Below are 54,743 nucleotides of genomic sequence, written 5' to 3' on the forward strand. Positions count from 1 at the left end.
CCGGGCGGCCGGGGGGCCCCCCGGCCCCCCCCGCCGGCCGGACCCCACCGGCGAACCAGAGGTGAGGACCGGACCATGCGACTTCACACCGGCGGCGAGGAGATCGCCCCCGAGCACACCCCCGCCGCTCTCGGCCCGCCCGAGTACGCCATCAGCACCCGCGGCCTGGTCAAGAGCTACCCCGGACCCAAGGGCACCACCACGCACGCCGTGAGCGGCCTGGACCTGGACGTCCACCGGGGCGAGACCTTCGCCTTCCTCGGACCCAACGGCGCCGGGAAGTCCACCACCATCGCCATGCTCTGCGCCCTGGCCCGCCCCACCGCCGGCCACGCCACGGTGGCCGGCGCCGACGTGCGCTCCCAGCCCCACCGGGTGAGGCAGCGCGTCGGCATGCTGTTCCAGCAGAGCGCCCTGGACCCGGATCTGACACCCGAACAGAACCTCCGCATCCACGCCCGCCTCTACGGGTTGCGCCGTGCCCACGTCCGACAGCGCACCGCCGAGGTACTGGAAGTGGCCGGACTCACCGACCGGCGGACCACCCCCGTACGCACCCTGTCGGGAGGCATGCGGCGCCGCCTGGAAATCGCCCGCCAGCTCCTGCACGCACCGGACGTGCTGTTCCTGGACGAGCCCACCACCGGCCTCGACCCCCACGCCCGCGCACAGATCTGGGACCACCTGTACGCCCTGCGGGAGCGGGACGGCAGCACGCTCTTCATCACGACCCACCAGCTCGAAGAGGCGGCCAACTGCGACCGCGTCGCCATCATCGACCGCGGCCGGCTGGTCGCCCAGGGCGCGCCCGGCGCGCTGAAGGCCGCCATCGGCGACGACCGGGTCGTGCTGCGCACCAGCCAGGACGAGCGGGCACACCGCGTCGTCCACCGCATGGTTCCGCGCGGGCACTCCGTGACCAGGGACGCCGACGGGATCTGTCTGCGGGTGCCCGACGGGAGTTCCTGGATTCCCCGCCTCTGCGCGACCCTGGAAAGCCACGGCATCGCCGTCCGCGCCGCCTCCGCCACCCCGCCCACCCTCGACGACGTCTTCTTCCACCACACCGGCCGCAGCATCCACGGCAGCCGGCCCGGAGGCGGCCGATGACCACCCTCCCGCTCGACGCGACCGGCGTCGGGGACCGCGCGCGGCCGGCCCGACTGCGGCACGAACTGCGCGCGATCCACGGCCTGATCCACCGCGACCTGCTCCGCCTGGCCGGCCAGCGCGCCCACACCGCGCTGATGCTGCTCCACCCCGTGCTGTACCTGCTGATCCTGGGCGGCGGACTCGCCACACTCATCTCCGACTCCGCCCTGGGGGTCGGCTACCAGACCTACCTGTTCCCCGGCATGCTGATGATGACGGTGCAGACCCCGGCCATCCTGGTCGGCATCCGCCTGATCACCGACCGCCAGAGCGGCTATCTGCGCGAACTCCTCATGGCCCCGGTCAGCCGTACGACCCTGCTCCTGGGCAGCTGCGCCGGCGGCACCCTGGTCGCCACGATCCAGGGCGCCGTGCTGCTGAGCCTGGCCGGAGTCGTCGGCCTGCCCTACGACCCGGTCCTCCTGGCACTGCTCCTCGCCGGCATGGCCCTGATCTCCTTCACGATCACCGCCCTCGCCCTGACCCTGGCGGTGAGCCTGAGCAGGCCCGAGACGTTCCACACGCTGCTCGGCGTGCTGATGATGCCCCTCCTGTTCCTCTCCGGCGGCTTCTTCCCCCTGGGCGCGCTCCCCGCCTGGGCCCACTCCGTGGCCGCCGCGAACCCGCTCGCGTACGGCGTCGACATGCTCCGGGGCAGCATCGCCCTGCGCGCCCCGGACGCCGCGGCCGCCGGCGGCATCACCTGGGCCGGCCACCCGGTCCCGCTCCCCGTGGAGGCGGCGCTGCTCCTGGTCAGTGGCGCGGGGGCCCTGCTCTGGGCCGCACGCCGCTTCGAACGGCACGAGTGACCCGCCCGCACGGCCGCCGGGCTGGGCCGAACGGGTGGGCACGGCACCGGCCATGCGTGTTCTCTCCGCGACGCCAGGGCCCGGCGTGAGGATGTCCGCGGAACGGGTGCACGGGTCAGGCACGGCTGAGAGCGGGTACGTCACGTGGCGGATGCAAGGGGCTCGACGGCGCAGGTCGGCGCGTGGGCGGAGATGCGGGACGCGATCACCACCAGGGCCGTACTCGTCATGGTGGGCGTGCTGCTGCTCCAACTCGGCTTCGCCCTCTCGTACATGGGGGCGTTCCACGCTCCGAAACCCCATCGCATCCCGATCACACTGGTCGCCCCTCGCCCGGTGGCGGCCGACCTCGTCGCCCGGCTCGACGCCCTGCCCGGCGACCCGGTGCACGTCACCGCCGTTTCGGACCGCGCCCAGGCACGGGCCCGGCTGCTGGAGCGGAAGACCGACGCCGCGCTGATCGTGGCGGCGACCGGGCGGACCGACACACTGCTCGTCGCCTCGGCGGGCGGCCCCTCGGCGGCCGACGCCGCCGCCAAGGTCGTGGCGGCCGTGGAGCGTACGCAGAACCGGGCGCTGACCGTTCGCGACATCCGACCGCCCGCGCCGGGGGACAGCCGGGGCCTGTCGTCGTTCTACCTGGTGCTGAGCTGGACGATCGGCGGCTACCTGGCCGCCTCGGCCCTCAACATGGCGGCCGGGTCCAAGCGCCCCACGCTCCGGCGGTCCATCGTGCGGCTCGCGGCGATGGTGCCCTATGCCTTCGTCTCCGGAATCGGCGGCGCCATCATCGTCGGCCCCGTGCTCCACTGTCTGCCGGGCGCCTTCTGGGAGCTCGTCGGCATCGGCACCCTGGTCGTCTTCGCCTCCGGCGCCGTGGGCGTGGCGCTCCAGTCGCTGCTCGGCACGATCGGGCTCGGCCTGACCATCCTCATCTTCACGATCCTGGGCAACCCCAGCTCCGGCGGCGTCTATCCGGCCTCCCTGCTGCCGCCCTTCTGGGCCGCGATCGGCCAGGCCCTGCCGCCCGGCGCCGGCACGACCGTCGTCCGGAACACGGTCTACTTCGACGGCAACAACACCACGGGCGCCCTGTGGATTCTCGGTGCCTGGGCGTTCGCCGGGATCGTCGTGGCTCTCGCGGCCGCCGCCCTGCGCGGCCGCCGGGCCCGTACGGAAACCCGTTAGGCGGCCGTCGCGGCGCCCTGCTACATTCTTCCCGGCCGTGCGAAGGAACGAGGAGGTGGTACCCGTGAACGCAGTATCGACATGGGTGCTCCCCTCCGGGGTCACGGTCGGGCGATAGGCAGGTCGTCCGGGAGCGCCGTTCTGTGCACTCCCGAAAGGCACGATCATGCATTTCACTTCCGAGCAGCGCCTGGACGACGGCGTACTCGAACGCTCCTTCTCCCTCGGTGACATCCCGGGCTTCCTCTGGACGCCCGCGTCCGCGTCGGCGTCCGCACCGGTGCCGCTGATCCTGCTCGGCCATCCCACGCTCGGTCTGCAGCGGATGTATCCGCGTCTGGCCGACCGGGCCCGGCACTCCGCGGCGGACGGTTTCGCCACGGCCGCCGTCGAACTCCCCGGCTGCGGCGACCGGCCCCGGCTGCCCGCCCTCGACCGGGCCCGGGCCGACATGCGCCGGGCCCTGCAGGCGGGCGAACCCGTCACCGACGAGATCATCGACGCCGTGGTCCTCCCGCTGGTCGACCAGGCGGTCCCGGAATTGCAGGCCGCCATGGACGCGATCCTCGCGCTCCCCGAGGTCGCCGGTCCGGTCGGCTACTCGGGCGGGGTGATCTCCATCGGCGTCCGGCTCGCGGCGGTCGACCCGCGCATCGTGGCCGCCGGGCTCTTCGCCGGCAGCTTCATCCCGCGCACCACGTACGACGAGGCCCGCCGGCTCGTCATCCCGCTGCACGTCCTGTTGCAGTGGGATGACGAGGGGAACGACCGGCAGGCGGCGCTCGACCTGTTCGACGCGTTCGGTTCGGAGGAGAAGGCGCTGCACGCCAACATGGGCGGCCACACCGGTGTCCCGGCGCACGCGGGGGCCGCGGCGGCCCACTTCTTCACCCGGCACCTGAAGTAGCACCGCGGGGGAGCGGCCGGCAGCACCTCGCCGAACCACACACAGTTCGGGCACCTAAGGTGTCTGCTGTACGCGCCTGCCCCCGCACGCGCGGACGGCAACGAAGGAAAGAGGTGACGTGATGCTCCGCAACGGCTTGGAACCGTGGCACCTGCTCATCGTGGCGTTGGTGGTCATCATGGTGTTCGGCTCGAAGAAGCTTCCCGACATGGCGCGCTCGCTGGGCAAGTCGGCCCGCATCCTGAAGAGCGAGGCCAAGGCGATGAAGACCGAGGCGGGCACCGACCCGGCCGCGCCGGGGCATCCGTAACACCTGGGCCGCCCGGGAAGGGGCCGGGGCAGTGGCGTACCGAAGCCGCTGCCCCGGCCCCTTCTGCGTGCCCCGGACAGGCCCTAGCCGGCGCGCACGACGGCCTCGATGTGGTCGAGGTGGGCGGCGATGAGGTCCTCGAAGGCCGCCTGGTGGTCCGTCTGGAGGGGGCGCAGCTCACGGGCGAAGTGCGCCAGGGCGGGGAAGTGCTCGGGATCGGCGCCCAGGACCGCCACTCGGAACAGCTCCCGGCCCTGCTCGCGCTCCTCCGGGGTCAGGGTGTCGGCGCCCGCCTCCGAGGCGATCAGTGAGGCGATGAGGACCACGACGCGGTGGTAGCGCAACGGGATCTCCTCGTCGGCCAGCCCCGAGGCGCGCAGTGCCTGAAGCACCTCTTCCACGACCAGCCGGGAGCCCGCGCCGCTCGACACGTAACGCGCCCAGACCGCGGCGAGCTGCGGCTGGCGGCGGAAGGCGTCCCGCACGCGCAGGGCCAGGGCCGTGAGGCGCTGCTTCCAGTCGCCCTCGGGGCGGTATCCCTCCATCGCGGCCAGCAGGACCCGGTCGGCCACCGCGCGCAGCAGTTCGGTCTTGCTGCGGAAGTGCCGGTACAGGCTCGACGAGTCGGTCCCGAGGACCGCCGCCAGTTTGCGCACGCTGAACGACTCCGTCGCGCTCGTGCGCAGCAGCTCAGCGGCCGCGTCCAGGATCTCTTCGCTCGTCCAACGCCTTCGGCCTGCCATTCCGCTCCTCTCGCCGGCCTTCAGCCTAACGCATGCACTTGGTGTTGCACGCGGTGCGTGCATAATGGGTGCACAACCCTGCCGGGAGGCCCGGCAGGAGGTGGGCCGACGTGCGCGACCGCCGGCGGCCCCGGGGGTTACGAAGGGACGCACGACGTGAAGAACCCACTGGACTCCACGGCACTGGACGCGGCCGTCGAGAACGTGCACCGCGCGGGAGTGCCGGGCCTGTTCGCCGAGGTCCGGCACGGCGACCAGGTCTGGCGCGGGGCCGCCGGGATCGCCGACACCGCCACCGGCCGCCCCGTCGACCCCGCAATGCGCCACCGCGTCGGCAGCGTCACCAAGACGTTCACCGCCGCCGCGGTCCTGCGGCAGGCCGAGCGCGGCCGGATCGAACTCGACGCACCGGTCGGCCGCTACCTGCCGGCGCTGGTGCCGGGGGAGCGGGGGAAGGCGATCACGGTACGGATGCTGCTCAACCACACCAGCGGTCTCGCCGAGTACCTTCCGTACGCCTACCCCTCGCTGAAAGCGCTCCCCGCCCTCTCCGGAACCGGTCCGGAAAGCCTCGACGAGCACCGGTTCACACGGTGGGACCCCAAGGAGCTGATCGCCATGGGCGTCGGCGCACCCGCCGCCTCATCTCCGGGCGGTGCGCCGGGGCTGTACTCGAACACCAACTACCTGCTGCTGGCCGAACTCCTGGCGCGGGTGAGCGGCACCACGGCCGAGGAGAGCATCACCCGCGACGTCATCGAGGCAGCCGGGCTCGAGGACACCGCGTTCCCGGCCGGACCGGAGATCGACGGACCGCACTCGCGGCTCTACGAGGCGTGGTTCGGCACGATCGACCCGCCGCGCGACTACAGCGTCTTCGACATGTCGTGGACGGGCCCTTCGGCCTCCCTGATATCGACCGTCGCCGACCTGAACCGCTTCTTCGCCCGGCTCCTGGCCGGAAAGATCGTCACCCCGTCCTCACTGGACCAGATGCGGCGGACCAACCCGGTCGTCTCCCAGGAGGGCAAGGTCATCGAGTACGGCCTCGGACTGCACCCGACGGAAGCACCGGGCCAGGACACCTTCTGGGGCCACGGCGGCACGGTCTGGGGCGGCGGCACCCTGGCCATGACCCGCGCCGACGGCGCACGGCAGATCGCGGTGGCGGTCAACCTCCAGCGGTGGAACGGCCTCGACGCCTCGGGCAGGCCGCAGCCCCATCCCATCGACGCGGCGCTGGAAGCCCTGTGCCGCGTCGCGATGTACGGCTGACCGGTCACTCGCACAGGTGGCGCGGACCGAGTGCGCGCAACTCGTCCAGCACCGAGGTCCTCCCGGGCGGAGGCGTGAAGATCCGCAGGCGCTGGTCCACCGCGGGGGTGGCCGGCACCTCGCAGTCCAGGTCGATCCCGCCCAGGTCCGGATGGACGAGCCGGTACGGACGCGACCGCCGTACGGCGACCTCGTGCCGGTCCCACAGCGCGCCGAACTCCGCGCTCGCGGCCCGGCACCGCGCCACCAGCGACCGGGACGCCGCGTCGCCCCCGCGCCGGGCCGTCGCGGCCCGCAGGTCGGCCACCAACTGCCGCGCCTGCTCCGCGTGTTCCTCGGCCGCGAAGTGACCGTGGACCACCGGATCGGTGAACCACCGCAGGACGATGTTGCGGTCCTCCTCCGCGACCGAGCACACACAGCCGAACAACGCGAGCGCCAGGTCGTTCTGCGCCAGCAGGTCGCCCAGATCGCTGACCACCTGGACGGGCACGTCGTCCAGGCGGTCGAGCAGATACCGCAGCCCCGGGCGCAGGTACCCACCGGCCCGTTCCCCGGCGGCCACAACGGCGACGTCTTCCGCCCGCGCGCCACCGCGGACCGGATTCACGCGGTGCTCGGGCCCTGAGGGCGCAGGAGTCGCCTCGGTGCCGGTGTCACTCGAAGAACTTGAGGCCGTACCCGGTGTCGGTGTTCGCCCCGGGGACGTTGGCACGGCTGTACGTGGTGTTGCCCCACCAGCAGAAGGAGCCGGTGTACCAGGAGCGGTTCTCCCAGCTGTACGGGGTTCCCTTGGGCACCGCGTGGAACATCAGGGGGAACGTGGGCCCGGCCGGCGGGCTGGTGGCGATGTCGCCGTCGAGCAGGACGAAGGTGTGGTGGCCGGGCCCGTTCACGTACAGCGTGGGATCCCAGCCGGCCATCATGGTCGCGCGGTTGGAGCCGAACAGGCAGCCGTTGGACTTGTACCAGTCCCACACGTACGTCGGGTCACCGCCCGCCCGGAGCCGCAGTTCGGCGATGCAGTACTGATCGCTCCAGCTGCCGTTGGCGGAGTAGGTGATGTGCAGTTGCCCGTTCGGGTCCTTGATCGCTTCGGGGGCCTCGTTGATGAAGGGGTTCCCGACGACGCGCTCCCAGCTCTCCCTGGGCTGGGAGATGATGTGGCGCGCACCCGTGGGGGTGGTCGGACTGCTCATCCGGGCGATGTAGAGGTTCTGCTCGACGTTGGTGGTGCCGGCCCAGCCCGACCAGACGAACCAGCGCTGCCCGTTGAAGGTGAAGAGGGTGCCGTCGATCGCCCACCTGTCGTCGGGCAGGGCGAGCTTCGTCGCGCTGGTGTAGCCGCTGTCGGGGCTGGCGGAGCTGATCACGTACATGCGGTGGGCGGCGCCTCGGCCGGCTGAGAAGTAGACGTAGTAGCGGCCGCCGTCCCGCACGATCTCCGGAGCCCAGACCTCCCCGAGGTCTGCGGTGTCCGACCACACCCGCCGCGCCGTGGCCGAGGCCAGACCGCCGGTCGAGGACGCCTGTCGGACGTTGATGCCCGCACCGGTCGACTGGACCGAGATGTACGTTCCGCCCACGCGCAGCACGCTGGGATCGGCGCCGCGGATGGTCGTCTGCCCCGCCTCGGCGGGCCGGGTGGACATGAGCGACATCGTGAGGGCCAGAAGCATGGACAGCGCGAAGGCTGCCCCGGCGGACATCCGGGAGAGTCTCATGGCTTCCCTTTCCCGTGCGGGGTTGGCGGACGGACTGGTTCCTGAACCCTGTCCACGCAAAGGCGTGTTCATGTCAAAGAGGCCCGTCCTGCCCTCCGCAGTCCTCGATGAGACGGCTGATCACGCCGAGCAGGACGTCCGCCCGGGCCCGGTCCTCGCGCTGCTCCCGCAGCGCGCGTTCGACCGCCCGCAGCCGCTGCCACGCCTCCGGCTCCGCGTCCATGACGCGGTCCACGAGCGGCGAGGAGACCAACTCCAGGCACTCGGCGAGCCGCAGCCTGGTGCGGGGGGCCGGCGGGCCGGACGGCGGCTCGGCGAAGCCGTCCGTCAGGTAGCGCGCGGGGTCGTCGAGACTCCATCCGGCCACCGCCCCCTCGTACACCAGGAGGTCCACATCGGGGGCGATCCCGAGCCGCGCGTCCGGCGCCTCGCCGAGCAGGCGGACGTCCGTGAGGCAGCTCAGCGCGCCGGCCTCCGGGTCGCAGTGGAAGACCGTGGCCTGCGGCATGCCGAACTCCCCGACGGCATCCGCGCGGAGGCCGGCCGCACGCGTCCGCGGTCCCCGGTCCGCGGCTCCGGCGACGTACCGCCCTGGGACGAAGAACGTGAGACTGCGCAGCTCGCGGCTGCCCCGGTCGAAGCGGACGTACTCGTCCTCCGACCACAGCCACCGCATGCTGCCGAACGTCTCCGGCAGCTCCCGCTCGCGCCCGGCCGGGTCCGCGTAGCCCGCGACGATCAGCTGGAGATCGCGGAAGTCGAAGCGGGGGGTGAACGCGAGGGGCCTGCCCGTCGTCGCGGCGGTCATGCCGTCGCCCACTGTGACCTTCACCGTGTCCGTCGCCTCACCGGATGCGCCTGGCGGCCGGCAGGTGGCCGCCCTTGGTGTCGCGGATCTTCCCGTTCACGATGTCCTCGTGGGTCACCGGGGGCTGCGGGTCGTCGGGCGACCCGCCCAACGCCTTGGCCCCGGTCTCGCCCTTCTTGCCGGAGGGGCCGTAGCCCGTGATGACGTCGCCCGCCCCGGCGCCGGGGCCCTTCGTCACCACGATGTCCTCGCCCTTCCGGAAGATGAGGTCCCCGCGCTGTTTCTGCGAGAGGTACACCGCGTCCGGGGCCTTGAGGATCTCCACCACGCGTTCGTCGCTGAAGTGCGGGTGGTAGTTGCTCGACCTGCGCACCTTGCCGGCCCCGGCCCGGTCGATGACGGTCTCCGCGGCCTGCACCGCCTTGGCGTCGGGGCACTTGGTGCCGGCGAAGAAGCCGGCCCAGGCAAAGACGCGGTGCCCGACGGGCGCCGCGGAGCGGATCGGCCCGGCCGGTACGGTGACGCCTCCGGAACGGGCCGCGGCGCCCGAGGCCGGGGTGCGGAGCACGCAGCCGCCGGCGTCGCGCTCCCGGCGTACCTTGTCGACCAGCTTCTTGACCTCGGTCCTGGCCAGGGCGTACGCGTTGATCAGGGTGTCGGCGCGGTACGGAATCCGGTACTGGACGAGTCGGCCACCGGCGGCGCGGGAGCGGGCCCGGGCCTCGCTCTTCTTCCGCGCCTCGACCGAGGCGAAGGTGGGCCCGGCGCCGGGGTTGGAGCAGGAGAGGCTGCCGGAGACGGACGCCCCGGTGACCGCGAAGGAGCTCTGCGAACTGGTGCACCGGCCGGCGGACTTGCCATCGATGCTGAAGGAGGCGGTCATCACCGCGGTGACCTTGCCGCTGACCAGACGGCTCTTGGCGCTGGTGGTGAGGTGGCCGGAAAAGCTGTTCCTCGCCGTGCAGCCGCCGGAACCGCATTTCACCGTTCCGCCGCTGCTGAGGGTCAGGCGGATGCCGCTGTCGGTGGCGTTCTTCAGCTCTCCCGTCCGCCTCTCCAGGGTGTCGAACATGGGATCGGCGGCCGCCTCGGTGACCGGCGCCAGGTCCAGCCCCGCGGAATCGCTGTCCGCCAGAGGGCCGTCCGTCACATCGAGCCTCTCGGGCGGGTCCTCGTCCTCGGACCCCGCCTCGGCTGTGACGGGCGTCAGCCGGAACGAGGCCGCTCCCACGGAACCGCCGGACGCGTCTGCGGGCCGGGCGGGGCCGTACGCCTCAAGGCGCAGCACCCGGTGGGGCTTCTGCTCGGTGACGAGCAGCCGGCCCGCGGAGGTGTCCACCGCGAGGGCCGGTGTCCCGTCGACGGCGGGTGGCCGCGCGGACTCGGTGGGGGCCGGTGTGCCCTCCAGCCGGTCGAGCGCCTTCGAGAGCGCGGTCGCCAGGTCGGGTGGGGCCGGCATGTGTCCGACCGTCTCCCGCGTGACGCTGTCGCTCTCGTCGGCGGCGGCCCAGGCACCGGAGCCGGCATCCTTCGCCCGGGTGAAGGTCCTGCCGCCTACGTGCAGAACCTCGCGGGCGAGCCCGGAACCGCCGACCTCCACGGCGCCGAAGCGGCTGCCGGACGCGGTGACGGTGATGTCCCGCTTCACCGGGTCGTCACCGGAATCCCGGTACCGCAGACCGGGGGCATCGGCCAGCGCGGCCACGGCCAGCCGGAACGGCTTCAGGTCCCGCACGGCGACGGGCTCCTCCGAACCGGGCCCCCCGGGCCGGACCAGCAGCCCGGCCACGAGCCCGGCGGCGGCCAGGACGCCGACCCCGCCGAACAGCAGCAGACGCTTGCGCCGCCGGGCGGGCGGCGGCGGTCCGGGTGCGAACGGCGGCGGCCCGTACGGGAATCCGGGCCCGGGGCCGTAGGGCGAACGCGGCGGTGGCACGGCCGGCACGCCGTGCGGGGGGAACGGCCCCTGCGGCGGCGGTCCGAAGACCCCGGAGGGGCCGGGATACGGGGAGTGCTGAGGCGGGACGTCGGCCGGGGGAGGCGGTCCGAAGACCCCGGCCGGCGGGCGGTACGGAGCGCCCTGCGGCGGGCGGTCCGCCGGGGACCGGTACGCGTCTTCGTTGTCCGTCATGAACTTCCCCCGTGGATGGTCCGTGGGCCGCTGATCGCTACAGGGACAGTGTGGGGGTGACGGCCCCTCATGCCACCGGAATTCGGACACCGGGCACGGGTTCAGAGCAGCCGGTCGACCAGTCCCTCGACGTACTCCGGGGTCAGAGGACCCATGCCGAACAGGACGCGGATGTACATCGGGGCCAGGACGTGGTCCAGCACGGTGAGCGCGTCGGGTGCGGACTCGCCGCGGTCGCGGGCGCGGTCGAGCATGGACTGCAACTGCCCGGTGCGCTCGGTGCGGAGGGCGTCGCGGGCCTGTGCGCCCTGCGGGCCGGTGCCCGCCAGGGCGACGGCCAGGTGCAGCACCGCCGGCCCGTCGGGTCCGGTGATCTCGCGGGCGACCTGGGCCGCGTACGTACGCAGGTCGCCCGCCAGGCTCCCGGTGTCGGGCATCGGGGAGCGCGCGTCGAGGCGGGTGAGCGCGACGTCGCTGAGCAGCGCCTCCAGACCGCCCCACCGGCGGTAGATGCTGCTGTCGGCCACGCCCGCGCGGGCCGCCACCTCGCCGACCGTGAAGTTCCCGTAGCCGCGCTCGCTGATGAGTTCGGTGACGGCCTGGTGCACCTGCGCGCCGACCCGGGCGCTACGCCCACCGGGTCGCCGGGCTCGCTGTTGTTCGTTCATGCGCCCCACATTAACGCAGTAGCCACTTGCGTTTGCGGGCAGACCTCACCTACAGTCTCCTAACGCAGTCACCGACTGCGTTAGCTATCGCGCGACGAGCTGTGCCACCACGGCCGGGCGCATCTCACGTTTGAGAGGAATTCCCATCACTGCATCGCATGCGGCCGCAGGCCGCCGGACGAACCGGACCGTACTGCTCACGGTGACCTGCCTCGGTCAGTTCATGGTCCTGCTCGACAACACGATCGTGGGAGCGGCGCTCCCCGACATGCAGCACCGCCTGCACCTTCAGCTCACCGGTCTGCAATGGATCGTCGACGCGTACGTCCTGCTGGTCGCCATGCTGCTGCTGTCCGGCGGCATCTTCGCCGACCGGTTCGGCCGCAAACGCGTATACCTCGCCGGTGTCGCGGTGTTCACCGCCGCGTCGGTGGTGTGCAGCATCGCGCCCTCGCTCGGCTGGCTCATCGCCGGCCGGGTGCTCCAGGGCATCGGGGCCGCGGCGCTCAGTCCCGCCTCGCTCGCCCTGCTCGCGGATGCCTACCCCGCGCCGCAGGAACGCGTCAAGGCGATCGGGCTCTGGGCGGGACTCAGCGGAGTCGGCCTGGCCGCGGGCCCCGTGGCCGGCGGCGTACTGACCGAAGCCTTCGGCTGGCCCGCCATCTTCCTGGTCAACCTGCCCATCGGCGCGGCCCTCCTCCTGGCCGGCCTGCGCCACCTCGAAGAGGCGCGCAATCCGCACGCCCCCGCGATCGACGTTCCCGGGACGGTGCTGTCCGTCCTGGCGGTGGGGTCGCTGACCTACGGGCTGATCGAGGGCGGAGCGCGTGGCTGGACGTCGCCGGTGATCCTCGGCAGCCTCGCCGCCGCGGTCGTCCTCCTCGCCGCCTTCCTGGCCGTCGAAGCGCGCCGCCGCGCACCGATGCTGCCGCTGCGGCTCTTCCGGGAGCGCCTGTTCACCGTCTCCAACACCGCGATGGTCGTGGTCGGGTTCGCGCTCATGGGTTCGTCGTTCTTCTTCTCCCAGTTCTTCGTGTACGTCCAGGGCAGCTCGATCCTGCGCGCGGGCCTGCAGACCCTGCCCACCACCCTCGCCATGGTGCTCGTCAGCCCGTACGCGGGCCGGCTCGCCGCCCGGCACGGCTTCCGCGTCGTGGTCACCGCCGGCCTGGCCCTGGCCGGTCTCGGGCTGCTCGCCCTCGGCACGGTCCACGCCGACACGGGATACGGGAACGTGTGGTGGCGGCTGGCCGTCGTGGGCGTCGGCTTCGCCCTGACGATGTCCCCGCTGACCGGCGCCGCCATCCAGGCCGTCAGCGCCCAGGAGGGCGGCCTCGCCTCGGGCGTCAGCAGCACCACCCGGCAGATCGGCGCGGTGCTCGGCGTGGCGGTGCTCGGAGCCGTGGTCCGCGCCCGGCAGTCGGGCGGCGCCTCCTTCGGAGCCGGCCTCGACAGCGCCTTCCTGACGGCGGGTGCCGTCACACTGGCGACGGCCCTGTGCACGGGCCTGTGGCTGACGAGGAGCGGGTCCGAGGAGGGCGCTACCGCGCCGGTACGGTCGACCGAGGCGCCGAAGACCACCACCGCGGACAGCCGTTGACCGGCCGCGAGCACGTCCCGGCCCCACCGACGACCACGAACGGAGGAACCCCTGTGCACGACGCGACCAGGGCAACGATCGAAGAGCACATGGTGTCCGGCCCCGAGGCCGGACCGTACGCCCTGACCACGGGACCGGACGGCGCGCTGTGGTTCACCCTCGTCCACAGCGGCGGGATCGGCCGGCTCGTCCCCGGCGAGGCGCCGACGGACCACCGCCTCGACCCCGGCAGCGGACCGACCGTCATCACACCGGGCCCGGACGGTGCGCTGTGGTTCACCGAGTACCGGGCCGACCGGATCGGGCGGATCACCACCGGCGGCGCGGTCACCGAGTTCGACGTGCCCGGCTCCGGCTCGGGGCCGTTCGGGATCGCGGTGGGCCCGGACGGAGCGCTCTGGTTCACCGAGACCACCGCCGACCGCATCGGTCGCATCACCGTCGACGGCGACGTCAGCCAGTACCCGCTCCCCGCCACCGGCGCGTTCCCGTCCGCGATCACCTCCGGGCCCGACGGAGGGATGTGGTTCACCCTCAACCAGGGCAACGCCGTCGGGCGGATCGGCATGGACGGCACGGTCGCCCTGCACACCCTGCCGACGGATGCGGCGGGCCCGGTCGGGATCGCGGCGGGCCACGACGGAGCGCTGTGGTTCACCGAGATCGCCGCCGGTCAGATCGGCCGGATCACCCCCGACGGACGGATCACCGAATTCCCGCTGCCCGACCGCGCCGCCCGGCCGCACGCCGTCACCGTCGACGGACGGGGCGCCGTGTGGTTCACGGAATGGGGAGCCAACCGCGTCGCCACGATCACCCCGGACGGCGCCGTGACCGCCCATGAACTGCCCACGCCGAACTCGGAACCGCACGGCATCGCCCTGGGCCCCGACGGAGCCCTGTGGACCGCGCTGGAGACGGGCTCACTGGCCCGCGTCGCGCCGTAGGGCCTGTCTGACCATTCCCGTCTGGCGGCAGTGCCTCCTCGCACGCCGCGAAACCCCCGGCTCAGCACTCACCGTGCTCGTCGGCCGTGACCCGCCGCACCTCCACCGGCTGCTGCGTGGGTACGCCACCGGGGCCCGGGACGGCGGAGATACGGGCGGCGATCTCCAGCGCCCGTGCCTCCGACTCCACCTCGAAGACATTGAAGCCGGCCAGGGCCTCCCGGGGCGCCGCGAACGGCCCGTCGGTCACCACGGGCGGCGCGACGCCGTCCGCACGGACGGTGCGGGCGTGTCGCGGATCGGCCAGCGCCATGAACCGGACCAGCTCCCCGCTCTCGGTCAACTCCTTGGTCAGCGTGGCGTAGTGGTCGAAGTGGGCCGCGACGTCATCCGGTCGCCAGGAGTCCATCGGCTCCTCGAAAACCCCACCGTCGTGGTTGACCAGCAGCATGAACCTTGCCATCACGCATCTCCGTCGTCAGTCGTCCGTGGATTCCGGAAAGGAGAAATAGAGCGCGTCGCTGTAGAACGACGCGAAGTGCCGCTGCCAGTCGGCCCGGACGGAGGCCAGCCAGCTGTCGGCACGGCCGGCGAGCGCCGCCTCGGCGAGCGCGACGGCCTCGGGGACGTCCTCCGACACCAGGCGCCGCACGCTCGCCGCCGGATCGTCGTCCGTCATGGAAACGATCTCGCCCGTTTCGAGAAGGAAATACTTCGCCTCCTGCTTCTCCAGGTGGGCCGCGGTCCTGGCCGCGCACTCGGCGAACCGGGCGTCGTCCCGCAGGCCGTCACCGACCGCGCGCAGGACGTCGCGAAGCAGCGCCGCCCCGTCGGCGTAGTCCGCGGCGATGCCGATCGGGTGGTTCCAGATCATGGAGGGGACGACCACGGTCCCGCGCCCCACCAAGAGCTTGTGGGCGAGCGGGACGTCACCGTTGTGCTCGGATATGCAGCGGATCCGCTGCGGGAGGTCCGCCTCGCTCGGTACCGAGTCGGCGGAGTAGAGATACGAACGATTCGCCATGTCGACGACGCTAACAGCGGGGACTGACAACGCCGTCGGGCAACCACCGCACGGCCGGGGGAGTAAAGGGCATGATGACCGCATGCGCACGCCTTCGGACATCACCGTCACCCTCGTACGGGGAGACATCACCCGCCAGTCCGTCGACGCCGTCGTCAACGCGGCGAACTCCTCACTGCTCGGCGGTGGAGGGGTGGACGGAGCCATCCACCGCCGCGGCGGCCCCGAGATCCTCGCCGCCTGCCGGGAACTCCGCGCCTCGCGGTACGGCAAGGGTTTGCGCACGGGCCGGGCCGTCGCCACCACCGCCGGAAGGCTCGACGCCCGCTGGGTCGTGCACACCGTCGGCCCGGTGTGGAGCGGCGCCGAGGACCGGTCGGCCCTGCTGGAGTCGTGCTACCGCGAATCGCTGCGCGTCGCGGCGGAACTGGGGGCGCGTACCGTCGCCTTCCCCGCGATCTCCACCGGCGTCTACGGCTGGCCCATGGACGACGGAGCCCGCATCGCCGTCCGCACCGTGCTGGCGGAGGCCGCGCCGCCCGTCGAGGAGGTGCGGTTCGTGCTCTTCGACGCCTACGCCTACGGGGAGTTCCAGGAGGCCCTGGCGGCGGCTCGGACCTGAGCGCCCGGGGCCCCGTGGCCGGCGAGGGAAGGGGACCGGCGCCGGTGCCGGGAGTATGAAGCACTCGTGAAGGCCCTGTGGAACCGTTGTCGGCGGGGCCGCTTATGCTGCACCGAACGATCAAGCGGGACCTGGGGAGGGCGCGGCATGTTCGGCAAGCTGTTCGGCAGGACCGAGGGGAGACCGGCGGCCGGCCCGCACGCGCTTCCCGTCCCGCGCAAGCAGAACGGGATGTACACCCTGCGGGCGCTCGGGGACGTACGGGTGCTCGCACTCGTCGAGGCCGCCGGAGCGGGGGACTGGGAGGCGGTCAAGGCGGCACTGGCGCCCTTCGACCTCGGCCGCGACCACCAGATCCTCTACGAACTCGAAGAAATCGACGGCGTGCAGGACTGGATCGGCCGAGCGGTCGAGGAGAACGACGAGCACCGGGCGGCCGCCCTGCTCATCGCGGGGGCGCGCCACATCAAGTGGGGCTGGGAGGCACGCACCGCCGCCCGCGCGTCGCAGGTGACGCAGGAGCAGTGGCGGATCTTCCACGAGCGGTTCCGCATCGGTGAGGAGCAGCTCCTCGAAGCGGCCGAGCTGAGGCCCGAGTGGGTCACACCGTGGCGCCGGCTCCTCACCTCGGGCCGCGGCATGTCCCTCGGCGCCGACATCACGGAGGCCCGGCTCGACGCGGCCCTGCGCCGCGCTCCGCTGGACCTGGAGACCCACATGGAGTGGATCTCCCACTTGCAGCCCCGCTGGGGCGGTGAGCCGGGCCAGGCGCTGCGGTTCGCCCGCGACGCGTACGCCCACGCCCCGGAAGGCGACCGGATCGGCTGCGCGATACCCATGGCGCACATCGAGGACTGGGTGGAGTCGGACGACACGGGCTGCCTGAACACCCCCGAGATCCATGAGGAACTGCGCCGCGCGGCCGAGCGCAGCATTCTCCACCCCGCCTACGAACGACGCCTGGGCTGGCAGCACGACTTCAACATCTTCGCGATGGCCCTCTCGCTGGCCGGCGAACGACAGACGGCGAAGCGGGTCTTCCACGAGCTCGACGGTGCCTTCACCAGCTGGCCGTGGGCCTACTTCGGTGACCCGGAGAAGCAGTTCGCCCGCCACCAGCGCCGCGCCTGAGCACCCACCCCCCTTCCACCCGCCCGCTCCTCCTCTCCCGGACTGCCCGATGACATCGCCCGACACCGCCTCGCGACAGACCGGCGACGACCGCACCTTCCAGGTGGATCTGCGCGGTCTCGTCGACCTCCTCTCGCACCACCTCTACTCCAGCCCGCGCGTCTACCTGCGTGAACTCCTGCAGAACGCCGTCGACGCGCTCACCGCCCGGCACGGCCTCGAACCCGGCGCCCCCGCCGACGCGTTCGGAATCCGCCTGTACGCCGACGGGGCCGTCGTCCGTGTCGAGGACGACGGCGTCGGACTCACCGAGAACGACGTCCACGCCTTCCTCGCCACGATCGGCCGGAGCAGCAAGCGCGCCGAACGGATCGCCGAGCAGCGCGGCGACTTCATCGGCCAGTTCGGCATCGGACTCCTCTCCTGCTTCCTCGTCGCCGACGAGATCCACGTCCTCAGCCGCTCCGCCCGCACCCCCGATGCTCCCGCCGTCGAGTGGCGGGGCCGCGGCGACGGCAGCTACACCGTCCGCACCCTGCCCGCCTCCGCCCGCCCGCACCCCGGCACCACCGTCACGCTCACGCCGCGCTCCGACGCGGGCGAGTGGACCCGCCCCGCGCAGGTCGCCGCCCTGGCCCGGCACTTCGGTTCGCTGCTGCGCCACCCCGTGACGGTCGACGACGGCAAGGGCGGCCCGCCCGCACGGATCAACCCGGAGCCCGCGCCCTGGGCCCGTACCCACCCGACCCCGGGGGCCCGCTCCCGCGCCCTCGCCGCCTACGGCACGGAGGTCTTCGGGTTCGAGCCGCTGGACACCCTCGATCTCGACCTGCCCGCCGTGGGGCTCAAGGGCATCGCCTGCGTGCTGCCCGAGGCGGTGCCGACCGGCCGCCGCCACGGCCATCGCGTGCACGTCAAGGGGATGCTGCTGTCGGAGCAGGCCGAGGAGATCCTGCCGGACTGGGCGTTCTTCGTCCGTTGCGTGGTCGACGCCGAGAGCCTGCGCCCCACGGCCTCCCGGGAGTCCCTGTACGAGGACGACACCCTCGCCGCCGTCCGCGACGCCCTCGCCGAACGGCTGCGCGCCTGGATCTCCCGCATCGCCGCCAGCGACCCGGAACTGCTCGCCCGGTTCCTGGGGGCCCACCACCTCGCCGTGAAGTCGCTCGCGGTGCACGACGACGAGATCCTGCGCATGCTGCTGCCCTGGATTCCGTTCGAGACCACCGACGGCTCCGCCACCCTGGACGAGTTCGCCCGTACGCACCGCACCGTTCTCGTGACCGCCAGCGTGGAGGAGTTCCGGCAGGTCGCGGCCATCGCCTCGGCCGCCGGTCTCGGCGTCGTCAACGGCGGCTACACCTACGACCGGGAACTGGTCCACCGGCTCCCCGAGATCCGGCCCGAAGTCACCGTCGCCGACCTCGACCCCGCGACGCTCACCGCCCATCTGGACCCCGTCGACCGTGAGACGGAGCTCGCCGCGGCGCCGTACCTCGCCCTGGCCCGCGACGCCCTCGCGGTCTTCGACTGCGACGTCGCGCTGCGCACCTTCCAGCCGGCCTCCGCCCCGGCCCTGCTCATCGACAGCAGGGACGCCCGGCACGAGCGCACCCGCTCCCAGCTGGCCCGCGAGCAGCAGGGCGGGGTGTGGGGCGACATCCTCGGCGCCCTGCGCCAGGAGGTCCCGCGCGCCCAGCTGATCCTCAACCAGCTCAACCCGCTGGTCCGGACCGCCGCCGCCATCGAGGAACCGGAGCTGGCGCGTACCAGTGCCGAAGCCCTGTACGGGCAGGCCGCGATGCTGTCCCGCCGCCCGCTCAGGCCTGCCGAGACCAGCCTGATCAACCGCTCATTCCTCGATCTCCTCGCCCACGCCCTCCGCAAGGACAGCTGACGATGCCGACCGCACCCCAGAACACCGACGAGCTGTACGACGCGCTCCAGGAGAACCAGCAGCGCCCCTACGGCCGCGCCCGCACCGTCGCCGCCGAGGAACTCGCGGAAGCGGCCGAACGGTTCGAGGACCCGCTGGCCCTCGTCCGTACGCTCTTCGAACTCCAGGAGGCGTACACCTACGGCTCCGAACCTCGCAAGGCACCCGTCGTCTTCGCCCGCCTGCTGACCCTCTTCGACGAGCAGCCCGACGTTTTCACCGACCGGCTGCGCCATCTGCTGTTCTGGCGCTTCAAGTGGGTGGCGAACTCGCTGCGCGCCCTGCCCGAGATCCCGCTGGCCAGTCTGCGCCAGTGGCTCACCGAGATGCGCGACCGGTACGAGAAGGCCGGCCTCGGCCTCCAGCCGTACTACGCGCAGACCTATCAGCTCGCCGCTCACACCGGCGAGGACACCGCCCCCGCCTACGAGCTGTGGGCGGCCCGCGCCCGCACCCCGCTCAGCGACTGCGAAGCCTGCGAGATCTGCGAACGCGCCCTCCACCACCTCGCGGCCGGCGACGACGCCCGCGCCCTGAACACCTGGGAACCCGTCCTCGACGGCAAGGAGAGCTGCCAGGAGGAGCCCGCCCGCTCCCTCTCGTACGCGCTGCTGCCCCTGCTGCGCGCCGGTGACACCGACCGGGCCCGCGCCCTGCATCTGGCCGGCTACCGGGGCTGCCGGCGCAACCCCTCGATGGCGGGGGAGGTCGGCCGGCACCTGGAGTTCTGCGCCCTGACCGGCAACGAGGCCCGCGGTCTCGAACTGCTCGCCGAGAACCGCGTCCTGTTCGCCGAGGTGGACTCGCCGCTGGGCCAGTTCGACTTCCTCACCGGCGTGGAGGTCCTGCTGCGGCGCGTCGAGTCCCTCGGCCACGGCGAGCTGCCGGCCGCCGGGTACGCGGGCCGCGCCTGGACCGTGGCCGGCCTGTGCGCGGAGGTACGGGACCGCGCCGACGACCTCGCCGCCCGCTTCGACGCCCGCAACGGCACCACGGCCCACGCCGACCGGCGCAAGGCCCGCCTCGACCGCGCACCGCTGCTGGACGCGCTGGAACTGACGCTGCGTACCCGGGGCCTCGACGACTTGGTCCCGGCCGCCCCGGCCGCCGCACCCCCGGCCCCCAGGACGTCGGCCGTTCCCGACACGGTCCCCGAGCTCATCGCCCGGGCACGGGAACTGGACGAGCAGGGGCACCCCGACGCGCAGCTCTGCTGGGAGCGGCTGCGCGCCCTGGTCGCCGCGCCCGGCTACACCCACCCCGAGGACCCGGCCGCGGGCCCGCTCGCGAGGCTGCGCGCGGACCTGCTGGACGAAGAGGCCGGCCGGGCATCCGACGTGGACGAGGAGGCGAAGGCCGCCGCCCTCCACGAAGAGGCCGCCGCCTTGTACGAGACCGCCGGGCTTCCGGGGGACGCGGCGGTCGCCCGTGCCGGAGCGGTGATCTCCGCGGCCGTGGCCGATGCCGAGGCCGCCGAAGCCACCGAGGAGAAGGCCGCCACGCTGACCGCCGCCCACGCGGGCATCGTCCGGCTGCACGAGGAGACGCCCGGACTGACCCCGTACCAGGAAGGCCGGCTGCTGCGGCTCCGCGCCACCCTGTGCGGCCTGCGCGTGCAGGCGGCGGGGAGCGAGGAACACGTCGCCGAGGCGTTCGCCGAGGTGGAGCTGCTGCACACGTTCGCCACCCGGCACGACCTGGCGGTCCAGATATCCGGGGCCGCCCTGCTGCGGGCCGGCACCCACGCCGTCTCCGGCGACCTGCCCACCGCTCTCACCGAGCTCGACGTCCTCCTCGACCGACTGCGACAGCACGGCCCCGCCTGGCATCTGCCCCGCACCCTCGGACTGCGCGGCCGCGTCCAGCTCGGCCTGCAGGACGCGCAGGCGGCGCACACGGGGCTGTCCGAGGCCGTACGCCTGGCCGCCGAGTGGCCGGCCGTGGTCGCCGACACCCCCAGCCTCCACGCCGATCTGGCCGAGGCGTGCATGCACCTCGGCCGCCCCGACGAGGCGCTGCGACACCTGACGAGGTCCGCCGAACTGGACCTCCGCCGCGGGAAGCGGACGGGCGCGTTCTGCACGTACAGCAACGCCGCCCAGCTCAGCCTGGAACTGGGACGGGTCGAGGACTCCATCGCCCTCCTGGACTCCGTCCTCGCCGAACCGGACGTCGCCGCCGGCGAGCTCGACGACCGGCTCGCGGCTCAACTGCGCCTGATCCGCGCCCGGGCCCTGCACGCGGGGGAGGACCTCAAGGCCGCCACGGCGGAGTTCGTCGCACTCGCCGCCGAGTCGGCGGACTGGGACGACGACCCCGGCAGCCACGCCATGATCGCCGCGGAGACGGCCGTGCTCCTCGGCGAGGCCGGCGACTTCGACCGGGCCGGCGAAGCCGTCGGACAGGCGCTCGCCGCCCACGCGCGCGCCCCGCGGTACGAACAGCTCAGCAACGCCCTGCGTGAGCTCGCCCGCCTCCAGGCCGAGCAGCAGGGCGCCGACGGCCTTCCCGGCGCCCTCGCCCGCCTCGCGGACGCCGGCCGGGTGGCCGACGAGGCCCGCGCCGCCGGGTACGAGCCCCACGGGCGCACCCTGGAGACCGCCCTCGCCTACGAACACGGCCGGGTCCACGCCTACGCCGGGCAGTACGAGGACGCCCTGACCGCCCTGGAGAAGGCCCTCGGCGGACTCGGCGAGCCGGGACCGGAGAACGCCGGAGAGTGGGCCGAGTGCGTCCGGCTCGCCGGCGTCGTGGAGGGCATCTACCTGGAACGGACCGCCCCCGCGCTCACCCGCCTCGACGCGGCGGTCCCGCGCCTGGCCGCCCTGGGCCACGCCGAGGCGACGGAACCCCTGGCCGCGTTGGCGGCGCGGCTGCGCGACGGCCAGTGACACACCGAGTCCACCGGGCCTCCGCGTACGCACGCGGAGGCTCGGTGAGCCGGCGGCGCGACCGGCGGGTGCCCGCGCGCCCGAGGACCGGGCACGTTCAGCGGGAAGGCCGCGGTGCGATCTCCACGGAGAGGTCGTTGTCGAGGGTGTAGTACGGGCGCACCGACACCCCGCCCAGCGTGGTGGTCGGGTAGACGAACACTGTCTTCCGGTCCGCGACGTCGTCCATCAGCCGGGCCACCCGCACCCGGGGCGCACCTGCGGACGGATGGACGAACACGTCCCAGACCACCGCTGTCCCTCCCGCCGCCTCTGCCAGGAGGTCCGGGTAAGCGACGGTGAACGAGAAGTCCTGATCCCCCTCGGCGCTCAGCGCGAACCGGGCCACCGCGGACTCCCGCCCGCGCCGGTTCAGCGACACCTCCGCGCCTTCGCCGAGACCGGCACCGTACAGCCGCGCCGACACCGTCATGGCGTCGGCTGCGACCGTGATCCGGCCGGCTTCCGCGTGCGTGGCGCGCCGCCAGGCCCGGATGGCGAGCCGGCCGTCCTTGGTGGCGTACGGAATCCGGACCGCCACCGGCGCGCGCCGTTCGGCGTCCCCACCGGACACCAGCCCGCGCAGATCGCGCGGGCCGGGCAGCAACGGCACACGGTCCTCGCCCGGTCCGGACACGACGTAGGCGTCCCAGCGGCCTTCGTCGAGGGCGGGGTCGGTCTCCACCACGGTCTGCCACTCGTCCGTCCCCACGGGCTCCAGCACGAGAGAACGCCCGGCCTCCTCCGGCCGCCCCTTCTTCGGGCGCGGCTGGAGGAGCAGCCGCGGATGCGCCGAGGTGGCCCGGGGCAGCCGCACGCGTACGAGCAGGCGCCCTCCGGCCTGTGCCGTCACCGACGCCCGGGGATTCTCCACGAGTCCCTTCACACCGTCACCCTCGCCGCTCATCGTCGCACCTTCCGCACGGCCCTCGCGACGCTGCCGGCCGCGACGAGCATGGTGTCCCGGGCAGCGAATCCGCTGCTCGTCAAGGCGCTGCCCGTCCCGGTCACCGCTCGGCCCGTACGCCGGGCGGCCAGCAGTTCCTCGAACAGCTGCTCCGCCTGGACCACGACGTGTGCGGGGCCGTAGCGCCGGGAGTTCGCCAGCGCGTTACGCCCCATGCGGCGGCGCAGTTCGTCGTCCCCGACGAGGTCCAGCAAGGCTCCGGCCAACGCGTCCCGGTTCCCGACGGGCACCAGCCGGCCGTCCTCCCCGTCGGTGATGATCTCGCCCGGGCCGTACGCGCAGTCCGTGCTCACCACCGGCAACCCGCAGCTCATCGCCTCCACGATGGCCATGCCGAAGGACTCGAGATCGGAGGTCACCGCCGCGACCGACCCCTTGACCCACTCGGCCTCCATCGGGGCGACCGCACCCATCAGGAACACGTTGTTGTACAACCCGAGCCGCTCGATGAGCGCACGCAGCCGCTCCCGCTCCTCACCCCTCCCGTAGATGCGCAACTGCCAGTCGGGATGCGTCGCCGCGACATCGGCGAAGGCGTCGATCAACAGGTCGAACCGCTTCACCGGTGCCAGCCGCCCGGCGGCGACCACGATGCGCCCCCGGCTGTCCGCCGGCGCGAGGACCGGGGCAGGGACGCTGTTGGGCAACGCCTGCACACGTACACCCGGCAGCCGCATCTTGCGCCGGTAGACGGCCGAATCCGCCTCCGTCACGGGGGTGATCGCGTCCAGCCGCGGATAGGCCCGTCGTAACGCCTTGCGCAGCCGCGGGGGGTGGTGGTCGAGCGTGAGGTGCTCCTGTCCGACCCGCACCGCACGCGCGGGCGCGTGCAGGGCCAGGTGGATGTTGAGCCCGGGCCGCGTCCCCACGACGACGTCGGCGTCGAGCGAGGCCAGCGCCGCACCGATGCGCTCATCGGTCAGGGCGCTGTACTCGCCGTAGCGGTACTCGGAGGAGGGAAAGACCTTCGCCGGCGTCAGGTGCCTCGGGTCGTCCTTCTCGTGGCGCAGATCGACCAGGGGCCGCAGCCGCACACGCGGATCGAGCGCGATGCTCGGGCGTTCCCTGCTCCGGAGCACGGAGATGATCTCCACATCGTGCCGATCGGCCAGTGCGCGGGCCAAGTTGAACGTGGTGGTTATCGTCCCTCCGATCGCATACGCGTTGTGGATGAGGAATGAGATTCGCATGCAGTACAGGACGAACGGCTCGTACGGAAGGTTGCCTCCCCGGCCGCCCGCCCGGTCCGACTGACCTGCCGCAATGGGCCGGTGGACGATGACTTCGCGGCCCGTCAGCACGACCGGGAGTGACCGCAGCGCTGGGGAACGCCCGCCGCTTGCATTCATCCGCCGATTCCCGCCCGACGCCGCGCGGCGGTCGCGGTAGCCGCCCGCCGTAACCACGTTGACCGCCCCGGGCGGGTGGTGCTTGGGTCGCTCCGTGGACAGCATTTCCGGCAACAGGCTTTTCTGGAATCAGATCAGCGGCGCCTACCAGGACAGACACGACGCGCGGATCGGCGCGACGCCCCGACTGTGGGGCACGTACGCGATCCCCGACGCGCACCTGCGAGCGCTGGGCGACGTCGCCGGCAAACGCGTCCTGGAGCTCGGCTGCGGTGCCGGTCAGTGGTCCAGGGCGCTCGCCGCCGAGGGGGCCGCGGTGGTCGGCTTCGACCTGTCCGAGGAGCAGCTTGCCGCAGCGGCTCGTTCGATGGGGCCGGCGGCCCGCTACCCGCTGGTGCAGGGCGCCGCCGAACAGCTCCCGTTCGCCGCCGACAGCTTCGACCTGGTGTTCTGCGATTACGGCGGCCTCAGCTGGGCGCCCCCGCACCTGGCCGTCCCCCAGGCCGCACGGGTGCTGCGGCGCGGCGGGCGCCTGGTCTTCAACGTCGCCAGCCCCTGGTTCGAAGCCTGCTACGACGAAGCCACCAGCCGCGCGACGACCACGCTGCAACGGGACTACTTCGGCCTGGACGCCATCGACGAGGACCAGGGCGCGGTCAGCTACCAGCTCACCTACGGCGACTGGATCAGGGTCCTGCGCGGCGCGGGGCTCGTCATCGACGACCTCATCGAACCACGCCCCGACCCCGAGGCGGCCAACGGCTACAACAAGACGGACCCACCCGACTGGGCACACCACTGGCCGGCCGAAGCGCTCTGGGTCACCCACAAGCCGTGAGCCCCACCGCAGCGTGGCCGGCCCCGGAAGCCGTCCGGGCTTCGCCTCAGCATGCGATCGGCCGATACGCCAGGGCTTGATCGACCACCTCGCCGGCCGAGAGCTCTCGCTCCGGAGGCCAGTAGATGAGGTCACTGACGTGACCGGAGGGGCATGCCAGGGCTCTGTCGAGCCTTTCCAGCGCCTCCGTCATCTCGTCGTCGGAGGCATACGCCGCATCCATGACGCGCTGCACGAGCGCGACGGCCTCCGCGCGGCTCATCCCCATCGCACTCATCGGGCCCCTTCCGCCGCCAGCACCGTAACGCGCCCAGCGACCGCCCCGACAGGGGCTCAGCGCACCGCCACCGCTTCGATCTCGATGAGCATGTCCGGGTCGGACAGGGCGCTGACCTCCGCCAGCAGGCTGGTCGGTCGGCAGCCCGCGGTCGCGAGTCCGTCCAGCAGGACGTCGTAGTGTGCCTTGCACGCGGCGAGGTCGGTGGTCATGATCCGGATCTGCACCACGTCGGCCAACGCCATCCCCGCCTCGGCGGCGGTTTCACCCAGCCGCCGCAGCGTCAGTCTCATCTGTCCGGCCATGTCTCCCCGGTGGGCGATGCCGCCGGCGTCGTCGCGGGCTTCGTGGCCGGAGAGGAACAGCCAACTGCGCGGGGCCTCCACGCGGACGGCTCGGTTGTACATCAGCCGCTCGCCCACCATGCGCGGGCCGATCTCATGGGTGGTCATGCCGTTCCTATACCGGGGCGGGCCGCGGTTCAATCAGGGGAGCGGAGGTGAACGAAGCCGCGCACGGTCAAGCGGGTACAGCGCTGCCGAGGGCGGTCGGCGCCTCGTCGACGCCTCATCGGGCAGACGGTCGCCCGGCTGTGTCAGTGGCGTCCTCTACGGTGCTCGGCATGAAGCACTGGATATACGGCGCGCTCCCGCACCACGCGGAAACCAATGTCGTCTTCTTCCGGGGGCTGTCTCTGGACACGCTCGTGCGGGGGCTCCTCGACCAGCGGCGGATGCCACTCGCGTACGGCCGGGGAGCCGACTGGGGACTGGTGATGCACGACATGCTCAGTTGGGAGAGCGGCGACTACGACCTTGCCCACTACGGACGGCTGTGCCCGCCCGGCGGTGAACTCGGTGTTTTCGTCACCGAGCCGTGCTGGGCGAAGGCACATCGGCCCCGGTTCGAGTACTTCCGCGACGGGAGCCTGATCACGGGCTTCAGCTTCGAGAACCCGCGCGACCGGGTGGGTGAGGAGCCCGACCTGCTGCTGCCCGCACTCACGGCGGCGCGCCTGGTGGGGACGGCGGCGGATCTCGACAGGGGCGACGACGAGGAACGAACGGTGCGGGCGATCACCGGATTCTTCTCCCTGCCCGAACTCGACATGCCCTGAGCCGGGGCACCCGGAGATCACCGCGCCGCGTGCGTGAGTGCTTTCGGGCTCCTGGTCACATCGTGCCGGAGCCGCAGGCCAGTCGGTGTGCGCACCCGCATAGACGTCGACGGTGGCGACCGTGTCCGAGCCGTCCAACCGGGGGCGAAGGTGCGCGCTTCGCGGCATCGGCGTTCCCCGGGCGCGGAAATGGCTTCGACCGGTCACCGCCGGTGCGGCACCCTCGTCGGTATGACCACGCCGCCCTTCATTCCCGGACTGGAACTCTCGCGCCGCTTCTACCTCGAAGCCGTGAAGCCGCTGCTCGACCGTGCCGTCCCCGGGCCGGCGCACTCCGCCGGCCGTCTCGGCAGCGGTTCGGAGGTCCTGGGATTCGACACCGCCCGCTCCGCGGACCACGAATGGGGGCCCCGTCTTCAGGTCTTCCTGCACCCGAGGGACGTCGCCCGTCACGGAGCGGCCATCACGGAGTTGCTCTCCGAGCGCCTGCCGAAGTCGTTCTGCGGCTACCCGACGCACTTCGACGAGACCGGCGAGGCGGGCATCGGGGTCATGCGGGCGACCGAGGGGCCCGTCCGCCACCGGGTGGAAGTCGCCGACGCGAGCACCTGGTTCACCGCGCGACTGGGGTTCGACCCGGGCCGGGGCGTCACCCTGGAGGACTGGCTGGCCGCGCCCACCCAGCGTCTCGCCGAGGTCACGGCCGGCGCGGTCTTCCACGACGGCCTCGGCCGCCTCGGGCCGGCCCGGACCGCCCTCGGCTGGTACCCCGACGACGTCTGGCGGCACGTCCTGGCCTGCCAGTGGCAGCGCATCGCCCAGGAGGAAGCCTTCGTCGGACGCTGCGGCGAGGTGGGCGACGAACTCGGCTCCGCCGTCGTCGCCGCCCGGCTGGTGCGCGATCTGATGCGCCTCTGCCTGCTCATGGACCGCCGCTACCCGCCGTACGGCAAATGGCTCGGCAGCGCCTTCGCCCGCACCCCCCGGGGGCCCGCCCTCACCCCGGTCCTCGCCGCCGCCCTTGCCGCGACCGACTGGCACACCCGGGAGCGCCACCTCGCCCACGCCTACGAGAGCGTCGCCTCCGAGCAGAACCGCCTGGGCCTGTGCGACCCGGTCGACCCCGCGACGCGGCCCTACCACGACCGGCCGTTCCGGGTGCTGCGCGCCGAACGCCTCGCCGGGGCCTTGACCGCCCGCATCACCGACCCGGCCGTCCTCGCCCTGCCGCCGACCGGCGCCGTGGACCAGTTCGTCGACAGCGCCGACGCCCTCGGCCGCCCGTACCTCGCCCGCGCCGTCACGCGCGCGACAGCCCCTGGGCACCCGCTGCCCCCGGCACCGGACGGCCCCGGCACCCGCGAGTGACGCACGGATGCCCGCGCGCCGGGGTGCTGCCGTCAAGGACGGGTTCCCGCGTTCCGACGTCAGCGGGCGACGATCACCTCGACCCCGAGTGCCCCGAGTCGCTCGATCACCGTGCCGTCGGCATCGGGGTCCGTGATCAGCCCGGTGATCTTGTCCCACGGCAGGACGCGGTACGGGGATGCCGTGCCGATCTTCTCGGAGGAGGCGAGGACGTAGGTGTCCGCGGCCCGCGCGGACAGGGCGCGTTTCATCGCCGCCTCCTCGGCGTCCCCCGTGGTCAGTCCGGCATCGGGGTGGACGCCGGTGACGCCGAGCAGGCACAGGTCGGCGGAGACGTTCTGGGCGGCCTCGACCGCGGCGGCGCCGCAGGTGACCGCCGAGTGCTTGAAGACGCGTCCCCCGAGGAGGAAGAGCTCCGCCCGCGGGTGGTCGATCAGGGTCGCGGCGATCGTCGGGCTGTGGGTGATCACCGTGCAGGCGAGGTCCTTCGGAAGCGCCCGCGCCACGGCGAGGGCGGTGGTGCCGCCGTCGAGGATCACCGAGCCGCCCGGCCGCACCAGCGCGGCTGCCGCCGAGGCGACCTTCCGTTTGCCGTCCGGGGCCACCGTCTGCCGGGCGTCGTAGTCCACCACCGCGGGGGAAGCGGGCAGGGCGCCGCCGTACACCCTCTGGCACAACCCCTCGGCGGCGAGGTCGCGCAGGTCGCGCCGCACGCTGTCCTCGGAAATGCCCAGTTCGGCGGCGACGTCCTTGGCCACGATCTTCCCCTCGCGGGCGAGCAGCCCGAGCAGGTGGTCGCGCCGTTCAGCAGCCAGCATCCGCATTCCTTCCTGTTCTTGCACGTTTCTGCATGTATCGTAGCGCCCGTGAACGAGAAGCCCAAGCTCATCCTGATCGCCGGTCCCTACCGTTCCGGTACCGGCGGCGATCCGCAGGCCATGGCCGCCAACCTCGCCCGCCTCGAAGCCGCCGCCTGGCCCGTCTTCGCGGCCGGGCACCTCCCCGTGATCGGGGAATGGATCGCCCTGCCCGTCCTGCGCTCGGCCGGTGCCGGCCCCACGGACCCACTCGCCGACCAGGTGCTCTACCCGACCGCCGACCGGCTGCTCGCCCATTGCGACGCGGTGCTGCGCCTGCCGGGCGAATCCGCCGGCGCCGACCAGGACGTCGCCACCGCCCGCCGCCGCGGCCTGCCCGTCTACCACGACGTGGCGGAGATCCCGCGCCGCGCCCCCGAGGAGGTCGCGTGACGGGCCGCCCCGGCATCGACACCCCCGACCATCGCGGCCGCACCGGCCTCGACCGGGCCGGACGCGGACTGGACCGCAACCCCGACGTCCGGATACGCGACGTCGAGCTCACCTCCCAGGGCTGGCACGTCCTGCGCCGCACCACCTTCGACTACCGGCGCCGCGACGGCCGGTGGGAGACCCAGCAGCGGGAGACCTACGACCGAGGCGACGGCGCCGTCGTCCTGCCCTACGACACCGGGCGCGGCCGCGTCCTGCTCACCCGCCAGTTCCGCTACCCCGCCTACGTCAACGGGCACCCCGACGGCATGCTCGTCGAGGCGGCGGCTGGACTGCTCGACGCGGAGGACCCGCACACCGCGATACGCCGCGAGAGCGAAGAAGAACTCGGCGTCGCGCTCGGCCCGCTCACCCGCGTCCTCGACGCCTACATGAGCCCGGGCTCCGTCACCGAGCGGCTGCACTTCTTCGCCGCCCCCTACACCCCGTCGGACCGGACCGGCGCGGGCGGAGGCGTCGAGGAGGAGGGCGAGGACATCGAAGTCCTCGAACTTCCCTTCGCCGAGGCGCTGGCCATGACCCGCGACGGACGCATCACCGACGGCAAGACCGTCCTGCTCCTGCAATGGGCGGCTCTGGACGGACCCTTCGCCGACGGGCGGCCGACCACGGGGCCCTCGGTCACAGAGCGGTGGCGACGCGGACCAGCCCCGCGACCGCCGTCGAGCGGCTGTGCGGAGGCCACGCGATGACCGTGGTGACGTGAGGCGCGTCGGCGACCGGTACGGCTGCCAGGCCGTTGCCGAGGCCGCTGCGGCCGGACTCCGGCACCACCGCGCAGGCGCGGCCGAGGGCGATGAGCTGGGTGAGTTGCGTGTGGTCGCGCACCTCCGGCCCGGGACCGTCCGGGAACGTGCCGTCGGGGCGGGGCCAGCGGGGGAGGGGGAGGTCCGGAAGGTCACTGACGTCGGCGAGGCGCAGGAGGGGTCGGGTGCTGAGGGGATGGCCGGCCGGGAGGATGACGACCTGGCCCTCGGTGTACAGATCCTCGGTGTCGAGGCCGGTCGTGTCGTCGAAGGGCCGGTGCAGCAGGGCCACGTCGGCCTGGCCCCTTCGCAGCACCGGTGTTTGCTCGCCCGGTCCGCACAGCACCACGTCCACGGCGATGGCGCCGGGCTGGGCGGCGTAGGCGTCGAGGAGCTTCGCCAGCAGTTCGCTGGAGGCCCCCGCCTTCGCGGCCAGGACCACGGCGGGCCGGCCGGCCGCCGCCAGGGCGGCCCGGCGGGTCCGCCGTTCGGCCGCCTCGACGGCGTCCAGCGCGACGCGTGCCTCCTGGAGCAGCACCGTCCCCGCCCCGGTCAGGGAAGCACCCCGACTGCCGCGCTCCAGCAGAACGGTGCCCAGGCGCCGCTCCAGGCCGCTGATGGCCCGGGACAGCGGGGGCTGGGCGATACCGAGCCGGTCCGCGGCCCGGCCGAAGTGCAGCTCTTCTGCGACGGCGACGAAATACCGCAACTCACGTGTCTCCACCCCGCCAGCCTAACGAGGCCGGCCGGCGGCGATACCCGGGCGGTATCGCCGCCCACCCGGTCGGTCTTGGACGTCCTGCCCCGCCGGGGAGAAGGATCGATGCCATGACTGAGACGAACACCGTGAACCCCGGGATCGCGTTGGTGACCGGGGCCAACAAGGGCATCGGATACGAGATCGCCGCCGGACTCGGCGCCCTCGGCTGGTCCGTGGGGGTCGGCGCGCGGGACGACGAGAGGCGCGGGGCCGCCGTGGAGAAGCTGCGGGCGGCCGGGGCCGACGCGTTCGGCGTACCGCTGGACGTGACCGACGACGCGAGCGTGACCGCGGCGGCCCGGCTGGTGGAGGAGCGGACCGGGCGGCTGGACGCGCTCGTCAACAATGCGGGGATCACCGGCGGCGGACCGCAGGAGCCCACCACGGTCGACGTGAACCGGGTACGGGCGGCCGTGGAGACCAACGTGATCGGCGTCATCCGCGTCACCAACGCCCTGCTCCCGCTGCTGCGCCGCTCGCCGTCGCCGCGCATCGTGAACGTGTCCAGCAGCGTCGGCTCCCTCACGCTCCAGACCACCCCGGGGGCCGAGACCGGCCCCATCTCCCTCGCCTACGCCCCGTCCAAGACCTTCCTCAACGCCGTCACCGTGCAGTACGCCAAGGAACTGGCCGGCACGCCCGTCCTGATCAACGCCGTCTGCCCCGGCTTCACCGCGACCGACCTCAACGGCTTCCGAGGGACGCGCACGCCCCAGCAGGGCGCGGCCGCCGCGATCCGGCTGGCCACCGTATCGGCCGACGGGCCCACGGGCCGCTTCTTCGACGACGAGGGTGAGGTCCCCTGGTAGCGGACTTCCCGTCCGAGCCGCCCCGGAGAGCGGTGGGCGCGTACCCGCTCACCGCTCCCCGGGTGGCCGGCCCGAGACGCCGACGTACCAGTCGTCGGCCTCCGTCATCCCGTCCATGCTCGGCTGGTAGGGCTTGACGATGTCGTCGGCGTCCTTGAAGTACACCGTGACGCAGAGCGGGTACCGCTCCCCGGTGGGAGCCCTGACGGTCTCCCGGGGGGCCACCCAGACGAACTTCCCCGGCTGGGTCCATTTCTCGCGGGCGAAGGTCAAGGTGGGGTCCGCCGTACCCAGTTGCAGCAGTTCCGACCAGCTCATGTGCGTCACCGTCCGAGCCTAAGGCGCGGACTCAGCCACGAGGAAGAGGAGTTGACAGCGCGGGCCGTCCAGCGATAGGAGGCGGTCCCCATCGCGTCGACGTGGGCCGACAAGAGGGAGGAGCACCCGTGGCCGATGCGAGGTGCGCCGAATCTCAGAGCCTTCTGATTTCGCGTCGCTACCGTCCGGGCCCATGACGCGCGACTATCTCATCATCGGGGCCGGACCGGCCGGACTGCAGCTCGCCGCGCTGCTCGAACGCGACGGGCGCGACTACCTCGTCCTGGAGCGGGGGAGCGGACCGGGGACCACCTTCACCCGCTATCCCCGCCATCGCCAGCTGATATCGACCAACAAGGTGAACACGGGCTTCACCGACCCGGAACTCAATCTGCGCATGGACTGGAACTCGCTGCTCAGCGACGACCCGGAACTCCTCTTCACCCGGTACAGCGAACGCTATTTCCCGCCGGCGGACGACCTGGTGCGCTACCTGGCCGACTTCGCGGCCCGCACCGGCGTGCGCGTCGAGTACGGGACGGACATCGTCGGGATCAGCCGGGCGGACGGCGTCTTCACCGTGCGCGGCGACGACGGACGAACCTGGCAGGCCAGGCGGCTCGTCATGGCGACGGGCATCTCCCGGCTCTACGAGCCGCCCATCCCGGGCGTCGAACTCGCCGAACGGTACGACACCTTCGACCCCGACCCGGCGTCCTTCACCAACCAGCGCGTGCTGATCATCGGCAAGGGGAACTCCGCGTTCGAAACCGCCGACGGCCTCATCGAGAAGGCCGCGGTCATCCACGTCGCCGGTCCGCACTCCGTCAAGCTCGCCTGGAAAACCCACTACCTCGGGCACCTGCGCGCGGTGAACAACAACTTCCTGGACACCTACCAGCTCAAGTCACAGAACGCGGTGCTCGACGGCACCGTCGAGAGCATCGAGAAGACGGCGAGCGGCGGCTACCGGGTCATGCTGCGCTACGCACGGACCGTCGAGCCGTTGCGCGAGCTCCACTACGACCGGATCATCGTCTGCACCGGCTTCCGCTTCGACGCGTCCGTATTCGACGAGACCTGCCGCCCGGCGCTCGTCATCAACGACCGGTTCCCCGAGCAGACCTCCTCGTTCGAGTCGGTCAACGTGCCGGACCTGTACTTCGCCGGCACGCTGATGCAGCAGCGGGACTTCAAGAAGTCCACCAACGGCTTCATCCACGGATTCCGCTACGCGGTGCGTGCCCTGCACCGCATCCTCGGCGCCCGCCACCTCGACACCCCCTGGCCGGCCCGGACGCTCGCCGCGACGCCGGACGCGATCGCGGACGCCGTCATCGACCGCGTCAACCGCTCGTCGGCGCTCTGGCAGCAGTTCGGGTTCCTCGGCGATGTGGTCGGCGTGGACGACGACCGGGCCGTGTACCAGGCGGAGGTCCCGCTGGACTACGTCGCCGACGGCGGTCTCGGGGCCGCCCCGCACCGGTTCGTCGTCGACCTTGAGTACGGGGACGAACACGACCAGGGCGACCCGTTCGACGTGGCCGTCCCGCGCGTCGTCGAGAACGACGTGGACCACGCCATGGACGCCACGTACCTCCATCCCGTCGTCCGCCACTACCGGGACGGTGTGCTCGCCGGCACCCACCACCTGGCGGAGAACCTGGAGAACGACTGGAACCTGCCGGAGGTCCACCGCCGGCCGCTCACCGACTTCGTGAAGGAGTGCCTTGACTGAGCAGTTCCCGGGCGCCGTACTGGACATCCTCGAAGCGGCGGGCGACCGGCCGGTGTTCGAGCACGCCGGCGTGGAGGTCTCCGGCACCCGGCTCCTCGGCACCGTGCGGCGCGCGGTGAACGGCCTGCGCGGGCACGGCGTCGGACCCGGCGACGGCGTGGCCATGCTCCTGGGCGTCGGCCCCGGAGCGTTCGCCGCGATCATCGCCGCCCATGTCGTCGGCGCACGGGTCGTCGGCGTGCGCCCCGGCCTCACCGAGGAACAGCGGAAACACGTCCTGCGAGACGCCGAAGTGACCGTCACCGACCGGCCCGACGGAGCCGGTGACCGGGCGAACGGCCTGACCCTCGCGCTCGACGACCTGCTGGCGGCGGCGGACGACGGTGTCCGGCCGCAGGTCCTGGCCCGGCCCGGCGACACCGCCCGGCTGCTGCACACCAGCGGCAGCACCGGCCTCCCCAAAGCGTGCGCCCAGACGTACGCGGCGATGACCGCGGGGTGGGCGCACCGGCCGGACGCCTGGCCGCCGGCCGTCCGCGAACTCGCCGGGCGTCTCGACCGGTTCCTGGTCTTCGGCACCCTGGCCAGCCAGGTGATGATGGAGTACGGACTGCTGGCACTCGCGGCCGGCGGCACCCTCGTCACCGCAGACCCACCGGACTTCCCCGACGCCCTGGTGCGTCACCGGGCGACCGCGAGCGTGATCACGGTCGCCCGGCTGACGAGGCTCGTGGCAGCGCAGCGCGCGGCACCGGTGGACCTCGGCGAACTGCGCGCGCTGATGGTGTCGGGGTCGCCGCTGGAGCCGGGGCGCATGCGGGAGGCCGCGGAAGTGCTCGGCCCGGTCGTCTTCCACGGCTACGGCCAGACCGAGACCGGCATGATCTCGATGGCCACCCCGGAGGAGCCGCCGGGCTCCCTCGGCGTTCCGCCCGTGGACCTGGAGATCCGTGACGCCTCGGGCCGCCCGGTCCGGCCCGGCACCGACGGTGAGCTCTTCGCGCGTACCCCCTCCCAGAGCCACGGCTACTGGCAGGAACCCGCCCTCACCGCCGACGTGTTCTCCGGCGGATGGGTGCGCACCCGCGACCTCGGCCACCTCGACGCGTCAGGCCGGCTGTGGCTCACGGGACGCGCCCGGGACGTGATCATCGTCAACGCCAACGTGTACTACGCCGGCCCCGTGGAGCGGCTGCTCTCCAGCCACCCCTCGGTGGCCGAGGCATACGTCGTGGCCGCACCGGACGACCGTACCGGCGAGGCCGTCCACGCCTTCGTCGTGCCCGCGACCGGTCACATCCCGGACCTCGCCGAACTGCGGGCGCTGGTGGCGGCGGGGGTGGGGGAGGAGTGCGCTCCGACGCGCCTCACCGTCATCGAAGAGGTGCCGCTCACGGCTGCCGGAAAGCCCGACAAACGGCGGCTCGCGCAGAACGGATAGCGGCCCGGGCCCCGCCCTCGTCACGAGGGCGGGGCACCGTGCACCAGGGCGTCGAGTTCCGCCTCCAGCCGAGCGGCCTCCTCGGCAGATCCCTCAGCGGTACGCGGATTGCTGCCGCGCAGCGCCACGGCACCGCCCGCCACGGCCATCGGCACCGCGACGAGCAGCGCGGCGGTGCGCATGCCCCCCGGCGCGGAAAGCACCAGGGCGATGAGCGGGGGCCCGAAGGCACCGCCGGACTTGCCGACCGCTGCCGCCCAGCCGCCGGCGGTCCCCCGGATGGCCAGGGGGAAGATCTCCGCCGTGTAGGGGCCGATGAGCGCGATGACCCCGGCGGTACCGGCGAACAGCAGAATCACGGCGGTCAGGAGAACCGGCTCGCTGCCGTCCATCCCCACGGCGGCCAGGACGAGCAGGGCCGCGACGGTGAGAGCCGCGTAAAGGACCATGGTGCCCTTCGCCGACCAGCGCTTGTAGAGCCACGCCGCCACCACACAGGTCGGGACGGAGAGCAGTGAGGACAGGAACAGCAGCGTGGCGGCCGACATGCCTCCCTGGTGCGACGCCTCCAGCTGACTGGGCAGAAAGGTGATGAATCCCCAGTAGACGAGGCCCCAGGCGAGGGCGTATCCGCTGACGACGAGTGTCCTGGTCGTCTGAGGGTGCTTGAACAGGGCGGAGGCGCGGACCTGCCCGCGCCGGGCCCGCTGGGCGGTGAAGGCCGCCGACTCCGGAATCCAACGGTTCAGCGCGATGAGGATGAGCACCAGCGGGAGTTGCGCGAACCACAGGACGCGCCACCCCGTCACCGGGATCAGCAACGAGGCCAGTCCGGCGGCCGCCATGTACCCGCCGGTGGTGGTGAGCCCGGCCTGGAGCACCATGACGGCGGCGCGCCGTCCCGGCGGCAGGCTCTCCGTCATCAGGGCGTACACGACGGGCAGCATGCCGCCGGCCGCCATCCCCATCAGCGCGCACATGACCAGGATGCCCTCGAAGGACGGCATGGCCCCGCACACCGTCGTCCCGAGGAAGAGCAGCGACGCGATGAGAATCGTCGCCCTGCGGCCGATCCGGTCGGCCGAGCGTCCGCCGACGAGTGACCCCAGCACCGTGCCGCTCAGCGCGACGGTCGGCAGCCAGGAGATCTCGGCGGCACTGAGCTGGAACTCCTCGCGCATGCCCGGCTGGATGAACGCCAGGGTGGCGGGCTTCATCTGGTCCACCATCAGCGCGAAGCTCAGCACACCGATGAGACGCCGCCGGTGTGCCCGAGGCGTCCCGTCCGGAACGGAGGCCCCGTCCCGAGCCGCCCCGGGACTCTGCACGACCGCGCACCCGGAGATCACCACACCTACGACGATGGCGGCCATCGCGGCCCACATCACGCCGGACATCCCCATCATCGCCATGTGGAAGCCCATCGACCGGGAGTCGACGAACATCCACACGTGCTGGCCGACACCCAGACAGGTGAGGGCCACACCCGCCCAGAACATCAGGGGCCGGGCGATCAGCGACGGGGGCCGGGCGGGCGAGGACAGGCGCGGTTCACGGGGCGTCATCCGTTCCCCCGCTCCACGCCGGGGACAGGACACCCTCCGGCCCGCCGCTCGTCGAAGTACCGGGTCGCCGGGCGCTGCTTGCGGGCATGCAGGACCATCACCGTGCCGAGGAGCAGCTGGCGGACGCCCCGAGTGACGTCCTCCACCCCGTCCCGCAGCCGGACGAACCCGCGGAGCGCGCCCAGGCGGCGGGGCCGGCAGGGCAGGCCGTGCGGGATCAGCAGACAAGGCGCCCGGTGCGGGATGGAGCGAGTGTGCGACGCCGTCGAGTCCAGCCGGAACCGGTGCAGCACCTCCCGTACCGCCGCACGCAGCACGAGCGGCGACAGCCGCCAGGCGGGGCAGGGGCGGTTGGCCGCCACGCCGTACGGGATGTGATGGGCGTCCTTGACGGCCAGCTCCGCCCAGCGGTCCGGATCGAACTCGTCCGGCCGTTCGTATCCGGTGGCGTGGTAGCCGGGATAGCTGAAGCACACCACGGAACCGGTCGGCAGGACCGTCTCCGCGTCCAGCGCGATGTCGCCGGTGGTGATGCGGTGGGCGATGCCGAACAGCGGATACAGGCGCATCGTCTCGTCGAGCACCCGCGTCAGATACGTGTCGTCCTCCGGGTCCGCGCGGAGCCGCCGCTGCACCTCCGGATGGCGGGCCACGGCGAGCAGCACGTGCGCCGTCGCCTCGGACAGCTGAACGACCGCCGTGTTGAAGAAGGTGCCCTGCAGGTAGTGCACCTGCTCCGGCACCGACAAGGAGGGCGGCAGCCGGTGCGGTACGTGGCCGGCCTCGACCCGGTCCCGCAGGTAGCCGGTGAGCCGGGCCCGGCGGCGCGGATGGCGCAGACCGGTGCATTTCAGGGCGGATATCACGTCGTCGGCGTGCGCGGTGATCAACTTCCGGGCCCGTGGCGGACACGGCTCCCGGAAGACCAGCTCGTAGCAGAACGCGGCCCAGGCCGGCATCACCAGGTCCCGCAGCCGTACGAGACTGATCCGCGTGTCCGGGACCGCGTCCAGCGCGTCCGCCACGGCACGGGCGGCAGCCGCCGTGAGATCCGCCGAGTTGCCGGCGACGATGCGCCGCGTCGTCGCGGCCACGTCCTGGTAGCGCGTACCGGGCTCCAGGTGCTCCTGGTGCACCTCGGGCCCCGGCGCCAGCCAGTACCAGAACAGGTCGGAGAGACCCGCCCCCTCACTCCGGCCGTTCGCGTGCGGGTGGGCGTAGACCCGCTCGAACACCTCCGGACCGTGTGCGGCGTTCGGGAGGGTCACCGCCCGGTCCCCGTTGACCTTCTCGAAGATGCGGACACGCAGCGCCACCACGGCGCGCGGCAGCCACCACGCGTCCGTACCCGCCCGGGCCCTCACCACGTACCACCCCTCCGCACCACCATGCCGGGCCCCAGATCGGTGTTCCGGCGCCCACCGCACAGGGCGAGCGTGTGGTCGTACTCGTCGCGCAGCGCCGCGAGGACCCGCCGCACGCCCGCCTCCCCGTCGGCGGCCAGGCCCCACACCACGGGACGTCCGACGCCGACGGCCCTGGCACCGAGCGCCAGGGCCACCGCGACGTCGCTTCCCCGGCGCACCCCGCCGTCGAGCAGGACCGGCACCCGGCCCGCGACCGCCGCGACGACCGCCGGCAGGCAGTCCACGGCCGCGGGGACCGCGTCGCACTGACGGCCGCCGTGGTTCGAGACGATCACCCCGGCCGCGCCGTGCTCGACGGCGAGGCGCGCGTCGTCCGGATGGAGGACCCCCTTGACCAGCACCGGGAGCGAGGTGCCGCGCACGGTCTCGGCGAAGTCCGGCCAGCGGAGCGCGGCGGACATCGGGATGGCGGTGAGCGCACCGGGTCCGGCGCCGGGCAGGCCGCGCATGTTCTCCGCGGCGTAGCCAAGCGGCAGGTCGGTGAACCCGTTGCGCAGGTCCCGGGTGTGCCGGCCGAACACCGGCGAGTCGACGGTCACCACGAGGGCCGTGCAGCCGGCGTCCTCGGCGCGCCGGACGAGCGCCCCGGTCACCTCCGGGCGGGGATGCAGATACAGCTGGAACCACACGGCCGGGGCCGGGGCCGCTTCGCGCGCCGCCGCGACGACGTGGGACACCGCGACGGTGGCCGCCGTTCCCGTCACCAGCACGGCGCCCTCGGCCGCGGCGGCCCGCGCCGTCGCCCGCTCGCCGGCCCGGTGCGCCAGCCGGTGGAAGGCGGTCGGTGCCACGACCACCGGGGACGCCTGCGCGGCGCCCGGCAGATCGACGCCGGTCTCCCGCTCCTCACCCCCGCTCAGCACGCGCGGCAGCAGTGCGTACCGGTCGAACGCGCGCTCGTTCTCGACCAGTACGCGCTCCTCGCCCGCGCCGCCCGCCACATAGTCGTAGACGACCGGGTCCAGCACCTTCCGGGCCGTTTCGCGCAGTTCCCGGAGCGTCACGGCGCCACCGGGGCGGCCGGGCCGCGCCGGGCGGTGAGGAAGGCGTCCAACGGGGCGCGGTGGACCTCCTCGCTGTCCCACTCGTTCTCCAGGTTCTCGGTGAGATGGTGGTCGGCCACGAACGCGCCGTCCCGGTACCACCGGACGACCGGATGCAGATAGCGGCCGTCCAGACCCGACACGTCGTCCTGGGACTTGCGGCCGGCGCCGACGTCGAAGGGGTCCACCCGGTCGTGGTCCTCCCCGTACTCCAGGGTGACCACCGCGTACGCCTCCACCTCACCGAAATCCCCGGCCCGCACCGCCTCCGGCACATGGTCGACGGGCACCTCCTCGGCGTAGCGGAACGTGCCGTCCGGGTCGAGCAGCAACAGGTCACCGATGACGGCGAACTGCTGCCACAGTGCCGACGAGCGGTTCACCCGGCCGATCACCGCGTCGACGGCCCGCTCGGTGGAGTCCCCGAGCACCGTCGTGGGCCAGGGCACGCCCGCGTGACGCTGCCGCAGCCCCCGGTACAGCGCGCGCACCGCGTAGCGGAAGCCGTGGATGAAGCCGGTCGTCGCCTTCCCGAACGAGCGCCCCTGCATCAGCGTCCCCGCGAAGTAGAGACCGGGCACGTTGACCGACTCGCCGAGCGGCGTCAACTCGGGGAAACGCCCGTCGACGATCAGGTCCGGCGCGCAGGTGTCGTCAAAGACCGAGGCGTCGAACCGGAAGCCGGTCGCCACGATCACCCGGTCGTAACGGATCTCCTTGACCACCTCGTCGACCCGCTCGAAGGCGACCGGGACGTGGAAACCGTCCTCGTCACGCCGGATGGCCAGGACCCGGCCGTCGAGGAGGGCGTTCTGCGACTTCAACTGGTAGCTGTCCAGGAAGTTGTTGTAGACGGCGCGCAGATGTCCCACGTAGTGCGTCCGCCAGGCCATCTTCAGCGACCCCGAGCCGACCATGTGGATGACCGCCGCCGTCTCCATCAGGTTCTCGGCCGTCTCGAAGGCGGAGTTGCCCCGGCCGATGATGAGTACCCGCTGGTCGGTGAAGGACTTGGGATCGGTGTCGATCGTGTCGTAGCGTTCGGCCAGTTCGACGCCCGGGATCGCGGGCATGTTGGGGACGGGCATCCCGGAGGCGACCACCAGATGCCGGGCCCGCCACACCGTGCCGGACCGGTCGGTGACCGTGAAGCCCTCCTCGTGCCTGGAGACCTTCGTCACCTCCGTGTCGTACCGGACGCGCACCCCGGTCCGGGAGGCGAAGTCCGACAGGTAGCGCACCAGGTCGTCGGCGGGCGGGAAGTAGCGGGGGCTGTACCGGGTGAACACCAGCTCCGGGTCGTCGCTCAGCAGGGAGTTCCAGTCCATCCGCAGCCTCAGCTCCGGATCGTCGTACCCCGTGTGCACCTTGTTGTTCGAGATGAGGTAGCGGTGCCTGGGGAACCGGGTGAAGAACGTACCCGGACCGCTGCCGCGTTCCAGGACGACGTAGTCCCCGCCGTCCCGCTCCAGCAGCGAGGCGAGCTGAAGTCCGGCGGGCCCCGCACCGATGATCAGGTAGTCATGGGTCATGCCCCGGAAGCTAGCCACCCGTTTTCAGAGCACTCTGAGATTGCCCGCCTACCTTTCCGGACGTGCCCACCACCACGGACTCCCTCTCCCTCACCCGCCCTCTGGACTCCGCAGCCCTGCGCCGGGCCGCCACACCGCTCACCGTCACCGTGGACGCCCCGGCCCGAGCCCGCGTGGACCACGGACGCCGCTTCTTCCACGGACTGCGACACGGCGACGGCGGCGGGACCCGCCCCATCTACGGCGCCACCACGGGCTTCGGTGCGCTCGTCGGGTACGCCGGCCGCCCCGACGAGGCGGACCAGTGCGACAACACCCTCGCCCACCTCGGGGCGGGCCAGGGACCGGACCTGCCCCACGAGGTCTGCCGTGCCTCGCTCCTGCTGCGCACCTGGTCCCTCGCCCGGGGTTTCTCCGGAGTCTCCGGAGAGGTCGTAGACCGCCTCGCCGACATGTTCGCGACGACGTTCTCACCCGCCGTCCCCCGCTACGGCTCCGTCGGCGCGAGCGGCGACCTCATCCCGCTCGCCTACGCGACCCAGGCCCTCCGCGGACGCGGACACGCCTATCTGGACGGCCGCCGCATGGCGGCCGACGAGGCGCTGGCCGCCGCCGGACTGCGCCCACTCGACCTGGACGGCCGCGACGCACTCGCCCTCGTCAACGGAACCTCCGTCACCACCGCGGCCCTGGCGCTCGCCCGCGACCTGGTCCGCGACGCCCACCGCTCCCTCACGGTCCTCACCTGCCTGCTGGCCGACCTGCTGGGCTGCGACCCCGGCTTCCTGGACGACGACCTGCTACGGGCGTACGGGCATCCCGGAGCGGTCGACGCCGGCGCCCGCATGCGGCGGACCCTCAGCGGCGTCAGCCCCTCGGGAGGCCGGCCGCTCCAGGAGCCGTACAGCATCCGCTGCACCCCGCAGTTGCTCGGCGCCGCGGAGGACGCGCTGTGCTACGTCGACGGCGTGGTCGCCGCCGACCTCGGGGGCGTCAGCGACAACCCGCTGTTCTTTCCCGGCCACGACGACCAGGAGGGGAAGGTCGTGCACGGCGGCAACTTCTTCGGCCAGCCCGCCGCGTTCGCGGCCGACCTGCTGGCGTCCGTGACCGCCCAGCTGGGCAATCTCGCCGAACGCCAGCTCGACCTGCTGACCGATCCGGCACGCAACGGGGGACTGCCCCCGATGCTGGCCACGGCACCGGGCCTCCAGCACGGCCTCCAGGGCGTGCAGCTGGCCGCCACCGCGTTCGTCGCGGAGATCCGCCGCAACGCCACACCGGCCGGCATGCAGAGCCTGCCGACGAACCTGCACAACCAGGACGTCGTCCCCTTCGGCACCCAAGCCGCCCTGCGTTCCTACGACATGGCCGAACTGCTCGGCCTGCTGACCGGATCGCTCGCGCTCGGGCTGCGCCAGGCGGCCCACGTCGGCGCCCGCCGCCCCACCGCTCCCCGGTGCGCGGAACTCCTCGACGCCCTCAGCGCGGCGATTCCCCCGGTCGACCCGGACCGTCCGCTGGACCGGGACGTCCGTGCCGCGGCCCGCCTGGTCGCCGGGCACGAGGCGCCATGACCGGTCGCGTCTCGGCCGGCCGTGCTTCGGCCAGGACGCCGGGCGGGGCCGCGCACTCCGGCAGGCGGATGGTGAACCTGGCCCCCTGACCGGGGCGCCCCTCGGCCGCGACCGTACCCCCGTGCCGGGTGACGACCTCCCGCAGCAGCGCCAGCCCCAACCCGTACCGTCCGTCGTCGCCGCTGCCGCGGTGGAACCTCCGGAACAGCTGCTCCACCGCGGCGGGCTCGAACCCGGGCCCGGTGTCCGCGACGACCAGGAGCACCGTCCGCCCGGAGCGCGAGAGGGTCATCGCGATCCGACCCTCGGCCGGGGTGTGGCGGATCGCGTTGGACAGCAACTCCCCGACGGCGCGGCGCAGCGCGGACTCGACGCCGTCGACGAAGAGAGGGTGCGGGGGGCCGTCCACCACGACGGTGAGGCGACGCGCGCCCACCCGGTCCGCCTCCTCGGCCACCACCGACCGGGCCAGCGCGACCAGTTCCACCGGCCGGTGCTCCGATCGCCGGGCCGGACCGGCCGCGAGGCTCGCGGACAGCAGCAGGTCGTCCAGCACCTCGCCGAGCCGCCCGGTCGAAGCGACCAGCCGGGCCAGTGTGTCGCGGTGCGCGCCGGGCAGATCCTGGTCGGCCGCCTGCCGCGCCAGCACCTGCGCCCGCGTGTGCACCTGGGTGACCGGGGTGCGCAGCTCGTGACTGGCGTCCGTGACGAACCGGTGCTGGCGGGTCAGCGCCTCCGCCAGCGGGGCCACGGCACGGCGTCCGAGCACCATCCCCGTGACGGCCGCGGCCAGCAGCCCCACCACTTCGGCCACCGCCAGCGCGAACCACAGATGGCTGCGGTCGGCCAGCTGGAAGCGCATGTCGAACACCGCCTGCACGACGCCGCCGTCGGCCCGGGGCTGTGTACGCACCAGGTAGACCGTGTGATCACGCTCCACGGTGCGCTCCACGGCCTCACGGGTGCCGCGGACCTCCTCCATGTCGGCGCGCACGGGGAATCCGAGCGGGGCGTTGGGCAGGGGCTCCACGCCGGGCGCGTACAGCCACGTGCACACGGGAGGCTTGGCCGGGTCGCCGAACATGGCGCCGTAGCGCAACTCGCGCCACACCTGATCGTTCTGCGCGTCCACCATCACCGTGTGCGCCACACCCCCGACGACCGTGACCAGCAACGTGATGATCGCCCCCGTGATCACGGTGATCCGCAGGCGCGCCCGCCGCACCGCCGCCCACTCGGCCGACGCCGACGGCTTCACAGTGCCCCCAGCCGGTAGCCGAGTCCGCGGACCGTGCGCACGACCCGCCTGCCCAGCTTGCGGCGCAGGTAGTAGACGTAGGTGTCGACGATGGACGACGCGGGCGCCTCCTGGAACACCAGCCGGCGCAGCTCCGCCCGCGAGTGCACCGTTTCGGGGCGCGAAGCGAGTGCCCACAGCAGGGCGAACTCCCGGGGTGCGAGCGCGACCTGGTCGCCGTTCGCCAGCTCGACCTCTCTGCGGCCGACGTGGAGGTGTCCCGAGCCTATTCTGAGCACCTCGGCGGCATCGAGGGCCCGTCGGCACAACGCCCGTAAGCGCGCGCTGAGTTCGTCGAGCTCGAACGGCTTCACGAGGTAGTCGTCGGCACCGGCGTCCAGCCCGTCCACCCGGTCGTGCACGGTGCCCATCGCCGTCAGCAGCAGCACGGGTGCGCGTACGCCGCGGGACCGCAGCCGGCCCATGAGGTCGAGGCCGTCGAGCCCCGGCAGGCGTCGGTCGACGGCGAGCACGTCGTACTGCCGGGAGAGGCCGAGATGCAGTCCCTGCTGGCCGTCGGTCGCCACATCGACCGCGTATCCCTCGTCCCGCAGTACATCGGAGAGCATGCCGGCCAGCTCCCGGTCGTCCTCGACCAGCAGCAGCCGCCACGGCCCCCGCGAGTGCTTCTGCGCCACGGTCCAACTCCCCTCGTCCTCCCCGCAACCCGTGACAACGCCCCTGCGGGGGAGGGGGTTCCCGCATCGGGGGCGACCGGTTCGGTGGCGCGTTGCCGAGCCCGCTGGAGGCCGTGTGCCCGTTCTCCGGACGCGGAGGAGCCGGGAAGGGAGGGGCGGCCGGCTCCATGACTGCCCGGTGCGCCTGCCGCTCGTTCGACCACCCCGGCGCGGGACCGCCGCCCGTCAGGCCAGTCGGCCGAAGGCATGGTCGGCGTCGGCCACGGCTTGGGGGCGGACGTCGTGGGCGGTGCGGCCGTCGGCGATCCTCTGCCAGTTGGCCCGGGCGAGTACGCGCTGGACCGCGAGGACCTGTGCGGCCAGCAGGCGCGCCCGGATGCCTTCGCCGAGGGCGTCCGCCAGCGCCTCTTCGTCCTCCAGCTGATACTGCGTGAGCCGCCCCGCCAGGCTCGGCGTGCTGAACACCAGCCGGTGGAACGCCACCACCTCGGGGTGATCGTTGAGGCCGGTGACGGGGTCGTACCGGTCGAGGCCGGCCCGGAAGTGCCGGTGCAGCGCCGGCACCGGTTCGATGCCTGACCCGCGGTCGCGTACGACGCGTGCCGCCTCGCCCTGGTGGTCGGCGAACCGGTGAAGCACCAGGTCTTCCTTGGTCGGGAAGTACCGGAAGAGGGTCGGCTTGGAGATCTCGGCCGCCGCGGCGATGTCGTTGACCGAGACGCGGTCGAAACCGCGCTCCAGGAAGAGCGAGACGGCCGCGTCACCGATGGCGTCGCGCGTCCGCTCCTTCTTGCGGGCCCGCAGTCCCGTCGACTCGCTCATGGTGCCACCGTAACATTCATGACCGGGTTGCTTTTTTAACCCGGTAACGTTTTCATGAGCGGCATGCATCAGACAGACATTCCTCCCGTGCTCGTCACCGGGGCGACGGGCCGGATCGGCCGCATCGTCATCGACCAGCTCCTCGACACGGGCGTACCGGTCCGAGCCCTCGCACGCCGTACCGAGGCGGCGGCGATGCTGCCCCCGGAGGTCGAGGTCTTCGCCGGTGACCTCACCGTGCCCGAGTCACTCGACCCGGCGTTGCACGGTGCCGGCGGGGTCTTCCTCGTGTGGACGGCCCCGCCGCAGACCGCCGCGGCGGTCGTCGAGCGACTGGCGGCCCATGTGCGGCGGGTCGTCTTCCTCTCCTCCCCGCACCGGACACCGCACCCGTTCTTCCAGCAGCGCAATCCCATGGCTGAGCTGCACGCCGGCATCGAGCGGCTGATCGCGGCCACCGGACTCGAGTCGACGATCATCCGGCCGGGGATGCTCGCGTCGAACGCGCCGGCCTGGTGGGCCGCCGCCATCCGGTCCGGCGAAGCCGTCCGGTGGCCGCACGGCGCTGCCGAGACGGCACCCGTCGACGACCGCGACGTCGCGGCCGTCGCGGCACGAACGCTCCTTCTGGACGAGTACGCCGCATCGGACCACGTCCTCACGGGCCCCGAATCGTTGACCCAAGCCGCACAGGTGGACGCCATCGCCGACGTCCTGGGGCGCCGGATCGCCTTCGAGGAGATGACGCCGGACGAGTTCCGGAGACTCTCGGCGGGCACGGTCCCCGGCTCCGTCGCCGACATGCTGCTCGACGCCTGGAGTGCGGCGGTCGGACGGCCCGCGTACGTCACCACGGCGGTGGCCGACATCCTCGGGAGAGCACCGCGAACGTTCCGTCAGTGGGTCGCCGACCACGCCACCGCGTTCACGGATGCGTGACCTGGTTCCGACGGCGTACGGCTCGCTGCCGCCGGGAGGTCAAGTCAGCCGGAACACCGGACCACGCGGGGTGAACGGCAGCGACGCGCCCTGCGGGATCAGGTAGGCGTGCTCGCGCCGGATGCGCTGGACGTCGCGCCAGCCGTCGGTGATGACGAGGACCGGCGCGCCCGGCGGGAAGTCGTCCGCTCGTTGCAGCAGATCCACGCCGGGCTGGAGTTCGGTGCCGCCGCGGCCGCGTATCCGTACCCGGCCGGCGATCTCGGTGGGTCGACCGCCCGGACCACCTGTAGTCGCAGCCCGCCCAAGACCGAGGAGCCGTTCTTCACGCCCCGCTCCTGGCACATGCTCTCGGACGCCCTGCACTCCTTCGGGCCGGAGATCGACGAGGAGACGCTGAAGGCAGCGGCTCCCCGAGGATGTCCCCGACGCCCCTGCCCCGCAGGAGATCCTCCGGCGCGAGCTGCGTCCCGAGCAGGCTGACGCACTCCAGCCCCAGGGACTCGGCGAACTTCCGCACGAGCGACGACTTGCCGATCCCGGGCGCACCCCACAGGAACACGGGCCGCACGGTGGCGAGGCCCAGCAGCAGCTCGGGGATCTGAGCGGGGGTGACGGTGACGGCAGCCTGCACGCGGGAACGGCCCTTCGGGGCGCGGGAGTCGGGGCCGTCAGTATGCGGAGGCACGAGGACGCGCGCAGCCGAATGTCGCCGGGCCCCGGGGCCGCTCGCCGCGCGCCCCGATTCGGAGGCAAGGGGGGTGGCGCGGAGTACCGCAGGGCCGCGCCTCCGCGCGCTGAGGCGGCCCCACGCGAGTGACGCGGCCATGCGCGCGCGTCAGGCCGACGACAACTGCTCGGCGATCTCCTTGACCCAGGCAGCGCTCTTGGCGGGGTCGTCGAGGGACTCCGCCCACGCGTCCGGGGTCAGGCCGTGGTTGACGGGTCCCGCCTTGAGAGCGACGAGGAGGGCCCGGGCCGAGTCCCGCATGGCGGACGACGTCCGGCCGCTCCCTTCGATACCCGGTCCTGCCGCGAGCCCGTAGATCTTGCGCGCCATGGCCTGACGTTCACCGTTCTCGACCTTCTTCCAGAACTTCAAGGCTTCTTTCAGCGCGTCGGGCCTAGAGGCGGCTGGCGCCGGGGTCTCATCGGCCGCCGCCCAGCGTTCGGGGTGGCGGGCCCCGTCGTACCGCTTCATGCCCGCGCGGCCCGCCTTGTACGCGGTGACGCCGAGGATGAGGCCGGCCGCCCCGGCGGCCAGTCCCCAGCCGACCGGATTGCTCGCCAGTCCGGCTCCGCCCGCTGTGGCGGCGACCGCCGTCACGATGCCGCCCGCCGCCTTGGCGGACTCGCCCACGGCGGTGAACGCCTGCTTGCCCATCTTGTTGCGCTGCTTGCCCAGCGCGTACGTGTGCACGGTGTTCATCGTGTTCGCGTCCTCGGCGCGCCGGACGTCGGCGGCCGCCTCACGGGCGGCGCCCGTCGCCGCCCAGGCGGCGTCGATGGCCTGGGAGACACGCGCCATCCGGTCCTCGCCCTCGTGGTCCCAGTGGCCGTCCAGTGCGACGTAGGCGTCGTCCGCGGCCTGTTCGGCCTCCTGCCGGGCCAGGTCCAGCCGTGCCATGGCCCCTTCGCCGGTGCGGTCGTGCCGTTCGAGCCCCTTGAGGGCGTGGTACTTGCGGGCGGTGAGCCCGACACGCGTCGCCGCGCGGGCGCCCTTCACGGCTCCGACCACGCTGGAGCCGATACCGCTGGCCTCGGATGCCGTGGCGGCGTGCGCCGCCAGCTGTGCCTTCGTCAGTTCCTTGGCGATGCCGAGCGCGTAGTTCCCCGCTCCGGCGGCCCCGATGACCGCATCGGCCTTCTTGGAGTTCGCCTTCTTGTCCGCCGTGTGGAAGGCGGCCCCGTCCTTGTGCTTCTTGGCGTCCTTGCCGGCTTTGACCGCCTCCATTCCACTGAACAGGGCGCCGGCGGTCTCCGTGACGAGGTTCTCCGACGCGGCTGCGGTTCCCGATGCGCCGGTGGAGTGCTTGAGACCGTCGCTCGCGGTCGCGGATGCCTGCTGGGCGAAGCCCGCGTTGGCGGGCACGTGGACGCCCTTGACGAAGGTGTCGATGAGTTCGAGGTTCTTCTTGACCTTGTCGAGCACCGCGGCGATCCGGTCGCGGTAACTCCTGGGGGCGGGGAGCGGGGCGCCGTTCTCCGCCCCTGTGCTCCTGGCGGCTTCGTCGGCGCGCTGCACCGCCGCGACCGCGGCCCGATTGCCGAGACTGGCCTGGATCGCGAGGAGCGGGTGGTCCGGCGAGGTGAGGGACGGATCTCCGGCCCGGCCCCGCTCCCGGTGCTGCCGGGCCGGGGGCAGGACCGACTGCCGAGTCGGGGTGCGGTGGACCGGGGTGCTCATGTCGTACCTCTCCTGTGCCGGACCGGGCGACTGGAGAGTAGTGAGGCCGGGCCAACAGAAGGGGTACGGCGGGAAGACCGTTCACCGTTCACCGCCGGTGCGGCCTTCATCTGACGGCCACTTCGCCGGCCCCGCCCGTCGGCGGCCGTCGGCGTCACGGCCCGGAGCCTCGGCCTGCCCTGGCGTGCCGCCGTGCCGGGCGGCGAACCGTAAGGCGGCCCGGCGCGCTCCAGGACGGGGCCGGTCCATCGGTGAACGGCTGTCAGGCTTGGCGGGCATACGACGCGAGGCGCTGGGCCAGCGCGTCGACGAGGGTGCGCAGTTCGTCGGGGCGCTCGATGACGAACGGCCGGTCGAGTGCGGCGAGCACCCGAGGCAACCAGTCGAGCCGCTGCACCCGCAGCTCGACGCGTAGCCAGTGCCCGTCCGCCGGGTCCCCGCCGGCAGCGGGCCCGTGGTCCTCCAGGCTCGCGACACTGGCAGGAAGGTGCGCGCGGATCTGTTCCGGCGTCCCGTGGATACGCAGGGTCACCTCGTGCCGGTACTCGGCCGTGGCGAACCCCGACAACACGCGCTGCGCCGGATCGAAGTCCGCGGGCGGTGCTTCGAACGAGCCGGGCAGGGCCCGCGCGGTTGCGATCCGGTCGAGCCGGAGGGTCCGGTCCTCGCCGGCCCCGGTGTCCCTTCCCGTCACGTACCACCGGCCCGCGTGGGCGACGATCCCGTAGGCGTGCAGCGTGCGTTCGCTGTGCCGGCCGTCGCGGTCGACGTAGTGGACCGAGACCGGCCGCCTGTGGCGCACGGCATCGGCGACGGTGAGCAGAACCTCGGCGTCCGGGCGGTCCGGTTCACGTGGCTCATCTGCCAGGGCGAGAGCTGACTGGAGTGTGTCGAGCCGGCGGGCGATGTGCCTGGGCAGCACCCTCCGGATCTTCGCCGATGCGGTCTCGCTCGCCGTGCGCTCCGCCGTCGTCAGCCCCGCCCGGCGGCCGGCGGCCAGGCCGAGCAACACGGCCAGCGCCTCGTCGTCGCCGAGCATGAGCGGAGGCAAGCGGTACCCGGGAGCCAGCCGGTAGCCGCCGTACCGGCCACGCACCGACTCCACGGGCACGTCCAGATCGATCAGCTGGCTCACATACCGCCGCACGGTGCGCCCTTCGACACCGAGACGGTCGGCGAGCTCGGCCACCGTCCGGGTGCCTCCCGACTGCAGCAGTTCCAGGAGTGTCAGCACGCGGCCGGTGGGTCCAGGCATCTGCGCAGCTTAACGCGAGGCCCCGAATAGAGGACCGTTTCTGTCCACTATTTTTCCTAGTCTGAGACGTACCCGCTTTCGGCATAGCCAAGGAGCTCCCCATGGATTTCGTCTCGATCCGCATCATCACCGGCGATGTCGCACGCCTCGTCGACTTCTACGAGCGCGCGACAGGAGTGCGGGCGACGTGGGCCACCGAGGACTTCGCCGAACTGAGGACCGCGGGCGCGACCCTCGCGATCGCCGGCACCCGTACGGTCCCGCTGTTCGCCCCGGACTCCGCCCGGCCGGCGGACAATCACAGCGTGATCACCGAGTTCCTCGTCGACGACGTGGACCGGGTGCACGAGAACCTGACCGGCTTCGTCACCGACTTCGTCACCCAGCCCACCACGATGCCCTGGGGCAACCGCTCGCTGTTGTTCCGCGACCCCGACGGCAACCTCGTCAACTTCTTCACGCCCGTCACCGCGGAGGCCATCGAGAAGTTCGCACGCTGACACCCAGCACAGTCGTTCGCCGGGACCCCGGGTTCCGGGGCTCCGCGCGAACGCCGCCCAGCGCATGGGCGGGGCGGCAAGGCATCGCCGGGCGGCTCGTACGATGTGCGCATGGCCTTCTCCGCGCAGCGTTCGCGCCGCCGCCCCGCCGGGCGGTTGTTCGCGCTGCTGGTGCTGGCGGTGCTCACCGGGCTGCTGGGCATGCACGCCCTCGGTCCGGGGGGAACACTGCGGTCGCCACATCCGGAGGCAGCCCGCCACGGCACGGCGACGGCCATGACCGCCGACGAGGGTTCGCACGCGGCGCCGGGGTGCTCGCCGGGCGACGGCGGGTCGGGCCACGTGGCGCACGCCGACGGGTCCTGCGTGGCGGCCGGGACCGGCACCGCCTATACACCGCCTCCGCCGGCCGACGCCCTGCCGGACGCGCCCGTCGCCGCCGCCGCTGCGGCGGCGCGAACAGGGGCCTCCACGGAGAGCGGACGGGCCCCGCCCGACCTTTCCGAGCTGCAACTTCTACGGATATAGAGCGCACGCACGGCATCCGGCCCGGTCGTCCCGGCCGCTGGTGCCGCGATCCCGCACGCTCTCACCCGTGAACTTCGCGCGCCCTCGCCGGGCTGCGCGCTCAAGGAGTTGCATCACCATGATCAGCAAGCGTTCTTCGGCCCGCCGTACCGCCGCCGCGTGCGCCGCGAGTGTGGTCGCGCTCGTTCTGGCCGGCTGCGGCAGCAGCGACAGCTCGTCCGGCCACGACGACCGCACCGCGAGCTCCCCGTCCGCCCCGGTGTCCGCCGCCGAGGGCCCGCACAACGCCGCCGACACCGCCTTCGCCAAGGGCATGATCCCCCATCACCGCCAGGCCGTGGAGATGGCCGGTCTCGCCCCCGGCCGCGCCGGTTCGGCTGCGGTGAAGAAGCTCGCCGAGGACATCAGGAAGGCCCAGGACCCGGAGATCAGGACGATGTCCGGCTGGCTGGCCTCCTGGGGCGAGGAGGTGCCCGCCGAGGGTTCCATGGGCCACGCCATGCACGGCGGTGGCGGCATGATGAGTGCCGAGGCGATGGGCGAGCTCAAGAACACCTCGGGCGAGGAGTTCGACACCGCATTCCTGAAGATGATGATCGAGCACCACGAAGGTGCGGTCGACATGGCCAGGACCGAACAGGCCGACGGCGTCCACGGGCCCGCCAAGACGATGGCCGCGGCGATCATCACCTCCCAGACGGCTGAGATCACACAGATGAACGAGCTGCTCGGCGACAACTGACCGGACCGGCTGCAGAGGCGGGGCGGGGCACCGCGCGGTGCCCCGCCCCGCCTGATGTCACGGGCGCTGTCTCACCCGGTCGACGATGCCCCAGTCCACGACGTGCGACAGCTGGGTGTACTTCTTCTCCCCGGAGGCCGAGGTCCGCTCGTCACGGAAACCCAAGGACGCGTACGACGTCTGATCGAAGATCAGGTACTGCCTTTCGTGGGACCCGCGCCCGGTGTGGGCGATCCCCACCCCGGGGCGACCGGCTGAGTCCTTCACCCCCGGGATCGTCTTGACGCCGGGCACGAGGGCCAGCGCCTCGTACGCCGCGGGACGCAGCCCCTGGGGCAGTACCGGGTTCTTCAGGAGCTCGCCGATCAGCCAGTAGGCTTCGAACCGGTTGAGCTCGTCGAGATCGCTGATCGGCCGGTCGGCGGATTCGCCGTAGGAGACGATGGCCGACACGAGCCTTTCGGGCTCGTGGGGCAGCTTCTTCAGGTCGCTCCACTTCCGGGGCGGCCACACGTCGCTGCCCGGCTCCTCCCACATCTCGCGGCCCAGTTCCATGGACAAGGAGCGCTTGGAGGCGTCCACCGAGTCCCACATCTCGTCGGTGTAGGTCTTGACCTCGCCGGTCTTCTGGTCCGTCTCCTCGATGACCCGCTTCGAGTAGATGAACTGGTCGTCGCGCGGCGCCACCGGCCTCTTCTCCTGCCCGCGCTCCCGAGCGGCCGCGCCGTTCAGCACCGTCGCGGCGGCGTGCTCCAGCCGAGGGGTGGTGCCCGTGCCCGGGGTGCCGTTCTCGCCGGAGCCGTCCGCGCCGATCAGCGCCGCCGTCCCCGTGACGGACGTGGCGACCACCGCGGCCGCCGCGAGGCGCAGTGCGTGGCGGCGGCTGAATCCGGTGCCGGTGCGCCGGCCCGCGACCATCGCGTTGAGCAACCGGTGCCGGGCCCGGGCCCGGGCCGGACCGGTGAGCGGGGCCGCGCCCGCGTCCCACTCCCTCAGGAGTTCGAGTTCGTCATTCATGGTCGGATACCTCTCGCAGTGCCGTCGGATGGGATCCGCCCAATGCTTCGCGCAGCTTGCTGCGAGCCCGGTGCAGCCGTGACCTGACCGTGCCCACGGGGACGCCGAGGGCACGGGCCGACTCCTCGTAGCTGAGCTCTCCCCAGGCCACCAGCAGAAGCACATCCCGGTGCCGAGGGGGCAGCGAGGCCAGGGCCGCCGCCAGTTCGCGGCGTACGGCTCCGGCCGCCACCCGGTCCGCGGCCCGGTCGGCCAGCGGCTCGTCGTGGTCGGCGGGGGCCGGGACCCGGGCCATGGCCTTGAATCGGCGGGCCTCGGCCCGCCGATGCCGGCTGACCAGGTTGGTCGCTATGCCGAACAGCCAGGGCCGGGCGTCGGGGCCCGTGCCGCGGGCCGGATCGAAGCGATGCCGCTGCTGGAATGCGGTGGTGAAGGTCTCCGCCACGAGATCATCGGCGACCTCGCCGCCGAGGCGGCGGGCCACATAGCGGTGTACGGCGTCGACGTGCCGGTCGAAGAGCGCGGCGAACGCCTCGGGCTCATCCCGGGACCGCGCGATCACTGAGGCGTCGCTCTCCGCATCGGCACGCGTGGTGCCGATGCCGACGCCTGGTCCGACGGTCATCGGGGCTCCTCTCGTCCATGGACGATGCTCGAATATTGGGCTTTCACCTGTCCTTCGCCCCTCGCGCCCAAGCGGTTCCCTCCGCCCCGTCCGGCTCATGCCCCGCCCCGTCAGCATCGGCCACCACGGACGGGCCGCAGCGCCCAGGGCCCCCGGCCTGCGGGGGCGAACCCCGAAGCACGGAGTACTGCGTCATCCGGTGGAAGACGAGGTGCGTCGGACCAGGAACTCTTCGGGGGCTCGGACCCGCCTGCAGGACCTGAAGCGGTCAGCCGCGCACTATGGGGACGACGGTGACGCCCCCGAGCGGAGGTTGGGCGGGATGGACGCATGGCGGTCGCTGCTGGTCCTTCTCGGCGTGGCCGGCGCCGGCTTGGCTGCCCTGTACGGACTGGGCCGGTACCTGGCCGCCGTGCGAACGCCCCTGGAGACCGGTGCGTTCTCCGGGGGCTTCGGGCCCGACCAGCATGCCGTGTCACGGTTCCATGTGCGCTGGTACCCGGTGACCATGCTCTTTCTGGCCTTCGACATGGAGATGCTCTTCATGTACCCGTGGGTGAAGGTCGTCTCCGAGGTGGGCACCGCCGCCGTCGTGGAGATGTTCGCCTTCCTCGGCGTCCTGTTCGCCGCGGTGGCCTACGCCTGGCGCGAGGGGGCGCTGCGGTGGACGTGAGAGGACTGCTGCGGCGTACGGCGATGAACTGTCCGGCGGTCCTGGCGGTCACGGTGCCCGGAGCGACCGCCCTGCGGCTGGAGGCGGAGGCGGAGCTGCGCCGGCGCGGCTGGCCCCTCGTGGCCGCACCGGCGGCCGCGGACCTGCTTCTCGTCTGTGGCGTCCCCGACCGCACCGCCGCCGCATGGGTGGACGGCATCGAGCGGTCGGTGCCGGAACCCGCTGTGCGCATCGCGGTGGAGCGCGGCGGTCAGGTCGCACACGCACTCGACGTGGCGCGCCGGGAACTGACCGGCAGAGCGGTGAACGCGCGCCAGGCCGGGGCGGCACACCCTCCTGTCCACCACCGCGAGGCAACGGACCGGCCGGATGCCCCGCGCAGCGGCCAGGCCGGGCACGGGTCCGCGCAGCATCCCCCCACGGAGCGCCCCGGCAAGCGTCAAGGGCACGGCGCACACGGTTCCGGCCACGGCCATCACCCCCACCACGACGGCTCGCCGCCCGAAGAATCCCACGGGCACGCCATGGGCGAGGTGGGCGGCCTGCCGATGGCCGGTCGGGCCGATGACCGGGACGCGCTGAAGCTCGACCGGTTGCACGTGCCTTTCGGTCCCGGGCTGAGCGACTGGCCCACAGGGCTGATCCTCCGTCTCACGCTGCAAGGAGACGTCGTGCAGGGCGTCGAGGTGGACCACCTCCCCGTACCGTCCGGCCACGGGCCGCCCTTCTGGGACGAGCCGTGGCTGCGGGCCGCCGGGGGTGAGCACGTCACCAGGGGCAGCGCGGCGCGCCGACGCTGTGCGGCGCACCTGGACAGCGCGGGACGGCTCCTTGCCGTCACCGGCTGGGACGATGCCGCGGCGCGGTGCCGGCTGCTGCGGGACGGAGTCCTGTCGGGAGCATCACGTGAGGCGATGGGCGGTGTGCTCCGCGGAACGGTTCGCAGAATCGGGCGGTCCCGGACCCTGCGCTGGTCGATCGCCGGACTCGGGAGGCTGCCGGCCGGTGAAGCACGAGCGGCCGGGGTGTCCGGGCCGGCACTGGCCGCGGACGGCGACGCCCACGACAGGTTGCTGACCTGGCTGAGGGAAACGGAGCGCGGTCTCGACGCCCTCGACGACATGCGCCCGTTGACGTCCGTCGACCGGACCGGACCGCGCGGCCGGCTGGACGGGCCGAAGCCGCCGTCGCAGGCACTGCTCGACGTCCTTCC

At 72.7% G+C, this 54,743-nt stretch carries 53 protein-coding genes and 3 pseudogenes (1 of these 56 only partly in view); 28 read left to right on the forward strand and 28 right to left on the reverse strand.

Annotation, left to right across the window (positions count from 1 at the left end; genetic code table 11):
• Window positions 1–75 precede the first annotated feature (75 nt).
• The 5 genes from ACFUJY_RS17480 to tatA all read left to right on the forward strand — a co-directional run bounded on the left by ACFUJY_RS17480 (window position 76) and on the right by tatA (window position 4,366).
• Entirely contained in the window at window positions 76–1,110 is a 1,035-nt protein-coding gene (locus ACFUJY_RS17480; protein WP_383299956.1) for an ATP-binding cassette domain-containing protein, read from the forward strand.
• The gene (locus ACFUJY_RS17485) at window positions 1,107–1,961 is read left to right on the forward strand and encodes an ABC transporter permease (protein ID WP_383299957.1); all 855 of its coding nucleotides are present in this window, start codon (window positions 1,107–1,109) and stop codon (window positions 1,959–1,961) included. The genes ACFUJY_RS17480 and ACFUJY_RS17485 overlap by 4 nt, the downstream gene beginning before the upstream one ends.
• Before the next feature lie 192 nt (window positions 1,962–2,153).
• Window positions 2,154–3,149, forward strand: a complete 996-nt coding sequence (locus ACFUJY_RS17490) for an ABC transporter permease (protein ID WP_383300290.1) — start codon at window positions 2,154–2,156, stop codon at window positions 3,147–3,149.
• Window positions 3,150–3,315: 166 nt separating this feature from the next.
• Window positions 3,316–4,056 carry a dienelactone hydrolase family protein gene (locus tag ACFUJY_RS17495; protein ID WP_383299960.1) on the forward strand — a complete coding sequence of 247 codons (741 nt, stop codon included), beginning with the start codon at window positions 3,316–3,318 and terminating at the stop codon, window positions 4,054–4,056.
• A 118-nt stretch (window positions 4,057–4,174) separates the two neighbouring features.
• Window positions 4,175–4,366, forward strand: a complete 192-nt coding sequence (gene tatA, locus ACFUJY_RS17500) for a Sec-independent protein translocase subunit TatA (RefSeq protein ID WP_383299962.1) — start codon at window positions 4,175–4,177, stop codon at window positions 4,364–4,366.
• 83 nt (window positions 4,367–4,449) lie between these two features.
• On the opposite strand, the gene ACFUJY_RS17505 is transcribed toward tatA, so the two are convergent.
• Window positions 4,450–5,109 carry a TetR/AcrR family transcriptional regulator gene (locus ACFUJY_RS17505; RefSeq protein ID WP_383299965.1) on the reverse strand — a complete coding sequence of 220 codons (660 nt, stop codon included), beginning with the start codon at window positions 5,107–5,109 and terminating at the stop codon, window positions 4,450–4,452.
• 156 nt (window positions 5,110–5,265) lie between these two features.
• Between ACFUJY_RS17505 and ACFUJY_RS17510 the strand changes: the two genes are divergently transcribed.
• On the forward strand, window positions 5,266–6,384 hold the full coding sequence (locus ACFUJY_RS17510) for a serine hydrolase domain-containing protein (protein ID WP_383299968.1): 1,119 nt from the start codon (window positions 5,266–5,268) through the stop codon (window positions 6,382–6,384).
• 4 nt (window positions 6,385–6,388) lie between these two features.
• Here ACFUJY_RS17510 and ACFUJY_RS17515 read toward each other — a convergent pair whose 3' ends face one another.
• The 5 genes from ACFUJY_RS17515 to ACFUJY_RS17535 all read right to left on the reverse strand — a co-directional run bounded on the left by ACFUJY_RS17515 (window position 6,389) and on the right by ACFUJY_RS17535 (window position 11,715).
• Window positions 6,389–6,949: a hypothetical protein gene (locus ACFUJY_RS17515; RefSeq protein ID WP_383299970.1), complete on the reverse strand. Its 561-nt coding sequence runs from the start codon at window positions 6,947–6,949 to the stop codon at window positions 6,389–6,391.
• Window positions 6,950–7,040: 91 nt separating this feature from the next.
• The gene (locus tag ACFUJY_RS17520; protein WP_383299973.1) at window positions 7,041–8,108 is read right to left on the reverse strand and encodes a glycoside hydrolase family 43 protein; all 1,068 of its coding nucleotides are present in this window, start codon (window positions 8,106–8,108) and stop codon (window positions 7,041–7,043) included.
• Between the two features lie 73 nt (window positions 8,109–8,181).
• The gene (locus ACFUJY_RS17525) at window positions 8,182–8,940 is read right to left on the reverse strand and encodes a hypothetical protein (RefSeq protein ID WP_383299975.1); all 759 of its coding nucleotides are present in this window, start codon (window positions 8,938–8,940) and stop codon (window positions 8,182–8,184) included.
• Window positions 8,941–8,953: 13 nt separating this feature from the next.
• Window positions 8,954–11,047, reverse strand: a complete 2,094-nt coding sequence (locus ACFUJY_RS17530) for a hypothetical protein (protein ID WP_383299977.1) — start codon at window positions 11,045–11,047, stop codon at window positions 8,954–8,956.
• A 101-nt stretch (window positions 11,048–11,148) separates the two neighbouring features.
• Complete coding sequence (locus tag ACFUJY_RS17535; protein ID WP_383299979.1) at window positions 11,149–11,715, reverse strand: TetR/AcrR family transcriptional regulator; 567 nt, start codon at window positions 11,713–11,715, stop codon at window positions 11,149–11,151.
• A gap of 145 nt (window positions 11,716–11,860) precedes the next feature.
• Between ACFUJY_RS17535 and ACFUJY_RS17540 the strand changes: the two genes are divergently transcribed.
• Both ACFUJY_RS17540 and ACFUJY_RS17545 read left to right on the forward strand, forming a co-directional pair.
• Window positions 11,861–13,315 (forward strand): MFS transporter, encoded by a 1,455-nt coding sequence (locus tag ACFUJY_RS17540; RefSeq protein WP_383300293.1) that lies wholly within the window; start codon window positions 11,861–11,863, stop codon window positions 13,313–13,315.
• Window positions 13,316–13,368: 53 nt separating this feature from the next.
• A complete protein-coding gene (locus tag ACFUJY_RS17545) occupies window positions 13,369–14,262 on the forward strand; it encodes a virginiamycin B lyase (RefSeq protein WP_383299982.1) in 894 nt (297 codons plus the stop codon).
• A 61-nt stretch (window positions 14,263–14,323) separates the two neighbouring features.
• Here ACFUJY_RS17545 and ACFUJY_RS17550 read toward each other — a convergent pair whose 3' ends face one another.
• Both ACFUJY_RS17550 and ACFUJY_RS17555 read right to left on the reverse strand, forming a co-directional pair.
• Window positions 14,324–14,725, reverse strand: coding sequence for a YciI family protein (locus ACFUJY_RS17550; RefSeq protein ID WP_383299985.1), 402 nt, complete (start codon window positions 14,723–14,725; stop codon window positions 14,324–14,326).
• 15 nt (window positions 14,726–14,740) lie between these two features.
• On the reverse strand, window positions 14,741–15,286 hold the full coding sequence (locus ACFUJY_RS17555) for a hypothetical protein (protein ID WP_383299987.1): 546 nt from the start codon (window positions 15,284–15,286) through the stop codon (window positions 14,741–14,743).
• A gap of 82 nt (window positions 15,287–15,368) precedes the next feature.
• Between ACFUJY_RS17555 and ACFUJY_RS17560 the strand changes: the two genes are divergently transcribed.
• From ACFUJY_RS17560 to ACFUJY_RS17575, 4 genes are all read left to right on the forward strand, one after another.
• A complete protein-coding gene (locus tag ACFUJY_RS17560) occupies window positions 15,369–15,908 on the forward strand; it encodes an O-acetyl-ADP-ribose deacetylase (protein WP_383299990.1) in 540 nt (179 codons plus the stop codon).
• Window positions 15,909–16,055: 147 nt separating this feature from the next.
• The gene (locus ACFUJY_RS17565) at window positions 16,056–17,039 is read left to right on the forward strand and encodes a hypothetical protein (protein ID WP_383299992.1); all 984 of its coding nucleotides are present in this window, start codon (window positions 16,056–16,058) and stop codon (window positions 17,037–17,039) included.
• A gap of 49 nt (window positions 17,040–17,088) precedes the next feature.
• On the forward strand, window positions 17,089–18,936 hold the full coding sequence (locus ACFUJY_RS17570; protein WP_383299995.1) for an HSP90 family protein: 1,848 nt from the start codon (window positions 17,089–17,091) through the stop codon (window positions 18,934–18,936).
• A 2-nt stretch (window positions 18,937–18,938) separates the two neighbouring features.
• The gene (locus tag ACFUJY_RS17575) at window positions 18,939–21,866 is read left to right on the forward strand and encodes a hypothetical protein (RefSeq protein WP_383299997.1); all 2,928 of its coding nucleotides are present in this window, start codon (window positions 18,939–18,941) and stop codon (window positions 21,864–21,866) included.
• A 97-nt stretch (window positions 21,867–21,963) separates the two neighbouring features.
• Here ACFUJY_RS17575 and ACFUJY_RS17580 read toward each other — a convergent pair whose 3' ends face one another.
• Together ACFUJY_RS17580 and ACFUJY_RS17585 are read right to left on the reverse strand one after the other, a co-directional pair.
• The gene (locus tag ACFUJY_RS17580) at window positions 21,964–22,812 is read right to left on the reverse strand and encodes a hypothetical protein (RefSeq protein ID WP_383299999.1); all 849 of its coding nucleotides are present in this window, start codon (window positions 22,810–22,812) and stop codon (window positions 21,964–21,966) included.
• Complete coding sequence (locus tag ACFUJY_RS17585; protein WP_383300002.1) at window positions 22,809–24,062, reverse strand: glycosyltransferase family 4 protein; 1,254 nt, start codon at window positions 24,060–24,062, stop codon at window positions 22,809–22,811. The genes ACFUJY_RS17580 and ACFUJY_RS17585 overlap by 4 nt, the downstream gene beginning before the upstream one ends.
• Window positions 24,063–24,315: 253 nt before the next feature.
• Between ACFUJY_RS17585 and ACFUJY_RS17590 the strand changes: the two genes are divergently transcribed.
• On the forward strand, window positions 24,316–25,059 hold the full coding sequence (locus ACFUJY_RS17590) for a class I SAM-dependent methyltransferase (protein ID WP_383300005.1): 744 nt from the start codon (window positions 24,316–24,318) through the stop codon (window positions 25,057–25,059).
• 46 nt (window positions 25,060–25,105) lie between these two features.
• Here ACFUJY_RS17590 and ACFUJY_RS17595 read toward each other — a convergent pair whose 3' ends face one another.
• Both ACFUJY_RS17595 and ACFUJY_RS17600 read right to left on the reverse strand, forming a co-directional pair.
• A complete protein-coding gene (locus tag ACFUJY_RS17595) occupies window positions 25,106–25,327 on the reverse strand; it encodes an e9imm peptide (protein ID WP_383300296.1) in 222 nt (73 codons plus the stop codon).
• A 65-nt stretch (window positions 25,328–25,392) separates the two neighbouring features.
• Window positions 25,393–25,788, reverse strand: a complete 396-nt coding sequence (locus tag ACFUJY_RS17600; RefSeq protein WP_383300007.1) for a Rid family hydrolase — start codon at window positions 25,786–25,788, stop codon at window positions 25,393–25,395.
• A 170-nt stretch (window positions 25,789–25,958) separates the two neighbouring features.
• Between ACFUJY_RS17600 and ACFUJY_RS17605 the strand changes: the two genes are divergently transcribed.
• Together ACFUJY_RS17605 and ACFUJY_RS17610 are read left to right on the forward strand one after the other, a co-directional pair.
• Window positions 25,959–26,453, forward strand: coding sequence for a DUF6461 domain-containing protein (locus ACFUJY_RS17605; protein ID WP_383300010.1), 495 nt, complete (start codon window positions 25,959–25,961; stop codon window positions 26,451–26,453).
• 231 nt (window positions 26,454–26,684) lie between these two features.
• The gene (locus ACFUJY_RS17610) at window positions 26,685–27,821 is read left to right on the forward strand and encodes a DUF4037 domain-containing protein (protein ID WP_383300011.1); all 1,137 of its coding nucleotides are present in this window, start codon (window positions 26,685–26,687) and stop codon (window positions 27,819–27,821) included.
• Window positions 27,822–27,880: 59 nt separating this feature from the next.
• On the opposite strand, the gene ACFUJY_RS17615 is transcribed toward ACFUJY_RS17610, so the two are convergent.
• Window positions 27,881–28,639 carry a DeoR/GlpR family DNA-binding transcription regulator gene (locus ACFUJY_RS17615; RefSeq protein ID WP_383300014.1) on the reverse strand — a complete coding sequence of 253 codons (759 nt, stop codon included), beginning with the start codon at window positions 28,637–28,639 and terminating at the stop codon, window positions 27,881–27,883.
• Window positions 28,640–28,687: 48 nt separating this feature from the next.
• On the opposite strand from ACFUJY_RS17615, the gene ACFUJY_RS17620 reads away from it, so the two are divergent.
• Together ACFUJY_RS17620 and ACFUJY_RS17625 are read left to right on the forward strand one after the other, a co-directional pair.
• Window positions 28,688–29,071: a DUF4406 domain-containing protein gene (locus ACFUJY_RS17620; protein WP_383300017.1), complete on the forward strand. Its 384-nt coding sequence runs from the start codon at window positions 28,688–28,690 to the stop codon at window positions 29,069–29,071.
• Window positions 29,068–29,823, forward strand: coding sequence for an NUDIX domain-containing protein (locus tag ACFUJY_RS17625; RefSeq protein WP_383300019.1), 756 nt, complete (start codon window positions 29,068–29,070; stop codon window positions 29,821–29,823). The genes ACFUJY_RS17620 and ACFUJY_RS17625 overlap by 4 nt, the downstream gene beginning before the upstream one ends.
• Here ACFUJY_RS17625 and ACFUJY_RS17630 read toward each other — a convergent pair.
• Window positions 29,753–30,601, reverse strand: coding sequence for a LysR family transcriptional regulator (locus ACFUJY_RS17630; protein ID WP_383300022.1), 849 nt, complete (start codon window positions 30,599–30,601; stop codon window positions 29,753–29,755). The two genes, ACFUJY_RS17625 and ACFUJY_RS17630, sit on opposite strands and share 71 nt — an antisense overlap.
• 104 nt (window positions 30,602–30,705) lie before the next feature.
• Between ACFUJY_RS17630 and ACFUJY_RS17635 the strand changes: the two genes are divergently transcribed.
• Complete coding sequence (locus tag ACFUJY_RS17635; RefSeq protein ID WP_383300025.1) at window positions 30,706–31,446, forward strand: SDR family oxidoreductase; 741 nt, start codon at window positions 30,706–30,708, stop codon at window positions 31,444–31,446.
• Window positions 31,447–31,494: 48 nt separating this feature from the next.
• On the opposite strand, the gene ACFUJY_RS17640 is transcribed toward ACFUJY_RS17635, so the two are convergent.
• The gene (locus ACFUJY_RS17640; protein WP_383300029.1) at window positions 31,495–31,764 is read right to left on the reverse strand and encodes a hypothetical protein; all 270 of its coding nucleotides are present in this window, start codon (window positions 31,762–31,764) and stop codon (window positions 31,495–31,497) included.
• A gap of 193 nt (window positions 31,765–31,957) precedes the next feature.
• Between ACFUJY_RS17640 and ACFUJY_RS17645 the strand changes: the two genes are divergently transcribed.
• Together ACFUJY_RS17645 and ACFUJY_RS17650 are read left to right on the forward strand one after the other, a co-directional pair.
• On the forward strand, window positions 31,958–33,502 hold the full coding sequence (locus ACFUJY_RS17645) for an NAD(P)-binding domain-containing protein (RefSeq protein ID WP_383300031.1): 1,545 nt from the start codon (window positions 31,958–31,960) through the stop codon (window positions 33,500–33,502).
• The gene (locus tag ACFUJY_RS17650; protein ID WP_383300033.1) at window positions 33,495–34,943 is read left to right on the forward strand and encodes a class I adenylate-forming enzyme family protein; all 1,449 of its coding nucleotides are present in this window, start codon (window positions 33,495–33,497) and stop codon (window positions 34,941–34,943) included. Before ACFUJY_RS17645 ends, ACFUJY_RS17650 begins: the two co-directional genes overlap by 8 nt.
• A gap of 20 nt (window positions 34,944–34,963) precedes the next feature.
• Here ACFUJY_RS17650 and ACFUJY_RS17655 read toward each other — a convergent pair whose 3' ends face one another.
• The 4 genes from ACFUJY_RS17655 to ACFUJY_RS17670 are packed head-to-tail and all read right to left on the reverse strand — an operon-like array spanning window position 34,964 to window position 40,510.
• Window positions 34,964–36,508, reverse strand: a complete 1,545-nt coding sequence (locus ACFUJY_RS17655; RefSeq protein WP_383300035.1) for an MFS transporter — start codon at window positions 36,506–36,508, stop codon at window positions 34,964–34,966.
• Complete coding sequence (locus ACFUJY_RS17660; RefSeq protein ID WP_383300038.1) at window positions 36,505–37,875, reverse strand: cytochrome P450; 1,371 nt, start codon at window positions 37,873–37,875, stop codon at window positions 36,505–36,507. The genes ACFUJY_RS17655 and ACFUJY_RS17660 overlap by 4 nt, the downstream gene beginning before the upstream one ends.
• The gene (locus ACFUJY_RS17665) at window positions 37,869–38,939 is read right to left on the reverse strand and encodes an alpha-hydroxy acid oxidase (RefSeq protein ID WP_383300041.1); all 1,071 of its coding nucleotides are present in this window, start codon (window positions 38,937–38,939) and stop codon (window positions 37,869–37,871) included. Before ACFUJY_RS17665 ends, ACFUJY_RS17660 begins: the two co-directional genes overlap by 7 nt.
• Complete coding sequence (locus tag ACFUJY_RS17670) at window positions 38,936–40,510, reverse strand: NAD(P)-binding domain-containing protein (RefSeq protein WP_383300043.1); 1,575 nt, start codon at window positions 40,508–40,510, stop codon at window positions 38,936–38,938. Before ACFUJY_RS17670 ends, ACFUJY_RS17665 begins: the two co-directional genes overlap by 4 nt.
• A gap of 62 nt (window positions 40,511–40,572) precedes the next feature.
• Here ACFUJY_RS17670 and ACFUJY_RS17675 point away from each other — a divergent pair, with 62 nt between their 5' ends.
• A complete protein-coding gene (locus ACFUJY_RS17675) occupies window positions 40,573–42,087 on the forward strand; it encodes an aromatic amino acid ammonia-lyase (protein WP_383300046.1) in 1,515 nt (504 codons plus the stop codon).
• Here the strand turns inward: ACFUJY_RS17675 and ACFUJY_RS17680 are convergent.
• From ACFUJY_RS17680 to ACFUJY_RS17690, 3 genes are all read right to left on the reverse strand, one after another.
• Entirely contained in the window at window positions 41,993–43,345 is a 1,353-nt protein-coding gene (locus ACFUJY_RS17680) for a sensor histidine kinase (protein WP_383300049.1), read from the reverse strand. The two genes, ACFUJY_RS17675 and ACFUJY_RS17680, sit on opposite strands and share 95 nt — an antisense overlap.
• Window positions 43,342–44,022, reverse strand: a complete 681-nt coding sequence (locus ACFUJY_RS17685; protein ID WP_383300052.1) for a response regulator transcription factor — start codon at window positions 44,020–44,022, stop codon at window positions 43,342–43,344. The genes ACFUJY_RS17680 and ACFUJY_RS17685 overlap by 4 nt, the downstream gene beginning before the upstream one ends.
• 225 nt (window positions 44,023–44,247) lie before the next feature.
• Window positions 44,248–44,844, reverse strand: a complete 597-nt coding sequence (locus tag ACFUJY_RS17690) for a TetR/AcrR family transcriptional regulator (RefSeq protein WP_383300054.1) — start codon at window positions 44,842–44,844, stop codon at window positions 44,248–44,250.
• Between the two features lie 63 nt (window positions 44,845–44,907).
• Here ACFUJY_RS17690 and ACFUJY_RS17695 point away from each other — a divergent pair, with 63 nt between their 5' ends.
• Entirely contained in the window at window positions 44,908–45,783 is an 876-nt protein-coding gene (locus ACFUJY_RS17695; RefSeq protein WP_383300057.1) for an NAD(P)H-binding protein, read from the forward strand.
• Window positions 45,784–45,822: 39 nt separating this feature from the next.
• On the opposite strand, the pseudogene ACFUJY_RS17700 reads toward ACFUJY_RS17695, so the two are convergent.
• Window positions 45,823–46,053: pseudogene (locus ACFUJY_RS17700) on the reverse strand (hypothetical protein); the annotation flags it as partial.
• Between the two features lie 2 nt (window positions 46,054–46,055).
• Here ACFUJY_RS17700 and ACFUJY_RS17705 point away from each other — a divergent pair.
• A pseudogene (locus ACFUJY_RS17705) lies at window positions 46,056–46,194 on the forward strand (MoxR family ATPase); the annotation flags it as partial.
• 31 nt (window positions 46,195–46,225) lie between these two features.
• Here ACFUJY_RS17705 and ACFUJY_RS17710 read toward each other — a convergent pair.
• The 3 genes and pseudogenes from ACFUJY_RS17710 to ACFUJY_RS17720 all read right to left on the reverse strand — a co-directional run.
• Window positions 46,226–46,417 (reverse strand): annotated as a pseudogene (locus tag ACFUJY_RS17710) (AAA family ATPase); the annotation flags it as partial.
• Window positions 46,418–46,621: 204 nt separating this feature from the next.
• On the reverse strand, window positions 46,622–48,190 hold the full coding sequence (locus ACFUJY_RS17715; RefSeq protein ID WP_383300058.1) for a hypothetical protein: 1,569 nt from the start codon (window positions 48,188–48,190) through the stop codon (window positions 46,622–46,624).
• Between the two features lie 262 nt (window positions 48,191–48,452).
• A complete protein-coding gene (locus tag ACFUJY_RS17720) occupies window positions 48,453–49,445 on the reverse strand; it encodes a helix-turn-helix transcriptional regulator (protein WP_383300061.1) in 993 nt (330 codons plus the stop codon).
• A 101-nt stretch (window positions 49,446–49,546) separates the two neighbouring features.
• Between ACFUJY_RS17720 and ACFUJY_RS17725 the strand changes: the two genes are divergently transcribed.
• The 3 genes from ACFUJY_RS17725 (at window position 49,547) to ACFUJY_RS17735 (ending at window position 51,215) form a co-directional block, all read left to right on the forward strand.
• A complete protein-coding gene (locus ACFUJY_RS17725) occupies window positions 49,547–49,945 on the forward strand; it encodes a VOC family protein (protein WP_383300063.1) in 399 nt (132 codons plus the stop codon).
• 111 nt (window positions 49,946–50,056) lie between these two features.
• Window positions 50,057–50,473 (forward strand): DUF6153 family protein, encoded by a 417-nt coding sequence (locus ACFUJY_RS17730; protein WP_383300066.1) that lies wholly within the window; start codon window positions 50,057–50,059, stop codon window positions 50,471–50,473.
• Window positions 50,474–50,591: 118 nt separating this feature from the next.
• Complete coding sequence (locus ACFUJY_RS17735; RefSeq protein ID WP_383300067.1) at window positions 50,592–51,215, forward strand: DUF305 domain-containing protein; 624 nt, start codon at window positions 50,592–50,594, stop codon at window positions 51,213–51,215.
• A gap of 57 nt (window positions 51,216–51,272) precedes the next feature.
• Here the strand turns inward: ACFUJY_RS17735 and ACFUJY_RS17740 are convergent, their stop codons facing one another.
• Both ACFUJY_RS17740 and ACFUJY_RS17745 read right to left on the reverse strand, forming a co-directional pair.
• Window positions 51,273–52,232 carry a CU044_5270 family protein gene (locus tag ACFUJY_RS17740; RefSeq protein WP_383300070.1) on the reverse strand — a complete coding sequence of 320 codons (960 nt, stop codon included), beginning with the start codon at window positions 52,230–52,232 and terminating at the stop codon, window positions 51,273–51,275.
• Window positions 52,225–52,857 (reverse strand): RNA polymerase sigma factor, encoded by a 633-nt coding sequence (locus tag ACFUJY_RS17745; protein WP_383300073.1) that lies wholly within the window; start codon window positions 52,855–52,857, stop codon window positions 52,225–52,227. Before ACFUJY_RS17745 ends, ACFUJY_RS17740 begins: the two co-directional genes overlap by 8 nt.
• A gap of 322 nt (window positions 52,858–53,179) precedes the next feature.
• On the opposite strand from ACFUJY_RS17745, the gene ACFUJY_RS17750 reads away from it, so the two are divergent.
• Together ACFUJY_RS17750 and ACFUJY_RS17755 are read left to right on the forward strand one after the other, a co-directional pair.
• Window positions 53,180–53,530, forward strand: coding sequence for an NADH-quinone oxidoreductase subunit A (locus ACFUJY_RS17750; protein WP_383300076.1), 351 nt, complete (start codon window positions 53,180–53,182; stop codon window positions 53,528–53,530).
• Window positions 53,521–54,743, forward strand: the 5' portion of a protein-coding gene (locus ACFUJY_RS17755) for a hypothetical protein (protein WP_383300079.1). The gene runs 112 nt beyond the window's last position; only the first 1,223 of its 1,335 coding nucleotides appear in the window; its start codon is at window positions 53,521–53,523; its stop codon lies beyond the right edge, outside the window. Before ACFUJY_RS17750 ends, ACFUJY_RS17755 begins: the two co-directional genes overlap by 10 nt.

The sequence above is a fragment of the Streptomyces sp. NPDC057249 genome (assembly GCF_042669245.1).
Lineage (GTDB): Bacteria > Actinomycetota > Actinomycetes > Streptomycetales > Streptomycetaceae > Streptomyces.

Excerpts from the sequence above, each read along its gene's own strand:
- ACFUJY_RS17480 (WP_383299956.1), top strand. The coding sequence starts at position 76 with ATGCGACTTCACACCGGCGGCGAGGAGATCGCCCCCGAGCACACCCCC.
- ACFUJY_RS17485 (WP_383299957.1), top strand. The coding sequence starts at position 1,107 with ATGACCACCCTCCCGCTCGACGCGACCGGCGTCGGGGACCGCGCGCGG.
- ACFUJY_RS17490 (WP_383300290.1), top strand. The coding sequence starts at position 2,154 with ATGCGGGACGCGATCACCACCAGGGCCGTACTCGTCATGGTGGGCGTG.
- ACFUJY_RS17495 (WP_383299960.1), top strand. The coding sequence starts at position 3,316 with ATGCATTTCACTTCCGAGCAGCGCCTGGACGACGGCGTACTCGAACGC.
- ACFUJY_RS17505 (WP_383299965.1), bottom strand. The coding sequence starts at position 5,109 with ATGGCAGGCCGAAGGCGTTGGACGAGCGAAGAGATCCTGGACGCGGCC.
- ACFUJY_RS17520 (WP_383299973.1), bottom strand. The coding sequence starts at position 8,108 with ATGAGACTCTCCCGGATGTCCGCCGGGGCAGCCTTCGCGCTGTCCATG.
- ACFUJY_RS17530 (WP_383299977.1), bottom strand. The coding sequence starts at position 11,047 with ATGACGGACAACGAAGACGCGTACCGGTCCCCGGCGGACCGCCCGCCG.
- ACFUJY_RS17535 (WP_383299979.1), bottom strand. The coding sequence starts at position 11,715 with ATGAACGAACAACAGCGAGCCCGGCGACCCGGTGGGCGTAGCGCCCGG.
- ACFUJY_RS17550 (WP_383299985.1), bottom strand. The coding sequence starts at position 14,725 with ATGGCAAGGTTCATGCTGCTGGTCAACCACGACGGTGGGGTTTTCGAG.
- ACFUJY_RS17555 (WP_383299987.1), bottom strand. The coding sequence starts at position 15,286 with ATGGCGAATCGTTCGTATCTCTACTCCGCCGACTCGGTACCGAGCGAG.
- ACFUJY_RS17560 (WP_383299990.1), top strand. The coding sequence starts at position 15,369 with ATGCGCACGCCTTCGGACATCACCGTCACCCTCGTACGGGGAGACATC.
- ACFUJY_RS17565 (WP_383299992.1), top strand. The coding sequence starts at position 16,056 with ATGTTCGGCAAGCTGTTCGGCAGGACCGAGGGGAGACCGGCGGCCGGC.
- ACFUJY_RS17570 (WP_383299995.1), top strand. The coding sequence starts at position 17,089 with ATGACATCGCCCGACACCGCCTCGCGACAGACCGGCGACGACCGCACC.
- ACFUJY_RS17575 (WP_383299997.1), top strand. The coding sequence starts at position 18,939 with ATGCCGACCGCACCCCAGAACACCGACGAGCTGTACGACGCGCTCCAG.
- ACFUJY_RS17580 (WP_383299999.1), bottom strand. The coding sequence starts at position 22,812 with ATGAGCGGCGAGGGTGACGGTGTGAAGGGACTCGTGGAGAATCCCCGG.
- ACFUJY_RS17585 (WP_383300002.1), bottom strand. The coding sequence starts at position 24,062 with ATGCGAATCTCATTCCTCATCCACAACGCGTATGCGATCGGAGGGACG.
- ACFUJY_RS17595 (WP_383300296.1), bottom strand. The coding sequence starts at position 25,327 with ATGGGGATGAGCCGCGCGGAGGCCGTCGCGCTCGTGCAGCGCGTCATG.
- ACFUJY_RS17600 (WP_383300007.1), bottom strand. The coding sequence starts at position 25,788 with ATGACCACCCATGAGATCGGCCCGCGCATGGTGGGCGAGCGGCTGATG.
- ACFUJY_RS17605 (WP_383300010.1), top strand. The coding sequence starts at position 25,959 with ATGAAGCACTGGATATACGGCGCGCTCCCGCACCACGCGGAAACCAAT.
- ACFUJY_RS17610 (WP_383300011.1), top strand. The coding sequence starts at position 26,685 with ATGACCACGCCGCCCTTCATTCCCGGACTGGAACTCTCGCGCCGCTTC.
- ACFUJY_RS17615 (WP_383300014.1), bottom strand. The coding sequence starts at position 28,639 with ATGCTGGCTGCTGAACGGCGCGACCACCTGCTCGGGCTGCTCGCCCGC.
- ACFUJY_RS17635 (WP_383300025.1), top strand. The coding sequence starts at position 30,706 with ATGACTGAGACGAACACCGTGAACCCCGGGATCGCGTTGGTGACCGGG.
- ACFUJY_RS17640 (WP_383300029.1), bottom strand. The coding sequence starts at position 31,764 with ATGAGCTGGTCGGAACTGCTGCAACTGGGTACGGCGGACCCCACCTTG.
- ACFUJY_RS17645 (WP_383300031.1), top strand. The coding sequence starts at position 31,958 with ATGACGCGCGACTATCTCATCATCGGGGCCGGACCGGCCGGACTGCAG.
- ACFUJY_RS17655 (WP_383300035.1), bottom strand. The coding sequence starts at position 36,508 with ATGACGCCCCGTGAACCGCGCCTGTCCTCGCCCGCCCGGCCCCCGTCG.
- ACFUJY_RS17670 (WP_383300043.1), bottom strand. The coding sequence starts at position 40,510 with ATGACCCATGACTACCTGATCATCGGTGCGGGGCCCGCCGGACTTCAG.
- ACFUJY_RS17690 (WP_383300054.1), bottom strand. The coding sequence starts at position 44,844 with ATGAGCGAGTCGACGGGACTGCGGGCCCGCAAGAAGGAGCGGACGCGC.
- ACFUJY_RS17695 (WP_383300057.1), top strand. The coding sequence starts at position 44,908 with ATGCATCAGACAGACATTCCTCCCGTGCTCGTCACCGGGGCGACGGGC.
- ACFUJY_RS17715 (WP_383300058.1), bottom strand. The coding sequence starts at position 48,190 with ATGAGCACCCCGGTCCACCGCACCCCGACTCGGCAGTCGGTCCTGCCC.
- ACFUJY_RS17720 (WP_383300061.1), bottom strand. The coding sequence starts at position 49,445 with ATGCCTGGACCCACCGGCCGCGTGCTGACACTCCTGGAACTGCTGCAG.
- ACFUJY_RS17725 (WP_383300063.1), top strand. The coding sequence starts at position 49,547 with ATGGATTTCGTCTCGATCCGCATCATCACCGGCGATGTCGCACGCCTC.
- ACFUJY_RS17730 (WP_383300066.1), top strand. The coding sequence starts at position 50,057 with ATGGCCTTCTCCGCGCAGCGTTCGCGCCGCCGCCCCGCCGGGCGGTTG.
- ACFUJY_RS17735 (WP_383300067.1), top strand. The coding sequence starts at position 50,592 with ATGATCAGCAAGCGTTCTTCGGCCCGCCGTACCGCCGCCGCGTGCGCC.
- ACFUJY_RS17740 (WP_383300070.1), bottom strand. The coding sequence starts at position 52,232 with ATGAATGACGAACTCGAACTCCTGAGGGAGTGGGACGCGGGCGCGGCC.
- ACFUJY_RS17745 (WP_383300073.1), bottom strand. The coding sequence starts at position 52,857 with ATGACCGTCGGACCAGGCGTCGGCATCGGCACCACGCGTGCCGATGCG.
- ACFUJY_RS17750 (WP_383300076.1), top strand. The coding sequence starts at position 53,180 with ATGGACGCATGGCGGTCGCTGCTGGTCCTTCTCGGCGTGGCCGGCGCC.